Origin of the sequence: Pseudoflavonifractor sp. MSJ-37, from assembly GCF_018917965.1 — a bacterium.
Taxonomy (GTDB): Bacteria; Bacillota; Clostridia; order Oscillospirales; family Oscillospiraceae; genus Pseudoflavonifractor_A.
Map to the genome: position 1 here is coordinate 1,026,876 of NZ_JAHLPP010000001.1, position 56,497 is coordinate 1,083,372.

53 protein-coding genes and 1 riboswitch (2 of these 54 only partly in view) are annotated in these 56,497 nt (G+C 64.2%); of the genes, 16 read left to right on the plus strand and 37 right to left on the minus strand.

Features of this window, described 5'->3' with window-relative positions; genetic code table 11:
* On the minus strand, positions 1-468 hold the 5' portion of the coding sequence (locus tag KQI12_RS04880; RefSeq protein WP_216571001.1) for a serine hydrolase. 294 nt of this gene lie to the left of the window's left edge; only the first 468 of its 762 coding nucleotides appear in the window; its start codon is at positions 466-468; its stop codon lies off the left edge, out of view.
* A 145-nt stretch (positions 469-613) separates the two neighbouring features.
* Between KQI12_RS04880 and KQI12_RS04885 the strand changes: the two genes are divergently transcribed.
* Complete coding sequence (locus KQI12_RS04885) at positions 614-1,606, plus strand: YafY family protein (RefSeq protein WP_216571003.1); 993 nt, start codon at positions 614-616, stop codon at positions 1,604-1,606.
* A gap of 4 nt (positions 1,607-1,610) precedes the next feature.
* Here KQI12_RS04885 and KQI12_RS04890 read toward each other — a convergent pair whose 3' ends face one another.
* Positions 1,611-1,943, minus strand: a complete 333-nt coding sequence (locus KQI12_RS04890; RefSeq protein ID WP_216571004.1) for an arsenate reductase family protein — start codon at positions 1,941-1,943, stop codon at positions 1,611-1,613.
* Entirely contained in the window at positions 1,940-2,167 is a 228-nt protein-coding gene (locus KQI12_RS04895; protein WP_216571005.1) for a DUF1653 domain-containing protein, read from the minus strand. Before KQI12_RS04895 ends, KQI12_RS04890 begins: the two co-directional genes overlap by 4 nt.
* A gap of 437 nt (positions 2,168-2,604) precedes the next feature.
* Here KQI12_RS04895 and KQI12_RS04900 point away from each other — a divergent pair, with 437 nt between their 5' ends.
* Entirely contained in the window at positions 2,605-4,263 is a 1,659-nt protein-coding gene (locus KQI12_RS04900; RefSeq protein WP_216571006.1) for a ribonuclease J, read from the plus strand.
* Positions 4,264-4,327: 64 nt separating this feature from the next.
* Here KQI12_RS04900 and KQI12_RS04905 read toward each other — a convergent pair whose 3' ends face one another.
* From KQI12_RS04905 to KQI12_RS04970, 14 genes are all read right to left on the minus strand, one after another.
* Entirely contained in the window at positions 4,328-4,675 is a 348-nt protein-coding gene (locus tag KQI12_RS04905) for a GNAT family N-acetyltransferase (RefSeq protein WP_371817960.1), read from the minus strand.
* 80 nt (positions 4,676-4,755) lie between these two features.
* Positions 4,756-5,142 (minus strand): helix-turn-helix domain-containing protein, encoded by a 387-nt coding sequence (locus KQI12_RS04910; protein ID WP_216571007.1) that lies wholly within the window; start codon positions 5,140-5,142, stop codon positions 4,756-4,758.
* A gap of 5 nt (positions 5,143-5,147) precedes the next feature.
* Positions 5,148-5,714: a LysE family translocator gene (locus tag KQI12_RS04915; RefSeq protein WP_216571008.1), complete on the minus strand. Its 567-nt coding sequence runs from the start codon at positions 5,712-5,714 to the stop codon at positions 5,148-5,150.
* 131 nt (positions 5,715-5,845) lie between these two features.
* Positions 5,846-6,598: a polysaccharide deacetylase family protein gene (locus tag KQI12_RS04920; protein WP_216571009.1), complete on the minus strand. Its 753-nt coding sequence runs from the start codon at positions 6,596-6,598 to the stop codon at positions 5,846-5,848.
* 122 nt (positions 6,599-6,720) lie between these two features.
* The gene (gene argF / locus KQI12_RS04925) at positions 6,721-7,644 is read right to left on the minus strand and encodes an ornithine carbamoyltransferase (RefSeq protein WP_216571011.1); all 924 of its coding nucleotides are present in this window, start codon (positions 7,642-7,644) and stop codon (positions 6,721-6,723) included.
* Between the two features lie 63 nt (positions 7,645-7,707).
* Positions 7,708-8,886: an aspartate aminotransferase family protein gene (locus tag KQI12_RS04930; protein WP_216571013.1), complete on the minus strand. Its 1,179-nt coding sequence runs from the start codon at positions 8,884-8,886 to the stop codon at positions 7,708-7,710.
* Positions 8,887-8,899: 13 nt separating this feature from the next.
* Positions 8,900-9,754, minus strand: coding sequence for an acetylglutamate kinase (gene argB, locus KQI12_RS04935; RefSeq protein WP_216571014.1), 855 nt, complete (start codon positions 9,752-9,754; stop codon positions 8,900-8,902).
* Between the two features lie 21 nt (positions 9,755-9,775).
* Positions 9,776-10,999 carry a bifunctional ornithine acetyltransferase/N-acetylglutamate synthase gene (argJ, locus tag KQI12_RS04940; RefSeq protein WP_216571015.1) on the minus strand — a complete coding sequence of 408 codons (1,224 nt, stop codon included), beginning with the start codon at positions 10,997-10,999 and terminating at the stop codon, positions 9,776-9,778.
* Positions 11,000-11,083: 84 nt separating this feature from the next.
* Positions 11,084-12,034 carry an N-acetyl-gamma-glutamyl-phosphate reductase gene (argC, locus tag KQI12_RS04945; RefSeq protein ID WP_216571016.1) on the minus strand — a complete coding sequence of 317 codons (951 nt, stop codon included), beginning with the start codon at positions 12,032-12,034 and terminating at the stop codon, positions 11,084-11,086.
* A gap of 32 nt (positions 12,035-12,066) precedes the next feature.
* Complete coding sequence (locus KQI12_RS04950) at positions 12,067-12,714, minus strand: hypothetical protein (RefSeq protein ID WP_216571017.1); 648 nt, start codon at positions 12,712-12,714, stop codon at positions 12,067-12,069.
* Positions 12,715-12,820: 106 nt separating this feature from the next.
* Entirely contained in the window at positions 12,821-14,206 is a 1,386-nt protein-coding gene (argH, locus tag KQI12_RS04955; RefSeq protein WP_216571018.1) for an argininosuccinate lyase, read from the minus strand.
* A 169-nt stretch (positions 14,207-14,375) separates the two neighbouring features.
* Positions 14,376-15,593, minus strand: coding sequence for an argininosuccinate synthase (locus KQI12_RS04960; RefSeq protein ID WP_216571019.1), 1,218 nt, complete (start codon positions 15,591-15,593; stop codon positions 14,376-14,378).
* Between the two features lie 299 nt (positions 15,594-15,892).
* A complete protein-coding gene (locus KQI12_RS04965) occupies positions 15,893-16,597 on the minus strand; it encodes a DUF6320 domain-containing protein (RefSeq protein WP_216571021.1) in 705 nt (234 codons plus the stop codon).
* An 18-nt stretch (positions 16,598-16,615) separates the two neighbouring features.
* On the minus strand, positions 16,616-17,917 hold the full coding sequence (locus tag KQI12_RS04970; protein ID WP_216571023.1) for a hypothetical protein: 1,302 nt from the start codon (positions 17,915-17,917) through the stop codon (positions 16,616-16,618).
* A gap of 169 nt (positions 17,918-18,086) precedes the next feature.
* Here KQI12_RS04970 and KQI12_RS04975 point away from each other — a divergent pair, with 169 nt between their 5' ends.
* Positions 18,087-19,028 (plus strand): alpha/beta hydrolase, encoded by a 942-nt coding sequence (locus KQI12_RS04975; RefSeq protein WP_216571025.1) that lies wholly within the window; start codon positions 18,087-18,089, stop codon positions 19,026-19,028.
* Between the two features lie 114 nt (positions 19,029-19,142).
* Here KQI12_RS04975 and malQ read toward each other — a convergent pair whose 3' ends face one another.
* Positions 19,143-20,627 (minus strand): 4-alpha-glucanotransferase, encoded by a 1,485-nt coding sequence (malQ, locus tag KQI12_RS04980; protein WP_216571027.1) that lies wholly within the window; start codon positions 20,625-20,627, stop codon positions 19,143-19,145.
* A 76-nt stretch (positions 20,628-20,703) separates the two neighbouring features.
* Positions 20,704-23,169 (minus strand): ATP-dependent Clp protease ATP-binding subunit, encoded by a 2,466-nt coding sequence (locus tag KQI12_RS04985; RefSeq protein WP_216571029.1) that lies wholly within the window; start codon positions 23,167-23,169, stop codon positions 20,704-20,706.
* A 259-nt stretch (positions 23,170-23,428) separates the two neighbouring features.
* Between KQI12_RS04985 and KQI12_RS04990 the strand changes: the two genes are divergently transcribed.
* From KQI12_RS04990 to KQI12_RS05010, 4 genes are all read left to right on the plus strand, one after another.
* Complete coding sequence (locus KQI12_RS04990; RefSeq protein ID WP_216571031.1) at positions 23,429-23,599, plus strand: DUF362 domain-containing protein; 171 nt, start codon at positions 23,429-23,431, stop codon at positions 23,597-23,599.
* A 130-nt stretch (positions 23,600-23,729) separates the two neighbouring features.
* Entirely contained in the window at positions 23,730-25,028 is a 1,299-nt protein-coding gene (gene brnQ / locus KQI12_RS04995) for a branched-chain amino acid transport system II carrier protein (protein WP_216571033.1), read from the plus strand.
* 39 nt (positions 25,029-25,067) lie between these two features.
* Positions 25,068-25,568 (plus strand): hypothetical protein, encoded by a 501-nt coding sequence (locus KQI12_RS05005; RefSeq protein ID WP_253290809.1) that lies wholly within the window; start codon positions 25,068-25,070, stop codon positions 25,566-25,568.
* 23 nt (positions 25,569-25,591) lie between these two features.
* Positions 25,592-27,010, plus strand: coding sequence for an amidohydrolase family protein (locus tag KQI12_RS05010; RefSeq protein WP_216571035.1), 1,419 nt, complete (start codon positions 25,592-25,594; stop codon positions 27,008-27,010).
* A 162-nt stretch (positions 27,011-27,172) separates the two neighbouring features.
* Here the strand turns inward: KQI12_RS05010 and KQI12_RS05015 are convergent, their stop codons facing one another.
* The 4 genes from KQI12_RS05015 to KQI12_RS05030 form a co-directional block, all read right to left on the minus strand.
* Positions 27,173-31,165, minus strand: a complete 3,993-nt coding sequence (locus tag KQI12_RS05015; protein ID WP_216571037.1) for an S-layer homology domain-containing protein — start codon at positions 31,163-31,165, stop codon at positions 27,173-27,175.
* Positions 31,166-31,258: 93 nt separating this feature from the next.
* Positions 31,259-32,110, minus strand: coding sequence for a site-specific integrase (locus tag KQI12_RS05020; protein WP_216571039.1), 852 nt, complete (start codon positions 32,108-32,110; stop codon positions 31,259-31,261).
* A 439-nt stretch (positions 32,111-32,549) separates the two neighbouring features.
* Positions 32,550-33,395 (minus strand): tyrosine-type recombinase/integrase, encoded by an 846-nt coding sequence (locus tag KQI12_RS05025; protein ID WP_216571041.1) that lies wholly within the window; start codon positions 33,393-33,395, stop codon positions 32,550-32,552.
* A gap of 299 nt (positions 33,396-33,694) precedes the next feature.
* A complete protein-coding gene (locus KQI12_RS05030) occupies positions 33,695-34,042 on the minus strand; it encodes a hypothetical protein (RefSeq protein WP_216571044.1) in 348 nt (115 codons plus the stop codon).
* 140 nt (positions 34,043-34,182) lie between these two features.
* Here KQI12_RS05030 and KQI12_RS05035 point away from each other — a divergent pair, with 140 nt between their 5' ends.
* A complete protein-coding gene (locus tag KQI12_RS05035) occupies positions 34,183-35,571 on the plus strand; it encodes a DUF2130 domain-containing protein (RefSeq protein ID WP_253290810.1) in 1,389 nt (462 codons plus the stop codon).
* A gap of 86 nt (positions 35,572-35,657) precedes the next feature.
* Here the strand turns inward: KQI12_RS05035 and KQI12_RS05040 are convergent, their stop codons facing one another.
* The 3 genes from KQI12_RS05040 to KQI12_RS05050 all read right to left on the minus strand — a co-directional run bounded on the left by KQI12_RS05040 (position 35,658) and on the right by KQI12_RS05050 (position 37,791).
* Positions 35,658-35,804, minus strand: coding sequence for a hypothetical protein (locus KQI12_RS05040; protein ID WP_216571046.1), 147 nt, complete (start codon positions 35,802-35,804; stop codon positions 35,658-35,660).
* A gap of 167 nt (positions 35,805-35,971) precedes the next feature.
* A complete protein-coding gene (locus KQI12_RS05045; RefSeq protein WP_216571047.1) occupies positions 35,972-37,114 on the minus strand; it encodes a hypothetical protein in 1,143 nt (380 codons plus the stop codon).
* On the minus strand, positions 37,111-37,791 hold the full coding sequence (locus tag KQI12_RS05050; protein ID WP_371817961.1) for a redox-sensing transcriptional repressor Rex: 681 nt from the start codon (positions 37,789-37,791) through the stop codon (positions 37,111-37,113). The genes KQI12_RS05045 and KQI12_RS05050 overlap by 4 nt, the downstream gene beginning before the upstream one ends.
* Before the next feature lie 243 nt (positions 37,792-38,034).
* Between KQI12_RS05050 and KQI12_RS05055 the strand changes: the two genes are divergently transcribed.
* Entirely contained in the window at positions 38,035-39,192 is a 1,158-nt protein-coding gene (locus tag KQI12_RS05055; RefSeq protein ID WP_253290811.1) for an MFS transporter, read from the plus strand.
* A gap of 70 nt (positions 39,193-39,262) precedes the next feature.
* On the opposite strand, the gene KQI12_RS05060 is transcribed toward KQI12_RS05055, so the two are convergent.
* Together KQI12_RS05060 and KQI12_RS05065 are read right to left on the minus strand one after the other, a co-directional pair.
* A complete protein-coding gene (locus KQI12_RS05060) occupies positions 39,263-39,751 on the minus strand; it encodes an N-acetyltransferase (protein ID WP_216571049.1) in 489 nt (162 codons plus the stop codon).
* 3 nt (positions 39,752-39,754) lie between these two features.
* Positions 39,755-40,711 (minus strand): D-2-hydroxyacid dehydrogenase, encoded by a 957-nt coding sequence (locus KQI12_RS05065; protein ID WP_371817962.1) that lies wholly within the window; start codon positions 40,709-40,711, stop codon positions 39,755-39,757.
* 272 nt (positions 40,712-40,983) lie between these two features.
* Positions 40,984-41,172, plus strand: a riboswitch (cobalamin riboswitch).
* Between the two features lie 155 nt (positions 41,173-41,327).
* Here KQI12_RS05065 and KQI12_RS05070 point away from each other — a divergent pair.
* The 5 genes from KQI12_RS05070 to KQI12_RS05090 all read left to right on the plus strand — a co-directional run bounded on the left by KQI12_RS05070 (position 41,328) and on the right by KQI12_RS05090 (position 46,515).
* Positions 41,328-42,539, plus strand: coding sequence for a sirohydrochlorin cobaltochelatase (locus KQI12_RS05070; protein WP_216571050.1), 1,212 nt, complete (start codon positions 41,328-41,330; stop codon positions 42,537-42,539).
* 112 nt (positions 42,540-42,651) lie between these two features.
* Positions 42,652-43,521 carry an iron transporter gene (locus KQI12_RS05075; protein WP_371817963.1) on the plus strand — a complete coding sequence of 290 codons (870 nt, stop codon included), beginning with the start codon at positions 42,652-42,654 and terminating at the stop codon, positions 43,519-43,521.
* On the plus strand, positions 43,518-44,681 hold the full coding sequence (locus KQI12_RS05080) for an ABC transporter substrate-binding protein (protein WP_216571052.1): 1,164 nt from the start codon (positions 43,518-43,520) through the stop codon (positions 44,679-44,681). The genes KQI12_RS05075 and KQI12_RS05080 overlap by 4 nt, the downstream gene beginning before the upstream one ends.
* Before the next feature lie 38 nt (positions 44,682-44,719).
* Positions 44,720-45,742 carry an iron ABC transporter permease gene (locus tag KQI12_RS05085; RefSeq protein WP_216571054.1) on the plus strand — a complete coding sequence of 341 codons (1,023 nt, stop codon included), beginning with the start codon at positions 44,720-44,722 and terminating at the stop codon, positions 45,740-45,742.
* Entirely contained in the window at positions 45,739-46,515 is a 777-nt protein-coding gene (locus KQI12_RS05090; protein ID WP_216571056.1) for an ABC transporter ATP-binding protein, read from the plus strand. The genes KQI12_RS05085 and KQI12_RS05090 overlap by 4 nt, the downstream gene beginning before the upstream one ends.
* A 46-nt stretch (positions 46,516-46,561) precedes the next feature.
* On the opposite strand, the gene KQI12_RS05095 is transcribed toward KQI12_RS05090, so the two are convergent.
* Together KQI12_RS05095 and KQI12_RS12435 are read right to left on the minus strand one after the other, a co-directional pair.
* The gene (locus KQI12_RS05095) at positions 46,562-46,939 is read right to left on the minus strand and encodes a hypothetical protein (protein ID WP_216571057.1); all 378 of its coding nucleotides are present in this window, start codon (positions 46,937-46,939) and stop codon (positions 46,562-46,564) included.
* Positions 46,936-48,114: a CCA tRNA nucleotidyltransferase gene (locus KQI12_RS12435; RefSeq protein WP_253290812.1), complete on the minus strand. Its 1,179-nt coding sequence runs from the start codon at positions 48,112-48,114 to the stop codon at positions 46,936-46,938. The genes KQI12_RS05095 and KQI12_RS12435 overlap by 4 nt, the downstream gene beginning before the upstream one ends.
* Before the next feature lie 148 nt (positions 48,115-48,262).
* On the opposite strand from KQI12_RS12435, the gene murC reads away from it, so the two are divergent.
* Positions 48,263-49,639, plus strand: a complete 1,377-nt coding sequence (murC, locus tag KQI12_RS05105; protein ID WP_216571058.1) for a UDP-N-acetylmuramate--L-alanine ligase — start codon at positions 48,263-48,265, stop codon at positions 49,637-49,639.
* A 91-nt stretch (positions 49,640-49,730) separates the two neighbouring features.
* Here murC and KQI12_RS05110 read toward each other — a convergent pair whose 3' ends face one another.
* From KQI12_RS05110 to KQI12_RS05140, 7 genes are all read right to left on the minus strand, one after another.
* Complete coding sequence (locus KQI12_RS05110) at positions 49,731-50,069, minus strand: hypothetical protein (RefSeq protein ID WP_216571059.1); 339 nt, start codon at positions 50,067-50,069, stop codon at positions 49,731-49,733.
* A gap of 117 nt (positions 50,070-50,186) precedes the next feature.
* Positions 50,187-50,975, minus strand: coding sequence for an amino acid ABC transporter ATP-binding protein (locus tag KQI12_RS05115; protein WP_216571060.1), 789 nt, complete (start codon positions 50,973-50,975; stop codon positions 50,187-50,189).
* 12 nt (positions 50,976-50,987) lie between these two features.
* Entirely contained in the window at positions 50,988-51,635 is a 648-nt protein-coding gene (locus tag KQI12_RS05120; protein WP_216571061.1) for an amino acid ABC transporter permease, read from the minus strand.
* Positions 51,636-51,727: 92 nt separating this feature from the next.
* The gene (locus tag KQI12_RS05125) at positions 51,728-52,597 is read right to left on the minus strand and encodes a transporter substrate-binding domain-containing protein (protein WP_216571063.1); all 870 of its coding nucleotides are present in this window, start codon (positions 52,595-52,597) and stop codon (positions 51,728-51,730) included.
* 156 nt (positions 52,598-52,753) lie between these two features.
* Positions 52,754-53,113: an iron chelate uptake ABC transporter family permease subunit gene (locus KQI12_RS12770; protein WP_216571065.1), complete on the minus strand. Its 360-nt coding sequence runs from the start codon at positions 53,111-53,113 to the stop codon at positions 52,754-52,756.
* Positions 53,114-53,213: 100 nt separating this feature from the next.
* A complete protein-coding gene (locus KQI12_RS05135) occupies positions 53,214-54,449 on the minus strand; it encodes a radical SAM protein (RefSeq protein ID WP_253290813.1) in 1,236 nt (411 codons plus the stop codon).
* A gap of 147 nt (positions 54,450-54,596) precedes the next feature.
* Positions 54,597-55,208 (minus strand): molybdenum cofactor guanylyltransferase, encoded by a 612-nt coding sequence (locus tag KQI12_RS05140; RefSeq protein WP_216571067.1) that lies wholly within the window; start codon positions 55,206-55,208, stop codon positions 54,597-54,599.
* A gap of 159 nt (positions 55,209-55,367) precedes the next feature.
* Between KQI12_RS05140 and KQI12_RS05145 the strand changes: the two genes are divergently transcribed.
* Positions 55,368-56,497: the 5' portion of a D-alanyl-D-alanine carboxypeptidase family protein gene (locus KQI12_RS05145; protein WP_216571069.1), read on the plus strand. Its footprint extends 10 nt past the window's final position; only the first 1,130 of its 1,140 coding nucleotides appear in the window; it begins with the start codon at positions 55,368-55,370; the stop codon falls past the right edge of the window.

Here is a 56,497-nt window from a genome sequence, read left to right on the forward strand (position 1 = left end):
CCAGACCCGCTCCTGGTCCTGAGCGGTGGTCCGGCTGTCCCGGAGGGGCCGGCGGCAGTCTGTTGCTTTCAGGCCCATGGTGCTGGAGAGGTATTCCTCCATCTCGTCCGTGTCCACCAGCGCCAGCACCAGATCCGCGGCCAGGTCGTCGTCCTCCGCGATCATCCAGTAGAGCAGTTCCCGCAGGGTGTAGATGGAGTCCCCCATCTCCGCCACCCGGCTGTCCTCCCCGGCCCGCTCCGGCGGCAGGGGGATCTCCCGGTCCAGCTCCAGCCGGTCCTGGCGGACCAACTCCAGCACGAAGATCAGCAGGGGCACCTTGATGGCGGAGGACGCCGGAAAGGGCTCCTCCGGGTCGATGCTGTGATAGTGCTCTCCGTTGAGCAGGTCGGTCATCAGCAGAGACGCCTTCCCCGGGAACACATCGATCTGCTCCCGGAGCCATGTGTCCAGTCTCGTGTTTTCCATATCGGTCATCCTCTCTTCTTATCGTGTTCGATCCTATGCGGGCATGCGCGGGATCATTTCTCCGGTCCGGCGGCCCGGCTCCCTCTTCCCTTGTCCGCCAAAAAAGGGTATACTGGAGGAAAGAGAGAAAAAGGGGGCCTCTGTCATGTCCAGACATCCTCGCCAGAAGCTGAAGCTGCTCCTGTTGGAGCGGATCCTGCTGGAGCGCTCCGATGAGGAGCATCCCATCTCCACTGCCGCTCTGCTGGACGCGCTGGAACAGCAGGGCGTCGCCGCCGAGCGCAAGAGCCTCTACGACGACATGGACACCCTGAGCCAGATCGGTCTGGACGTACAGAGCCGCAAGGGCCGGGACGGCGGCTGGTTCATCGGCGAGCGGCCCTTCCAGCTCCCAGAGCTCAAGCTCCTGGTGGACGCGGTGCAATCCTGCAAGTTCATCACCCAGCACAAGAGCAATGCCCTGATCCACAAGCTGGAGAGCCTGGCCAGCATCTATCAGGCCCATCAGCTCCAGCGGCAGGTCTACGTCGCCGGCCGACCCAAGACCATGAACGAGAGCGTCTACTACACCATCGACCGGCTCCACGCCGCCATCTCCCAGCAGAGGTCGGTATCTTTCCGCTATTTCGAGTATGACGTGCGGAAGGAGAAGGTGTTCCGGCGGGGCGGGAAACGCTACCACGTCTCCCCCTACGGCCTCATCTGGGACGATGAGAACTACTATCTGGCCGGGTACGACCATGACCATGACCAGCTGCGCCATTACCGGGTAGACAAGATGGCGGAGCTCACCGTCACCAGCCAGCCCCGTCAGGGGGATGCCCAGTGCGGCTCCTTCGACACCGCCGCCTACGGCCAGAAGCATTTTGGGATGTTCAGCGGCCGGGAGGCCGACGTCCGGCTCCGGTGTGAGGACCGGATGGTGGGCGTGATCCTGGACCGCTTCGGCCGGGACTCCATCCTGATCCCCGAGGCGGAGAGCGGACATTTCACCGTCACCGTCACCGTGGTGGTGAGCCCTCAGTTCCTGGGCTGGCTCTTCGGCTTGGGCACCGGGGTGGAGCTCCTCTCCCCCGGCTGGGCCGTGGAGGCCTTCCGGGACCAGCTCCGGCAGGTCGAGGAACGCTATCCCGGCTGACGGGTCACTCCCAAGTCTTCCAGACGTCCGGACAGTAGCCCACGGTGGCCTTCTTCCCGTTGCGGACGATGGGGGTGCGGAGGAGCTTCGGCTCCTCCAACAGCTTCTCCAGCTTGTCCTCGTCATAGGCCAGATAGTTCAGCAGAGCCGCGTCCGGGTGCTTCTGATCGATCAGCGCCTCCAGCCCTACCGCGTTCTTCACGCTGGTGAGTTCGCCTTTGCTCATGCCGTACTTCACCAGATCCACCGACTGGAACTTCACCCGGCGTTCCTTGAAATAGCGCTCCGCCTTCTTGGTGTCGAAGCATTTGGACTTCCCGAAGATCTGGATGTTCATCCCTCATCCTCCTCTCCGATATAGACGAAGCGGGGGCCGGAATAGCCCTCCCGCTCCACGGTCTCGTTCCACATGGCCGCGGGCCGCACCCAGATGCCCCGCTCGCCATAAAGGGCCTGATAGACCACCATCGGCTCCATGGTCTCGGAATGACGGGCGGTATAGAGCACCCGGTATCCCTTCCCCTTGAAGTGCCGCCAGCGGCCCGGACGGATCTCTTCCATGGACATCGCTCCTTGCAGACAGTCATCGTGTTCAACGGTCCTATTGTAATCCAAAACAGGGCGTTTGAAAAGAGTTGGAACGGCCCGAGCGTCTGCAGAAAAATAAAAGTATACTTTTTCCACAGACTATGGTATACTATAAATCAATATCGTACTTTTTACTGGTACGTTTTTCGATGGCTTCTGGTGCGCACGCGCACTCGATCGATATATGGGACATGGCCGAACATCCACCTCTGGGCGGTATCCCCCATCTCTTCCCGGCGAGGCAGGGCCGGGAAGAACGGGCGTCCGTCCCTGGTTTTTTGCGCCCTTGGCCCTCCCCTATCCCGGTCCGGCAGGTCTACATGGACCCGGAACGCCGTCGCATCGACCAAGCATCTTTTATGAGAGATCATAACGAATCGTGATATGAAAAGGAGTGTTCGATCCATACTATGGCAGAAAAATTGAAGATCATTTCTCTGGGCGGTCTGAACGAGATCGGTAAGAACCTGACCGTCTATGAGTATGGCGGGGACATCATCATCGTCGATGTGGGCATGGGCTTCCCGGATGACGATATGTACGGCATCGACGTAGTCATCCCTGACTTCACCTATCTCATCAAGAACCAGGACAAGATCCGCGGCATCTTCCTCACCCACGGGCACGAGGACCATATCGGGTCCATCCCCTATCTCCTGCGGAGCATCAACGTGCCCATCTACGCCACCCGCATGACCGCTGGTCTGGTGCGCCTCAAGCTGGAGGAGCACCATCTGGCCGACAAGACCAAGCTCATCACCTGCGAGGCCGGCGAGGTCGTCAAGGCCGGCCGGTTCTCCGTGGAGTTCATCCACGTGAACCACTCCATCGCCGACGCGGTGGCCTTCGCCATCAAGACCCCCATCGGCACCGTGGTCCACACCGGCGACTTCAAGATCGATCCCACCCCCATCCAGGGCGGCATGACCGACCTGGCCCGGCTGGGCGAGCTGGGCAAAAAGGGCGTCCTGGCCCTGCTCAGCGACTCCACCAACGTGGAGCGGCCCGGCTATACCCGCAGTGAACGCTGCGTGGGTGCCTCCTTCGACGCGCTGTTCCGGGGCTGCGACCAGCGGATCATCGTCACCACCTTCGCCTCCAACGTGGACCGGATCCAGCAGGTCATCTCCGTGGCGGCCAAGTACGGCCGCAAGGTGGCCGTCACCGGTCGGAGCATGGAGAACGCCATGAAGGTGTCCGTGGAACTGGGCTATATGAACATCCCCGACGGCGTGCTGGTGGACATCAACCACATCAAGAGCCTGCCCAACAACAAGATCTGCATCATCACCACCGGCAGCCAGGGCGAGACCATGTCCGCCCTGACCCGCATGGCCTTCAACACCCACAAGCAGGTGGAGATCAAGGCCGGCGACCGGGTCATCCTCTCCGCCTCCGCCATCCCTGGCAATGAGCACGCCATCGGCAGTGTCATCAACGAGCTCTACCGCAAGGACGCCGAGGTGATCAACGAGCGGAACGGCCCCCTCCATGTGTCCGGCCACGCCTGTCAGGAGGAGCTGAAGATCATCCACGCTCTGGTGAAGCCCAAGTTCTTCATCCCGGTCCACGGCGAACAGCGCCACCTCAAGACCCACGCCAAGCTGGCCCGCGATATGGGCATGGATCCCCGCCGGATCATCATCAGCGACATCGGCAAGGTCATCGAACTGACCCAGAACTCCGCCAAGATCAACGGCACCGTGCCCGCCGGCAAGGTGTTCGTGGACGGCTATGGCGTGGGCGACGTGGGCAGCGTGGTCCTTCGGGACCGGAAACATCTGGCCGAGGACGGCATGATCGTAGTGGTCGTGTCCATGTCCAGCGAGGACGGCTCCGTGGTCTCCGGCCCCGACATCATCACCCGCGGCTTCGTCTATGTGAAGGAGTCCGAGGGGCTCATGGAGGAGCTCCGCCGTGTGGCTGTGTCCACTCTGGCGGACTGCGAGGCCGAGCACTGCACCGACTGGTCCTCCATCAAGGCCGAGCTCAAGAACGACCTGTCCAACTACCTCTATAAAAAGACCAAGCGCAATCCCATGATCCTGCCTGTCATCATGGAGATCTGATCTCGCAGCGCAAAACAGCCTTGCTGTCCCACAAGGGACGGCAAGGCTGTTTTTTCGTATCAGATCAGGCTTTGACGCCGGAAGTGCAGATCTGCATGGCCACACCATCCTCCATGATATGGAAGCCGTGCTTCTCATAGAAGGCGGCGTTTTTCCGTTCCTCCGGCATGATCTCGATGTAGAGGTAGTCCTTGTACTTCTCCTTCACCATCTCCACCATGGTCCCGGCGATGCCCTGGCCCTGATGGTCCGGACGCACCAGGACATAGTGCATATAGGCCATCATCTCTCCGTCATCCAGCACCCGGACCAGGCCCACCAGCTCCTCCCCGTCCCAGGCGGTGAACACAGTGGAGGACCCCATCAGGGCTTTGTGGAGCCGGCTGGGGTACTCGCCGGACACCCATCCCACAGACCGGAACAGATCCTGTACTTCCTTCTGGCCAAACTTTTTTCTTCGGTATAGCGTATCATATGTAAATTTCTTCTCCTTTACGGTTTGTTCTCCCGGTAGCCGCACTTCTGACACTGAGGCAGAGAGGGCTCTGCCCCCTCCTCCTGATAGAGCCCCGCCCAGTGGCAGATGCTCTGGAGGATCGGGATGACCGACTTCCCCTTCTCGGTCAGGAAGTACTCCACCCGGGGCGGGATCTCGTCGAACTGGCGGCGGGCCACCAGTCCGCTGTTCTGGAGCTCCTTCAGAGTGGTGGCCAGCACCGCATCCGTGATGTTGCTCATCTCCCGGCGGAGGACGCTGTACCGCAGTTCCTTCTGGGCCGCCAGCACACAGAGGATCCGGGACTTCCATTTCCCGCCGAAGAGGTCCAGACCGTACTCCAGTGGACAGCGGATGTCCTTCTCCAATTTTGGTCGATACATGATGTTCAGCTCCTTGCGATGCCCCAGGCGCAGTACAGGAGGAACAGGCCCAGGACGCGGTCGATCATCGTTTGATGGTTCCGGCAGGCCCGCTGGAGCTTGAGTCCCAGAAAGGCCCAGGTCAGGCAAGCACTGCTGCCGAAGGCCACCACGCCCACGCCCGCCAGCAGGAGGGCCGGCAGACTGTGGATATGGGGGATCAGGTAGGCGCTCAGCAGGGTCATGATGTAAAAATAGATCTTCACGTTCACCAGCTGGAGGAGGAACCCCTCCCGGAACGTGGGACGGCGGCGCTCCTCTCCTCCCCCATCGGAGCTCCCCCGCATCATATGGACGGCTAGCCACACCAGATAGGCCGCCCCCAGGTATCTCAGCACCGGCAGGACCGGCGAGAGCACGGTGTCCAGACCATACAAGGCCAGGGCACACAGGGTCTGCACGCACAGATAGCCGGTGCAGATCCCGGCGATCAGGACCCGGCCCTCCCGCCAGCCAAATCGGGTGGTGGTCTCCATGGCCAGGATGTTCCCTGGTCCGGGGGTATAGGAGCTGACGGCCATATAGCCCAGCATCGGCCCCAAAAACGATGGTATCATCTTCTCTCTCCCACTTTCTTTCGGGTCTATGGAGATAAGATACCGGAGCTTCCCGCATTTTGCAAGTAACTATCGAATTTATGAGCGGCTTATTTTTCATCCGCCGCTCAGGGATAGGCACACCGATAGACCTTCCCCGGCTCCATGGGGATCTGGCGGGCGGCGAAGAGCTCCTCCACCGTGACGAAGTAGAAGCCCTGCCGGTGGAGACGATCCACAGCCGCCAAGGCCGCATCTACCGAACTGGAAAAGATATCGTGGAGCAGGATGATATCTCCGTCTCTGGCGCGGGAGACGATGTGCTCCGTCACCCGGGCGGCGTCCTGATCGTCCCAGTCCTCCGGGTCGATGGACCACAGCACGATGGGACAGCCCGCCATGTTTCGCACGCCGTCATCCACCATGCCATAGGGCGGCCGCAGAGGGAATCCCTCCCGTCCCAGCACCGATCGGAACAAGTCCCGGGTCTTGTCCACCTGGGCGGCGAAGTCGGCGGTGCTCAGGGCAGTCAGCGCCACATGGTCATAGGTGTGGATGCCGATCTGGTGGCCCTCCCGCTCCATGCGCTGGAGCAGATCGGTGCTGTGTTCCGCCACCCGGCTCCCCACCAGGAAGAAGGTGGCCTTCACGCCCCGCTCCGCCAGCCCATCCAGCAGGGCCGTGGTGGTGGACCGCCGGGGCCCGTCGTCGAAGGTCAGCGCCAGCAGACCGCCCTCTCCTCCCGCAGATGTAGGGGCTGGCATCTCCTCCTGGAGGACCATATCCGCCGGGACCGTCCGATCCATCCAGCTCCGCCCCGCTGTTGCCGCCAGCGCTCCGACACCGATCAGGACCAGCAGGATCGCCCATCTGCGCCGCATACCGCCACCGCCTTTCCAAGCTCTCCGATAGTATGCGGCGAAAGGACGATCCTATGCGTCTCAAATCGAAAAAGTGCCTCTCCGGCTCAGACCGGAGAGGCACCTCTGGATCCATCAGGGACTTATTTCTGCTGCTCGTCGCCCATGAGCAGGTACATGACGGCCTTCTGAGCGTGGAGACGGTTCTCCGCCTCGTCGAAGATCTCAGTGGCGTGGGCCTCGAAGACATCGGCGGTGATCTCTTCGCCGCGGTGGGCGGGCAGGCAGTGCTGGACCATGCAGCCGGGGTTGGTCAGCTTCATCAGGTCGGCGTTGACCTGATAGCCCTTGAAGGCGGCCTTCCGCTTGGCCGTCTCGTCCTCCTGGCCCATGGAAGCCCACACATCGGTGAACACCACGTCGGCGCCCTTGGCGGCGTCCGCGGGATCGCGGACCAGAGTGAACTTGGCGTCGGTGACGGTCTTGGCGAACTCCATCACCTCGGGATGGGGATCGTAGCCCTCGGGGCAGGCCACGGACACGTCCATGCCCACCTTCAGGCCACCCACGATCAGGGAGTTGACCATGTTGTTGCCGTCGCCGATGAAGCACATCTTCAGACCTTCCAGCTTGCTCTGATGCTCACGGACTGTCATCAGGTCGGCCAGCACCTGGCAGGGATGGGAAAAATCAGTCAGGCCGTTGATCACGGGGATGTCGGCATACTCGGCCAGCTTCTCCACTTCCTTCTGGGAGTACGTCCGGATCATGATGCCGTCGCAGTAGCGGGACAGCACACGGGCGGTGTCCTCCACGGGCTCGCCGCGGCCGATCTGGCTCTCCTTGCCGGAGAGGAAGATGCCGTGGCCGCCCAGCTGGTAGATGCCGGTCTCGAAGGAGACGCGGGTCCGGGTGGAGTTCTTCTCGAAGATCATAGCCAGCGTCTTGCCCTGGAGATAGTTGTGGACCAGGCCGTGCTTCTGGTTGTACTTCATCTGGTCGCCCACGTCCAGGATGTGGATGATCTCTTCCTTGGAGAGATCCAACAGCTTCAGAAGATCTTTCATTTCAAGTCACCTCATTCAAAATATCGGGGATGTGAACGCGGGGGATGCCCGCATATATGTTCGTTACTCCAAGACCTCGTCCATGATCTTGACGCCCTTATCCATCTCCTCCTTGGTGATGGTCAGCGGCGGCAGGAGGCGCAGGCCCGGGCCGGCAGTGAGGACCAGCAGGCCGCTCTTCACCAGCTTGTTGGCCAGCTCCTTGTTGGTATAGCCCTCCTTGACCTCGATGCCGATCATGAGGCCCATGCCGCGGGTGGCGCCGATGCTCTTCTTGCCCAGAGCCTCGATCTGGGCACGCAGGTAAGCGCCCTTCTCCCTCACGCTGGCGATCAGATCGTCATCCAGGATGTCCAGCACGGTGAGGGCGGCGGCAGAGCAGATGGGGTTGCCGCCGAAGGTGGAGCCATGGGTCCCGGCGCCCATGACGTTCCGGCACTTCTCGTTCACCAGGAAGCCGCCCATGGGCAGGCCGCCGGCGATACCCTTGGCAAAGGACACGGCGTCAGGCTGGATGCCGTACTGCTGATAGGCGAAGAGGGAGCCGGTCCGGCCGATGCCGGTCTGGACCTCATCCACCAGCAGGAGCCAGTCCCGCTCGGCGCAGAGCTTGGCCAGGCCCTGGACGAACGCCTGCTCCATGGGGAGCACGCCGCCCTCGCCCTGGATCAGCTCCAGGAGCACGGCGCACACATCGTCGCCGCCCTCGGCCTCCACGCTGGCCAGGTCGTTGGCATCGGCGTAGCGGAAGCCCTCCATGAAGGGGTAGAAATACTGATGGAACACGTCCTGACCGGTGGCGGTCAGGGTGGTGATGGTCCGGCCATGGAAGGAGTTCTTCAGGGTCAGGATCGTGCTGCGGCCCTTGCCGTACTTGTCGGTGCTGTACTTGCGGGCCAGCTTGATGATGCCCTCGTTGCCCTCAGCGCCGGAGTTGCCGAAGAAGGCGGCGGCCATACCGGCCCGGCCGCACAGCTTGTCCGCCAGCTTGGCGTAGGGCTGGGCATAGAACAAGTTGGAGATATGGCCCAGTTTCAGGGCCTGTTCATAGATGGACCAGGCCCACTTCTCGTTGCCGTAGCCGATGGAGCAGACGCCGATGCCGGAGGTGAAGTCGATGTACTCCTTCCCCGCCAGATCCCAGAGGGTGGCGCCCTTGCCGTGGTCGATGTCCACATCATAGCGTCCATAGGTCTGGAGCGTATGGGCATGGTCCAGGGCTTTCAGTTCTTCAAAGGTCATCTCGACCGCCTCCTTACAGGATCATGGTACCGATGCCCTCGTCGGAGAGCATCTCGATGAGGATGGAATGGGGGATGCGGCCGTCCAGGATGTGGGTCCGCTCCACGCCGGAGCGCACAGCCTCTACACAGCACTCGATCTTGGGGATCATGCCGCCCTTGATGATGCCCTCCAGTTCCAGCTTGGGCACATCGGACAGGCCCACCACATGGATGAGGGTGCTCTCGTCCTTGGGGTCCCGCAGGACGCCCCGCACATCGGTGAGGAGGATCAGCTTCTCCGCCCCCAGGGCCACAGCCAGCTTAGCGGCGGCGGTGTCGGCGTTGATGTTGTAGGCGTTCTCCCCGTCGATGCCCTGGGCCACGGTGGAGACCACTGGGATGTAGCCATCCTTCAGACTGTCCTGGACCACACTGGGATCCACGGACACGATCTCGCCCACCAGGCCGTACTTCTTGTCCAGCTTTTTGGCCTGGAAGAGCCCGGCGTCCATGCCGCACAGGCCGATCGCCCGGCCGCCCCGGCGGTTCAGGGTGGCCACCAGGTTCTTGTTCACCTTGCCGCAGAGGACCTCCTGGACGATCTCCATGGTCTCCTCGTCGGTGTAGCGCAGACCGTCCACGAACTTGGACTCCTTGCCAATCTTCTGGAGCATCTCGTTGATCTCCGGTCCGCCGCCGTGGACCACCACCACCTGGATGCCCACCAGATGGAGCAGGATGATGTCGCTGATGACGGCCCGGCGGAGCTCCTCCGAAATCATGGCGTTCCCGCCGTACTTGACCACGATGGTCTTGCCGTAGAATTTCTGGATATAGGGCAGGGCCTCGGCCAGTACGGTGGCTCTGCTCACGATAGGATCAGACATGCTCGTTCTCCCCTCTCCGGATCAGGTACGGTAGTCGCCGTTGATCTTCACATAGTCATAGGTCAGATCGCAGCCCCAGCAGGTGGCCTGATGCTCGCCCTCGTGGAGATCGACATCGATGATGACCTCGTCCTGGGAGAGGATGCTCTTGGCGGCGGTCTCGTCAAAATCCACGGCCATGCCCTGATGGCAGACCAGCACCTCTCCCACGGCGGAGGCGAACTTCACGTCCACATACTCCGGACGGAAGGGTGCCTTGGAATAGCCCATGGCGCACAGGACCCGGCCCCAGTTGGCGTCGGTACCGAACATGGCGGCCTTCACCAGCGGGGAGCCCACCACGGACTTGGCCAGACGCTCAGCGCTCTCCTCGCTCCGGGCATCCCGGACGGTGCAGGTGATCAGGCGGCTGGCACCCTCGCCGTCCCCGGCGATGGCACGGGCCAGCTCCTCGCACACATGGCGCAGCGCCTTCTGGAACACAGTGTAGTCGTCATCCTTCCACTCGATCAGAGCGTTCTCCGCCATACCGTTGGCCAGGACCACACACATATCGTTGGTGGAGGTGTCACCGTCCACAGTGACCCGGTTGAAGGTCTTGGGCACGGTCTCATGGAGGGCGTCGGCCAGCAGCTCATGGGTGATGGCGCAGTCGGTGGTGATGAAGCAGAGCATGGTGCCCATGTTGGGATGGATCATGCCGGAACCCTTGGCGATGGCGCCCATGGTCACGGTCTTGCCGCCCACAGTGAAGGTGTAGGCCAGCTCCTTCTTGACCGTATCGGTGGTCATGATGGCATTGGCCGCCGCGTCGGAGCCCTCGGGACCGTCGGTGAGGCCGGCGGCCACCTGGGGGATCCCCTTCTCGATGGCGGCGATGTTGATGGTCTGGCCGATGACGCCGGTGGAGGCCACCACGAAGTCGGAGGCCTTCCGGCCAGTGGCGGCGGCGGCGTACTCGCTCATGAACTCGGCGTTCTCATGGCTCATGGGACAGCAGGCGTTGGCGTTGCCGCTGTTGGCCACCACGCCCCAGGCGGTGCCGTCCTCCAGATGGTCCATGGTCACATAGATGGGGGCGGCCTTCACCCGGTTCATGGTGTAGGTGCCCGCCGCGGTACACTCCCGCTCGGAGAGGATGATGGCCAGATCCTTCTTCTCCTGCCGCTTGCTCTTGACGCCGCAGTGGACGCCCCAGGCCTTGAATCCCTTCGCGGCTGTGACGCCGCCGGTGATCTGCTTCATATCGTTTCGCTCCTTCGTATCGTCCCGGTCCGTGCCGGGCCCGTATCCGGTCCGGAGCGGAGGGTCCCCCGCTCCGGGCATATGTCACTTTTGTTCGCCCAGGTCCAGACCGGTGGTCTCGTCCAGGCCCAGCATGATGTTCATGTTCTGCACGGCCGCGCCGGATGCGCCCTTGCCCAGATTGTCGAAGAGGGCGGTCACGATGGTCTGATCCTCATGGCCACAGACCACCAGCTCCAGCTTGTCGGTGCCGGCCATGGTGTTGGCCGCCAACATGGGGGCGTCCCCGCCCCAGCGGACGGACACCAGCTTCTGTCCCGCGTAGTAGGCGGACAGGATGTGATAGACCTCTTCAGCGGTGGGCTGGCCCACCAGATAGCGGTCGTAGAGCATGATCGTCGTGGCCATGCCCTTGTAGTAGTCGTCCACCACCGGGCAGAACACCGGAGGCTGGTCCAGTCCCGCGATCTTCTGCATCTCCGGGAGGTGCTTGTGGCGGAGGCTGGTGCCGTAGATGCGGGGACTGTAAAGGTCCTTCCCCTTCTCCTCTGCCTCATAGGCCGCGATCATCTTCTTGCCGCCGCCGGAGTAGCCGGTCAGGGAGAAGCAGGTCAGCGGGTAGTCCTTGGGCAGGATACGCATGGACACCAGCGGCGCCGCGGAGGACAGGAAGCCGGTGGCGTGGCAGCCGGGGTTGGCTACCCGCTTGGCGGTCCCGATGACCTCATAGGGCTTCTTATACAGCTCCGGGAAGCCGTAGACCCAGCCCTTCGCCGTCCGATGAGCGGTGGAGGCGTCGATCACTCGGGTGCGGTCGTTGTCGATGAGGGAGACCGCCTCTTTGGCCGCCGCGTCAGGCAGACACAGGAACACGATATCTGCCGCGTTGAGACATTCCTTCCGGGCGGCGGTGTCCTTGCGCTTGTCCTCGTCGATCAGCAGGAGCTGGATGTCGTCCCGCCTGCCCAGGCGCTCGTAGATCTGGAGACCGGTGGTCCCCTCTTTTCCATCTATGTAAACAATCGGTCTGCTCATTGTTTCCACCTCTGTATCTATGTCAAAAAGCCTCAGTCATCCATGGAGAGGAAGCCCTCGTCCGCGGCCACGTTGTAGAGCCCCCAGCCCGTCAGCGTATCGTCGTCGCCCCAGCCGTAGGAGGTCCAACTGGCGAACCCCTCCGGCATATCGGACTTTGGGGTCCCGGGCAGGTAGAGCAGGATCTCATCCGCATCGTCCAGACCATAGGGGCCGCTCCCCACATAGCGGACGCCGTCCTCGATGACCGCTTCCCCATCGGTCTCCTCCTGCTGGATGTCCTCCAGACGCATCGTATAGGTGTGGCCGTCCACCCGCTCCGGCTGGCTGAACCGCCCGGAGAAGGTGCAGATGTATACCGTCCCATCGGGATAGTCCTCCCCGGTATCCCCCATGTCCGTATCATGGTAGGATCCTGTGAAGGAGCCGTCCTCCGCCACATCCAGTTCCGTGCTCCAGGCGCCTACGCCGCTGGAGAACAGAAACGTCCGAGGAAAGAGCGCCTCCTCCGGGGCTTGACTGCTCTCGACTGCCATCGGCGTAGGGACCGGAGCCACGCTCTCTACCGGTGCAGGCATGTCAGCAGGCGTCTGGGCAGACGAAGCCGTCGGAGCTGCTGTCCCGCCGCACCCGGCCAGCAGGGACAGAGCCAAAGCCGCGGGTATGATGGCTTTTTTCATATACAACACTCCATCCGTTTCTTCGATACCCTTTATGGTACTGCGCCCGCGGATGGAATGCAACTATAAATTTCGCGCTCATCGGGCGCGGATGAACGTCTCCGGCTTACTTTCCTTCTCTCTCCGCCAAAAATGCCTTGACGTGGTCGATCTGCTTCTGCACGCTCTCCGCGGAGGGACCGCCGTAGACTTTTCTGCCGTTGACGCAGGTGTTCAGCTCCAGAGCCTTGTACACGTCCTCCTCGAAGATGGGAGAGACTGCCTTGAAGTCCTTCAGGGGAAGAGTGTCCAAAGTCTCCCCCGCCTTGATGCAGAAGTTGACCAGCTTGCCCACGATCATGTAGGCCTCCCGGAAGGGCATGCCTTTCTTCACCAGATAGTCGGCGCAGTCGGTGGCGTTGATGAAGCCGCCGGAGGCCGCGGCGCGCATGTTCTTCTCCTTGACGGTGAGGGTATCCAGCATCGCCGCGAACACGGGGATGCACAGCTCCACGGTGTCGATGGCGTCGAACACGGGCTCCTTGTCCTCCTGCATATCCTTGTTGTACGCCAGAGGCAGGCCCTTCATGACGGTCAGCAGCGTGATGAGAGAGCCGTACACCCGGCCGGTCTTGCCCCGGACCAGCTCGGCCACGTCGGGGTTCTTCTTCTGAGGCATGATGGAGGAGCCGGTGGAGTAGGCGTCATCCAGCTCCACATACTTGAACTCCCAGGAGCACCACAGCACGATCTCCTCGGAGAAGCGGGACAGGTGCATCATCAGGATGGAGCAGGCGGACAGGAACTCGATGGCGAAGTCACGGTCGGACACGGAATCCATGGAGTTGTCGGTGGGACACCGGAAACCGAGGGCCTCGGCGGTCTGGTACCGGTCCACCGGATAGGTGGAGGTAGCCAGCGCTCCGGCGCCCAGGGGGCACTCGTCCATCCGCTCCAGACAGTCCTCCAGACGGGTGATGTCCCGCTTGAGCATATTGGCATAGGCCATCATGTAGTGGGCGAAGGTGGTGGGCTGGGCCCGCTGGAGATGGGTATAGCCGGGCATGACGGTGTGGAGATTGGCCTCCGCCTTCTTCACCAGCACTTTCTCCAGGTCCTGGATCATGCCGATGATCACGGGGATCTCCTTCTTCACATAGAGCCGGAAGTCCACGGCCACCTGGTCGTTGCGGCTGCGGCCGGTGTGGAGGCGCTTTCCGGTCTGGCCGATGCGCTGGGTCAGCATGGACTCGATGTTCATGTGGATGTCCTCGTTCTCCATGGAGAACTCCACCTTGCCGTCCTCGATGTCGGCCAGGATCGCCTTGAGGCCGTCGATGATCTTCTCCGCCTCATGCTCCTCGATGATCCCGGTCTTGCCCAGCATGGCCGCATGGGCCATGGAGCCCTTGATGTCCTCCTGATACAGGCGGGCATCGAAAGAGATCGAAGAGTTGAAGTCGTTGACCAGCGTATCGGTCTCCTTCTGGAACCGTCCAGCCCAAAGTTTCATAACAAAAGCACCTCACCAAAGTTTCATAGGATGCGTAATGCAGAACGCAGAATGATGTGGCTCCATTCTGTATTCTGCATCACCGCACCCCGGATGATATCAGCCTCCCCGGCGGCCGGAGCCGCCGGGGGGACCTGCGATGTACGGGGATATTCGTTTTGCGGACCGCTTACTTCAGCTTGCCCTGCTCCCGGAGCGCCTGGACCGTGTCGGGCAGGCCCCACAGGTTGATGAAGCCGGTGGCGTCATCCTGGTTGTAGTCGCTCTCCTCGAAGGTCACCAGGTTCTCGGAGTACAGGGTCTCAGGAGAAGTGACGCCGGCGGTGACGATGTTGCCCTTATAGAGCTTCAGCTTCACGGTGCCGGTGACGTGCTCCTGGGTCTTGGTGACGAACGCGGACAGAGCCTCGCGCACGGGGGTGAACCACTTGCCGTTGTAGATCAGGTCGGCGAAGTCGATGGCCAGCTTCTGCTTCATGTGCTTGGTGTCCTTATCGACGGTGATCATCTCCAGCACCTCATGGGCCCGGTACAGGATGGTGCCGCCCGGAGTCTCATAGACGCCGCGGTCCTTCATGCCCACCAGCCGGTTCTCCACGATGTCCAGCAGGCCGATGCCGTTCTCGCCGCCCAGCTTGTTCAGCTTGCGGATGATGTCGCTGGCCTTCATCTTCTCGCCGTCGATGGCCACAGGCACGCCCTTGACGAAGTCCAGGGACACGTAGGTGGGTGCGTCGGGGGCGTTGGCGGGAGAGACGCTCATCTCCAGGAAGCCGGGCTTGTCGTACTGGGGCTCGTTGGCGGGGTCCTCCAGATCCAGACCCTCGTGGGACAGATGCCACAGGTTCTTGTCCTTGGAGTAGTTGGTCTCGCGGGAGATCTTCAGAGGCACGTTGTGGGCCTCGGCGTAGTCGATCTCCTCCTCGCGGCCCTTGATGGACCACTCTCTCCAGGGAGCGATGATCTTCATGTCAGGGGCAAAGCGCTTGATGCCCAGCTCGAACCGGACCTGGTCGTTGCCCTTGCCGGTGCAGCCGTGGCAGATGGCGTCAGCGCCCTCCTTCTTGGCGATCTCCACCAGCCGCTTGGCGATGATGGGACGGGCGAAGGCGGTGCCCAGCAGATAGTCCTCATACTTAGCGCCCATCTGCATGGAAGGGATGATGACATCGTCCACCATCTCATCGGTCAGATCCTCGATGTACAACTTGGAGGCGCCGGTCTTGAGGGCCTTCTCCTCCAGACCATCCAGCTCGTCGCCCTGGCCCACGTCAGCGGACACGGCGATGATCTCGGGATCGTCATAGTTCTCCTTCAGCCAGGGGATGATGATGGAAGTATCCAGGCCGCCGGAGTAAGCAAGGACCACTTTCTTGATGTCAGACATGATGATGACCTCCTAAAGTATATCGATCGGTTCGGCCAGCCGGCCGTTCTCTTGTCGTTGGGCTTAGTATACTCCCCTTCTCCGGTGATTGCAACTGTTATTTTGCATAATTATCCTTCTTTTTCCCGCTTCCGCCCGTCATTTTTTCATTATATTCATTATTCAGTGAATATTTACGGATATTTTCATGAATAATTCGTATACGTCCCGCAGATATGCATCCGCCGGCAGCCGCGTCCTGTCCCTCCGGCAAAGACGAGCCCGCGCGCCGGACGATCCGGCGCGCGGGCTCCGCGTCATCACATATGGAACCGCCGCCGGACCTCCTCCCGAAGGGAGGGCACCCGGCGGACCACGACGAGAGGGATCACCAGAGCTGTGCAGATCGTCAGGACCACCAGAGACCAGCCCGGTCCCCAGCTCCCGTACAGGAACCGGTCGATCAGCAGCTCCACGCCGAACAGGAACACGCCTATCGTGCCGATCAGTACGGTGACGGTGGTCAGGATCGAGCGTCTGCCGCTCCACAGGATCAGCCCCAGGAACAGCACACAGGCTCCGCCCCACAGGACGATCGGCAGGGCCAGACGCAGATACCAGCCCATCCCGTCCAGATCCAGCGCGATCAGGAAGAGGTAGACCGCCACCGCCCCAGTGTCCAGCACCAGCCGGGCCGCCAGCGGCATCCTCCGCAGGAGCAGAGGCGGCACCAGCCACAGCCACAGCATCAGCGCCGCCCCGATCACATAGAGGGACCAGGCCCGCGCCGGATGGAGGAACAGGTTCAGCACCCCACAGCACACCGCCGCCGAAGCCAGCATGGCGGTCAGGAGCAGGGCCAGCTCTCCCTTGGAGGCCGGCGGCACCTCCCGCCGCTCTGTTGGGAACGGCGGAGGCGAGGCCGTATCCACCGGCTGGCCCGGGTCCAGCACCGGGGTATGGCACAGGGGGCAGAAGGACGCCGTGGGATCCAGCTCCACGCCGCAGTGGACGCAGTATGACATAGGGAACACCTCTCGATATCAGAAGATCAGTTCGGACCGGACGGTCCGGTTGCTCTCCACCTTTATATGGATCCCCTCCCGGACCAGGAAGCGGAAGAACTCCCGCTCCGTGTCGGTCTCCTTCAGCGTCCCGGCGAAGGTGATGGCCATGGTGTCGCCGAAGCTGATGGAGGCGCAGTGGACCCGGGGCGCCGTGGCCTGCCCCAGCATGACCTCCATCCGCCGGATGTGGGGCGCCATCTCCTCCGGCACCTGGAAGGCCCCCGGATTGGTGTACGTCCCGGAGTAGGGCCGGGTCCCCGCCAGCCGGTAGCTCAGGGCCATGATCGGGTTCTTCATCCAGAGGGGGATCAGCTGGAGGAGCCGGTTGGTCTGGAAGCGCACATTGCCGGTCAGGATAGCCTGCATCTCCACCCGGTCGATGTGGAAGCGCATATAGTGGTGGACCCGGGACACGATCTCCGGAAACGTATAGTCCCCCAGGGCCGGATCGATGTAGGGGCGGACCGTGAGGATGAAGTTCCGCAGGGTCTCCGATGGGAACCAGTGCCGCAGGTCCACCGGGATCGCCAGAGCCACCTGTTTGGGCCGCCGGGGGCGCTCCCTGGCCTGGTTCTCCAGGATCACCTTCAGGAGCGCCGCGGTCAGATACTCCGTGATGGAAGCGCCGTAGGATCTGGCCTTGACCTTGAGCTGGTCCACCGACAGCAGGCCCATGGTCACGTTCAGCGTGTAGAAGGGCTCCGCCGTGCCTGTGTTCTGGAAGGCCTTCCGGCCCAGCTTCAGCCGCAGGGGCCGGCCCATCGCATAGCGGGCGTAGGCGTCCTCCAGCTCCTCCCGGCGGGGCGGCTCGTGGATGTCCAGCACCCCGTGTCCACTGGGGACCGGATGGCCCATCTCCCCCAGATACACCGCCAGCAGGGTCCGGAAGAACACCAGGGCCCCTCCCCCATCGGACAGGGCGTGGAACACCTCCAGCGAGATCCGGTGTCCATAATAGTAGAAGCGGATCAGCCAGCCCCCGTCCTCCCGGAAGCGCACCGGCTGGCAGGGGTTGGCGATGTCCGGCTTCACGAAAGGGCCCGGGGACGGATTGGGCTCCAGATAGTACCAGAAGGCCCCCCGCCGGATCCGTACGGCGAAGCCCGGGAACCGGGGCATGGTCTTGTCCACCGCCCGCTGGAGGGCCTCCGGGTCCACCTTCTCCTCCATCACCGCCGAGAAACGATAGATCGCGGAGTACTGCTCCTTCTGGAGGGCGGAATAGAGGACGCCCGCGTTGTCCAGCCGGTACCACTCCCGGCGCTTCTGCTCTGCCATGGCATACCCCCTCCTTTCCCTTCACTGGTCTGGTCGTCCTCTGCATTCTACCATCTTTTCCCGTCGGCTACAAGGGCATCTCCCCGAACGCTCCCACTTGCGCCCCGGATCACGGTATGGTAAGATGGGACGACCGATCCGCCCCGTCCCGCACACAGGAGGTGCCCCGATGAAGAGACCGCAGGATGACCCGTCCGCCAAAGCAGAGGCCAAGCGTCTCGCCCCCATGATGAAGGCTCTGAAGGCCATCCACTCCGCCGCGTCGCCGGAGTCCATGTCCCCGGACGATCTGGAGCGCCAGCGCAAGGGGCAGGAGCTTTTGGGCCGCCTGGTCACTCCCATGGTGGGCATGAGCTGGGAGCCCTTCGACCTCTCCGGCATGGCCGCCGCCTGGGTCCGGCCCGACCGGGGCCACGACCGGCGGCACGCCGTCCTGTACTGCCACGGCGGCGGCTATACCAGCGGCAATCTGGGCTATTCCCGGCCCATCGCGTCCAAGCTGGCCGGCGTCACCGGCTTCGAGGTCCTGTCCTTCGAGTACCGGCTGGCCCCGGAACACCCCTATCCCGCCGCGGTGGAGGACGCACTGAAGGCATGGGACTACCTGATGTATCTGGGCTACGGCGCCCGGGACATCGTGGTGGCCGGCGACTCCGCCGGGGGCAATCTGGCCCTGGTACTGGCCCACCGGCTGAAGGCCACCGGACGCCGCCTCCCCGGCGCCCTGATCCTCATGTCCCCCTGGACCGACATGACCGCCAGCGGACGCTCCTATCAGGAGCGGGCCGAGCTGGATCCCTCCCTGACCCAAGACTATATCCAGGCGGTCCGAGCCGCTTACGCAGGCGGCGAGGACTGGACCGCCCCCGGCCTCTCCCCCCTCTTCGGCGACCTGCGTGGCTTTCCGCCGGTGCTGATCCAGGCCGGTACCAACGAGATCCTCCTCTCCGACTCTGTGCGTCTCCGGGACCGTCTGGTGGCTGCGGGCGTCCCCTGCCGTCTGGAGGTGTGGCGCGGGATGTGGCACGTGTTCCAGATGTTCCCCATCAAGCGGGCCTCCGAGGCCATGGACAGCATCGGCCGCTTCCTGCTGGAACAGCTGTGCATTTGACGCCGCGGCACAGCGTGAAGGACAGGGTGGATAAGGATCGGCTGACAGCGCCGCTCTGGAACGAGATACCGCGTCCCCATCCCGAACGTCGGGCGGGGACGCGGTATCCTTTTCTCACAGACACCGGCGGTAGGTCCTCGTGATCTTTCTCAGGCGGTCGGACACGTCCCGGTTGAACGCGGCCTCCCGTACCCGCCAGCTCCAGTTCTGGGGACCCATGGTGCCGGGGGCGTTCATCCGGGCGTCGGCCCCCAGGCCCAGCAGGTCCTGCATGGGCACGATGGCCAGCCGGGCCGGAGAGGCCCAGGCCCCGCATACAGCGCCCCAGCCGAACCCCTCGTCCTCCCGAAGCCGGAGGTAGTCGAAGGCGTAGTCCCGCTCCGCTGGACTGGCCTCGTCGAAGAGCCACTGGACGAAGGTGGGCGTGTCATGGGTGCCGGTGTAGATCACCGACTCCGGTGGACAGTTATGGGGCAGATAAGCGCTCTCCCCCACCGGGTCGAAGGCGTAGATCAGGATCTTCATGCCGGGCAGGCCGCTTCCGGCGATGAAAGCCCTAGCATCCGCGTCCAGATCCCCCAAGTCCTCCGCGATCAGCTCCAGACCGGGGACCTGCTCCAGCAGACGGACCAGCTCCATGCCCGGTCCCGGCTCCCAGTGGCCCTCCTTCGCGGAGGCAGCCCCCAGCGGGATCGACCAGTATGTGTGGAACGCCCGGAAATGGTCGATCCGCACCATGTCGTACAACCGGGCCATGTGTTCCCCCCGGCGTTTCCACCAGGTATAGCCAGTGGCGCGGTGGCGGTCCCAGTCATAGAGGGGATTGCCCCAGTGCTGGCCCTCATCGGTGAAGGCGTCCGGCGGGACGCCCGCCACGGCGGTGGGATGGCCCTCCTCATCCAGCTGGAAGAGCTCCGGCTCCGCCCACACCTCCGCCGAGTCCGGAGAGACGTAGATAGGCAGGTCCCCCAGGATCCGGATGCCCTTCCCATTGGCATAGGCTTTCAGGGCGGTCCACTGCCGGAAGAACAGGAACTGGAGGAAGGCGTGACCGCCCATCTCCTCCGCCAGTCCCCGCCGCAGGGCCTCCAGCGTCTCAGGCCGGCGGCGGATCTCCTCCGGCCAGTCCTTCCGCTCCGCGCCCCCCAGCTTTTCCCGGACGGCCATGAAGAGGGCGTAGTCCGGGAGCCAGTCGGACTCCTGCTCCCAGAAGGCCTCCAGCTCGGTCCGGAAGCGGGCCTTCCCCCGGCCCCATGCCTTTCGGAGCAGAGCGGGACGGGTCCGGTGGAGCCAGGCATAGTCCACCCGGTCCGGATCCGGCCAGCGAGCCTCCTCCAGCTCCCGTTCTGTCAGGAGGCCCTCCCGGGCCAACTCCTCCAGATCCAGGAGGAAGGGGTCCCCCGCGAAGGAGGAAGGGGACATATAGGGCGAGTCCCCGCCGCCCGGGGGCACCAGAGGCAGGATCTGCCAGTAAGACTGCCCCGCGTCAGACAGGAAGTCCACGAAACGGCGGGCTTTCTCCCCCAGGCTCCCGATCCCATATCCTCCGGGAAGGGCGGTGACCGGGAGGAGGACGCCGCTGGAACGATGAGCGAGCATACGTTGGCCTCCTTGAATGGCAGAGATCTCTCTGCCGTCTTCTCGCTCTCATTATAGTGTCCGGGCCGTCCGGGTGTCAAGGCGATGCCGGGCCGCCGGCCTCCGTCCGCAGGACCAGCTCCTCCCCGGACACCGTGAGACGGGCGGCGCCCCCCGCGCTCAGCGCTCCGGTCAGGACCGCCTCGGCGGCCGGATCCTCCACCCGGCTTTGAACTGCCCGCCGGAGGGGCCGGGCCCCGTGCTCCGGGTCGAAGCCCAGATCCGCCAGCCGGTCCAGCGCGGCCTCCTCCACCGTCAGGCCGATGCCCAGCGCGGACAGGCGTTCCCCCACGTCCTCCAGCATCCGGCCGGCGATGGCCCGCAGCTCTGGGCGCTCCAGCTGACGGAACACCACGATCTCATCCAGCCGGTTCAGGAACTCCGGGCGGAACACCCTTTTCAGCTCTCCCATCACCGCCTGCCGGAGCTGGTCATGGGAGCGGACCGTCCCCCGTTCCCCGGCAGAGAAGCCCAGAGGTCCGCTCCGGCCCGCTAGCTTGGCTGCCCCTACATTGGAGGTCATGACCACCACCGCGTTCCGCAGATCGGCTCTCCGGCCCTGACTGTCCGTGACGGCGCCGTCCTCCGTGATCTGGAGCAGCAGATCCCATACCTCCTCGTGGGCCTTCTCCAGCTCGTCGAAGAGGATCACGGAATAGGGCCGGCGGCGCACCGCTTCGGTGAGCTGTCCGCCCTCCTCGTGGCCCACATACCCCGGCGGAGACCCGATCAGCCGGGAGACCGTGTGCCGCTCTTTGTACTCCGACATATCGAAGCGGATCAGAGCCTCCTCCGTGCCGAAAAGGGCGGCAGCCAGGGCCCGGCACAGCTCTGTCTTTCCCACGCCGGTGGGCCCCAAAAACAGGAAGGATCCTGCCGGACGCCCCGGTTCCTTGAGGCCCACTCTCCCCCGGCGCACCGCCCGGGCCACGGCACGGACGGCTTCATCCTGACCGATCACCCGCCGGTGGAGCTCCTCCTCCAGATGGAGGAGCCGGTCCCGCTCCCCTCGGGTGAGGGCCGTCAACGGGATCCCCGTCCACCGGGACAGGACCTGCGCCACGTCCTCCGCTCCTACGGTCTCCGGCCGCCGCGCGCTGGCCCAGCGGCTTCTGGCCCGGTCCAGCTCCTGCCGGAAGTCCCGTTCCGCGTCCCGGAGCATCGCGGCCCCCTCGAAATCCTGTCCCCGGATGGCCGCCTCTTTCTCCCGGCGGGCCTCCGCCGCCCGGGCCTCCAGCGCCCGGAGCCCCGCCGGGATCCGGGCCCGGTCCAGCCGGACGCAGGCGGCGGCCTCATCCATCAGGTCGATCGCCTTGTCTGGCAGACGGCGGTCCGGCAGATAGCGCTGGGAGAGCCGCACCGCCGCCTCCAGCGCGTCGTCCCCGATCCGGAGCCGGTGGTGGGCCTCATACCGATTCTTCACGCCCCGGAGGATCGCCAGCGCGGTATCCGGATCCGGCTCCTCCACCAGCACCGGCTGGAAGCGCCGCTCCAGCGCCGGGTCCTTCTCGATATAGCGGCGGTACTCCCCGGTGGTGGTGGCCCCGATCACCTGGAGCTCACCCCGGCCCAGCGCGGGCTTGAGGATGTTGGCCGCGTCGATGGCCCCCTCGGCGGAGCCCGCCCCCACGATGGTATGGAGCTCGTCGATGAAGAGGATCACGTTTCCCGCCCGGACCACCTCGGCCAGGATGTTCTTCACCCGCTCTTCGAACTCTCCCCGATATTTGGTCCCGGCCACCATGGAGGACAGGTCCAGCGCGAAGAGCCGCTTATCGGCCAGCTCCTCCGGCACGTCTCCGGAGGCCATCCGGCGGGCCAGCCCCTCCACTACGGCGGTCTTGCCCACGCCCGGCTCCCCGATCAGGGCCGGGTCGTTCTTCCGGCGGCGGGAGAGGATCTGGATCACCCGCTCGATCTCCCGGTCCCGGCCCACCACCGGGTCCAGACGGCCCTCCGCCGCCAGCCGCCCCATGTCCCGGCCGAACTGTTCCAGGAGCTTGAGCTCTCCGGAGGAGCGCTCCGTCTCCCCTCTGGCCCGACCGCTCCCCCGGAAGGGCGGCGGGAGCGGGTCCCCCATGGCGGCCGTCACGTCGGCCAGGAGCCGCTGGGGGTCCTGGCCGCAGGTCTCCAGCACCCGGACGGCCGCCCCCTCGCCCTCAGCGAGCAGTCCGAAGAGGAGATGCTCCGTTCCGGTGGCCTGCTTCTGTTCCGCCGCCCGGGCAGCGGAGCGCTCGATGATGTTCCGGCAGCGGGGCGTCAGGCCCTGGAAGGGGGCCGTCCCCGGCAGTCCGGCCCCCACCGCCCGCACCACCGTCTCCCGGAGGCGGTCCCCCTCCAATCCGGCGGCGGTCAGGATCCGGGCGGCAGATCCCTCCCCCTCCCGCAGGAGCCCCAGCAGGAGATGCTCACTGCCCACATAGCCATGGCCCATCTCGGCGGCACTCTCCTGGGCCAGCCGAAGGGCTGTCTGGGCCCGGCGGGTGAAGTCCGTCCCTTCCATGTGTCCACCTCGTTCCAAGCGGCCCCGAACGAAGCCGTCCTTTCGTCTGATCATCTTCATCGCAGATCGATCCCACTCCTTGCCGCAGTGACGCGTCGGCCTCTGTCCGTCAGTCATAACTAGCAATTCTTTCCAGTAGATCGTACAGATCTCGGCCGATCCAGCACCTAAAAATATACCCAAGTCTCCCGCAATTTAGCATTGCATTTTTGAAAAGTTGTGTTACAATGTGAGTAGTTTAAGTTTGGAGGTGTTACCTATGGCATATGTTATCAGCAGTGACTGCGTGAGCTGCGGCTCCTGCGCTGGTGCCTGCCCCGTGAGCGCGATCGCTCAGGGCGACGAGCACTATGAGATCGACGCCAGCTCCTGCATCGAGTGCGGCACCTGCGCTGACACCTGCCCCGTCGGCGCCATCTCTCAGGGCTGATCAGTACTCCCGCGAGAAAAGGTAGAGGACAGAGGACCGCTCCGGCGGTCCTCTGTTTTTTTGCGCCGCATGGTTTACAGCCGCCCTCCCGTCCTGTATACTGATAAGTATGAGTTAGGAGGGCGGTACCATGAAAGAGCTGAAGGGGCGCGATCTGTTTCTGATCGGATGCACACTGTTCACCATGTTCTTCGGCGCGGGCAACCTGATCTTCCCGCCGGCCATCGCCGCGCAGGCCGGCGCTATGACCTGGTGGGCCGTGATCGGTCTGACCGTCAGCGCGGTGGGACTGCCGGTGCTCGGCGTAGTGGCTGTCGCCCGTTCCGGCGGCATGGACGCGCTGTGCGGCCGGGTCCATCCTCTCTTCGCCAAGGTGTTCACCGTGACCGCCTATCTGGCCATCGGGCCCTGTCTGGCCATCCCCCGCACCGCCAGCACCTCCTTCGAGATGGCCGTGCCCCCCTTCGCCGGGGCGGACGCGCCGATGGCCCTGTTCCAGTTCCTCTATTCGGCGGCCTTTTTCGCCCTGGCCCTTCTGGTCGCCCTGCGGCCGGAGAAGCTCACCGACCGGCTGGGCAAGATCATGTGTCCCCTGCTGATCCTGCTGGTGGTCGTCACCTTCGCCGCCTGTCTGGCCGACCCGCTCCAGGGCTATGGTCCCGCCGGAGCTGGATATGAGTCGCCCGGGAAGGCGGTCATCACCGGCTTCCTACGGGGCTACCAGACCATGGATGTCATCGCCGCCCTGGCCTTCGGCATCGTCATCAGCCTGAACATCCAGGCCCGGGGCATCGCGCCGGAGCGGGCCGTGGTCCGGGGCACTATCCGGGCCGGCGCGATCGCCGGCGTCCTGCTTTTCCTGATCTATGCCATGCTGGCCCATATCGGCGCCCTGTCCGGCGGGGCCTTCCCGGACCCGGACAATGGAGCCGCGGCCCTGACCAACATCGTCCACGCCCTCTTCGGCCGGCGGGGCGATCTCCTGCTGGCGGCGATCTTCGTCATCGCCTGCTTCAACGTGTGCGTAGGCCTGATCTGCTCCTGCGGCGAGTATTTCGCGGAGCTCTGTCCCAAGATCCCCTATCGGGGCTGGGCCATCCTCTTCGCCATCGCGAGCATGGCTCTGGCCAACGCAGGCCTGGATCAGATCTTGGCTCTCTCCGTACCGGCGCTCAACATCATCTACCCGGTGGCGATCACGCTGAGCCTCCTCTCCCTCTTCCAGTCCCGGCTGGTGGGGAGGGACCAGGTCTGGCCGATCGTCATCCTCTTCACTGGTGCGGCCAGCATCCTGCTGGAGCTGCTGGGCCTGCTGGCCCCCGCTCTGCTGGACCGGATCCCGCTGGCCTCTCTGGGACTTGGCTGGGTCCTCCCCGCCCTGCTGGGCCTCATCGCCGGTCTGCTGGCCTCCCGGAAGGCCGGGCGCTGACCCTTTTCCCAAAAATGCTTTGAAAAAGGAGCTCTTTCCATGCATCACGAACACGACGGACACCGCTGCGGATGCGGCCATGACCACGACCATGGACACCATCATCACGAGGGATGCGGTTGCGCGCACGAGCACCCGCACCACCACGGCCGCCATGACGGCGCACTGACCCCCGCCATGGAGGACTTCCTCCATCTCCTCTCCCACCACAAATATCTGCCTATGGCCCGTTTTTTGGTGGAGAGCAGCAAGGAGGAGGACTTCTGCTCCGTGGCCCTGGCCCCGGTCTTCCTCCGCTCCCCGGACGAGGACCTGGCTTCCGTGAAAATGACCGCTTCCCTCCTGCTCGATCTGGAGGAAATGTCATATTTGACCTTGGACTATGACTATCCTCTTGACAATTACTCATATGAAGAGTATAAAAAATCTGAGCTCTTTGCCTATTTCTGTCGAACGGTCGAGGAGGCCGGCCATCGGGAAGGTTTCCTCGGGGACACTCCAGTCCTGGAGCTGGGCAGCATAGCGCTCGTAGAGAAGTGAGATCGAAAGGACGGATACACTCCATGGAACAGCTCATCCTGAACGCCGTCGTCGTGACGGTAGACCCTCAGCGCCGCGTCCTCTGGGACGGGGCTGTCCTGGTGCGGGACGACCGCATCGCCGACATCGGCTCCACCGCGGACCTGAAGGCCAAATATCCCTCTCCTGACCGGACTATCGACGCCGGAGGAAAAGTCCTCTTCCCCGGCTTCATCAACAACCATACCCACCTGTTCCAGACCCTGCTGAAGGGCATCGGCGATGACATGGAGCTGAGCGACTGGCTCTCCCACATGATGTTCCCCGCCGCCGTCTATCTGGAGCCGGAGGATACCTATCACGCGGCCATGCTGGGCCTGTCCGAGGCCCTCCACAGCGGCGTCACCACTACCGTGGACTATATGCACTGCCACAGCAAGCCCGGCCTGACCGACGGCATCTGCAAGGCTGTGAAGGACCTGGGCGTCCGCGGCATCGTGGGCCGCGGCACCATGGACACCGGCGTAGAGTACGGCACCTGTGCCGACCTGTGCGAGAAGGTCGCCGACGTGGAGGCCGACCTGCACCGCCTGTTCAAAACTTATCACGACACGGAGAACGGCCGCCTGAAGATCTGGGCCGCCCCCTCCTCCATGTGGTCCAACTCTGACGAGATGCTGAAGATGCAGTGGAGAGTGGTCAACGAGTACGGCTCCGGCTTCACCGTCCACATCTCCGAGACCGAGTACGCCCGTATGGCCACCGAGTGGGTCCACGGCTGCAACGATGTGGATCTGCTCAAGAAGCTGGGCATCCTCGGCCCCAACGTGCTGATGGTCCACTGCTGCTGGATCAACGATCAGGACATCGCCCTCATCAAGGAGCACGATATGAAGGTCTCCCACGACGCCTGTGCCAATATGTATCTGGCCGACGGCGTGGCCCCCCTGCCCGAGATGCTGAAGGCCGGCGTCACCGTGGGCCTGGGCCTGGACGGCGCCGCCAGCAACAACTCTCAGGACATGATCGAGCTGATGAAGTGTACCGCTCTCCTGCACAAGAACAACAAGCTGGACCCCATGGCGATCACCGCCGAGAAGGTCCTGGAGATGGCCACCATCGACGGCGCCCGCTCCATCGGCCTGGACAACGAGATCGGTTCCATCGAGGTGGGCAAGAAGGCCGACCTGGTGTTCTTCGATCCCGCCGCCAGCCAGAAGTCCACTCCCATGCACAACCCCGTCTCCACCCTGGTGTACTCCTCCGGGATGCAGAACATCGTGGGCGTCATGGTGGACGGCAAGATGCTGATGGAGGACGGCAGGCTCCTCACCGCCAGCGATGCCGACATCATCGCCAATGGCCAGCGCACGGCCGACGCCATCTGCTGCCGCGGCAAGATCACCAACCGCCGCGAGGGCCACAAGTGGGAGAGCTTCAAGGAGAAGAAGGCCGAGAACTAAAGCCTCCCCTTCCTCTGTTTTGATAAGACATAAAAGATGCCGCTCCGGCCGGAGCGGCATTCTTTTATGCCTGATATAGGACTGGCCCCCGCCCCGGATACGATCCGGGGCGGGGGCCGAACTGTTCATCGGTCATCCGTCAGACTGATGTCTGAGGATCCCTCAGTCCTTCCAGTCAGGCGCGGCGGTCAGCTTCGTCCAGGTCTCGTGGATCTCGCCCTTCCGCTGGAAATCGTGGCTGTTGGTGGCCTCTTGGACCGCCAGATGATACCAGGCGCCGGCGGGATTGTCGGGCCAGACGGTCATGCCGTCCAGCAGGTCCTCCGCCGTCTCCGGCATCCGGCACAGCACATGGTTTATCAGCGTCATGGCCTCGGCCCGGGTGATGAGGTCATCCGGGCGGAAGGTCCCATCGGAGCCGCTGTTGATCCAGCCCAGAGAGGCGGCCCGGACGATCTCGCTCTCCGCCCAGTGGCCGGAGATGTCCGTGAAAGCCGTCTGGCTCCCCTCCACCGTGCTGGTGTCGAAGCGGGCGCAGATCGCGGCGAACTCCGCCCGGGTGATCGCGGCGTCGGGGTCGAAGCTCGCCGCACTGCGGCCCTTGATCACGCCCAGCCGTGCCATAGTGGAGACCGCCGTATTGCACCAGTCCCCGGTGACCACGTCCTGGAAGCTGTTCCAGGCGGTCTCGTTCGCATCCCGGACCTCGCTCGTGAGGAGCCGGTAGAAGATGGCCGCCGTCTCGGCCCGGCTGATGTTGGCCAGAGGCCGTACTGTTCCATCGGAGTAGCCCACCACATAGGCGAAGTGGTCGTCTCCGTTCAGGCCGCTGGGCACCTGAGTGGCCTTCCAGCCGGCGTAGACGGTCCAGTTCCGGGTCATCTTGAGCTCGGTGACCTTCTTGGTCAGGTCCTTGTCGGTGTACCAGCCAGTGAAGGTATAGCCGTCCCGGATGGGCAGCTTATCCAGCTTCACAGTGGTGGACTCCCGATAGCGCTCCTTCTCATACTCGGTGCCGCCGTTGGACACATAGGTCAGATCGTAGCGGTCCGGCCGGTCATCGTCCCGGTCAGAGCCGGAGGGACGGGTGGTGGGTCGAGGGGTAGGCGTCGGTGTGGGGGTCGGTGTGGGAGTAGGAGTAGGCGTGGGCGTCGGAGTCGGAGTCGGGGTCGGGGTCGGAGTGGGCTCCGGGTCCTTATCCCCCACGACGGCCACGAAATACAGGGTCGCCTGATCGTCCACCCAGTCCTCAGGGGTGGTCATCCGATCCAGCTCGGCGTACCCATAGGCGGTGTCCACCTTCAGGCAGACGCCCGTCTCCACCACATAGATCTGTTCCCAGCCCTTCAGCTCCTGACCAGTCGGCAGAGGCTTCAGGAGCGCCTCGTCCGGGGTGGTGATGGTCTTGGCATCATCGTCCGAGGTCAGGGAGGCGGTGTAGACCTCCTCCATCTTCCCCATCTCCCCGGTCTCATAGAAGACAGTGGTGATGGTCTTTCGCGCTTCCTCCACCTTTTCGAAGGTATAGGTATAGGTGGCGTAGTCGTTCTGGGGGCGGGTCATAGCCTCTTCATCGTCCCAGGAGCCGCCCTGCCAGCCCTCAGCGGCCACAGGGTCAGGGATCTCCTTGGTGCCCATGGTAGCGCCCTTCCGGACGACGACCCGGCGGGTGGTCGAGCCATCCTCGAAGGTACCGCCGATCACCTGGAAGGTGATCAGCACGGTCTCCACATCCTCACCGGAGCCGCACTTCACCTTAAAGGTGTCGATGCTTGTGGCGGCGGGGGCCTCCCAACGCTCCTTCGCTTCGTTCCAGGTCAGGTCATACTTCACATCGGCGATGGTGATGGGATGGTCGGTACCGGTCTCCTTGTTGTAGGCCATGGCGTACACATAGCCGTACATGGTCACTTCGCAGGTATAGGTACCATTCTTCTCTTCGACTTCGCCGATCTCATAGCTGTCCGGCAGGATACCGAAGGACTTCCTCTCATGGCCGGAGCCCTCGGTGACGCACTCCACCACATAGCTGGTGGCCAGTTCCGTGTCCACAGGGGGTCTGGGGGCCTCTTTCTTGGGGAAGGTATAGATATAGGTCACATTCTCCGTCAGCGGGGTCTTCGTGTCCGGTTCCTTATTCCAGCTGCCAGGGGCAGTCGCTCCATCCGCAGGTGTCATACCATACGGTACCTTCGTAGCGGGCAGAGTCTCGCCTTCCGTCAGGGTCACGGTCTTATCGTCGCTGGTATCATCGGACCAGGTGCCGTTCACGATCTTGAAGGTGACGGTGATGGTCTTGGCAGGGGGCTCCGCATCGAAGGTGTAGGTATAGGTGGTGTCCTTGGTCAGCGCCGTATCGGCCTTTGGCTCCACCTTCCACTTACCGGTGGTCTGGGCGTAGCCTTTCTCCGCCGTCATGCCAGAGGGGATCTGGCCGTCGGTCAGCTTGCCGTCCAGCACTGTCACGGCTTTGTCGGTGCTCGTTCCATCCGCCCACTTACCGTACTTGATCTGGAAGGTGGCGGTCCAGGCGGTCAGGCCCACGCTGGGAGACTCGTCCAGCAGGGTGCTGGTATCCCGACCGTCCTTCTTGTAGCCGGTCAGACCAGCCTTGCTGTCGGCAGTATCATTGGTGGGATAGATGTTGGTGCCGGACTGCCAGCCGGTATAGCTGGTATCAGGCTTGATGGGGATGGTGACGATCAGCTTCTTGCCGGAGTAGGTCGTCTCTCCATCTTCCGTTTTCGTGGTGACGGCGTTGGCGCTGTGATCGAAGCCGGTGACGGTCACCGTTTTGCCGTTCTTAAAGGCCGTCAGGCCTGCATCTTTCGGCTCGTCCCAAGAATAGTTTCCATCCGTATCCTTGCCCGTGACATCTGCGGTCTGCACGGTCACGTCCCCATCCCCAAACTGGAAGTACTCGGACAGGGTATCGGTGAGGACCGTCTTAGCACCGGCCTCCACGGTGTTCCCGGTGATCTCATTCGAGATCGTCTCGAACACGTTCCGGAGCTCCGCCGCGTCGGCGGCGGTCATGTAGTAGGCGCCATTTCCAGCAGGGTCCCCATACTTATCCATGCTCTCCGCCCCAGGGTAGTTGGAGGACACATAGTTCATGTAGCTGGTCGTGTCTTTGCCCGGATTGCCGCCGAACACGCCTACCGTGAACACCTTGGTCCCGGCAGCCTTCATGCCCTTGGCGGCCTTGATCGCCGCATTTGCGACTTCATTTTCAAATTGGTCCCCGCTGGTGGGTACGCCGTCCGTGAACATCACGACGACCTTGCCGACGTTCTCATCCTCACGGCCTTTTCCCGTGAGCTGACTTTGGGCCAGCTCCATGCCCTTATCAGACTGGGTAGCGCCTGCCGGTCCGAGGGCATCGACCGCATCCTTCAGTGCTTTCTGGCCGGTCTTGGCGTTGGTCAGCTCCTTCACGACCTGGGAGTAGTTGTAGGTGTATATCATATCCCGGTAGGTATCGCTGCCGACTTTATCCGTCTTTTTTCCGGCGAACTTCACGATGCTGATATCATGTTCCACCGTGTCCGTGGCCTTGCCCGCCACGCTGTCGATGAAGCCCTTGACCGCCGTTTTCAGGGCCGCCAGCTTCTTCTCCGTGGTCTTGACGTACAGAGTCCCAGTATAGGCCGTGTCAGAGGAACTCTTGACCTTATCGCCCAGCTGCTTCCACTGCCTCCCCTGGCCAGTCCAGTACCACAGGTAGTAGTCCGGATCGGACCATCCATCCTTTCCCGTCCGGACCTGACGATAAACGTTATCGCTGATCTGATAGTAATATTCCTTACCTCTGACGTCATCATAGCTCCACGTCGTCTTGTTGGAGACGGCCGTATAGCTGGTGATGTTCTCGTCCATGGACCCGGACACGTCCAGTACCAACACGATGTCCAGCGGCTTCGTGCCGGAGGTGACGGTCACGTCCTTCGTCACATAGGCCTCCATGGTGAGGGCATAGTCCCCATTCTCATCCTGGGAGACCGATTTCGTGATATGGACCGGTCCGTCATCCTTGATGACGTCACGCACGGCCTGAGACGCAGGCGTCTCGTCCGTGGCCGCCGCCAGGGGCGCCGGTGTCATGGTCAGCAGCATACTCAGAGAAAGCGCCGCTGACAGCAAGCGTTTTTTCATGTTCCTTCCTCCTTGTTTCGGTATTCCACGTGAGATCTGCGGCCCGGGGACATCTCCGCCGGACGGCCGGCCGCGCCGCCGTCTGCGGGTGGTTCATAGGGCGCTCACCCCCTTTCCGCCGTGGCTCTCCCAGCCCACGAGTTGCTGTTCCCGCTCCAGCATCCGGTCGTAGCTCCGCTCCACCAGGATGGAGATGTCCTCCCAGATGCCGTCCCGGGTGCTCTGGCAGAGCTTCCGCAGACAGCGGGGCGTGGCCTTCTCCGGGTCCACCCGGGCGTCCCGGCACAGGGTCTGGATCGCGGCGGTCACATGGGAGCGGTTCATGGGCCGTCCGCTCCGGGTGATGAACACGGGGCCGCTCAGCACCCCTTCCCGCTGGATATAATCCACCAGCTCTGCCTGGAGGCAGGCCGGGATCCTCCGTTCCACGCCGGCGGCGGACACCCGGCCCGCCGCCACGGCCTCCGCGGTCAGCAGAGGCAGGTCCAGCAGGTTCAGCCCCAGCACGCCGAACACCTTGATCAGCAGATAGGGCTTCTCCCGTTCCAGCGCCTTGGCCGTGGAGAGGAGCCGCAGGTATTCCCGCCGCTCCAGCTCCGGCTGGACAGCGCTCTCCCCTTTCAGCCGACTGTCGATCTGGAGCTCCCGGTGGCCGTGATGCTCCAGATAGGTGTTGGCCGCGGCCAGATAGCTGTTCACCGTGCCCGGCGTATAGCCGTCCTCCAGCAGGGCCCGCTGGATCCGCTCCAGGGTCCCCCGCCGGATCCGCTCCCCCTCCGGGAGCAGGCGGCAGATCTTGTTCAGGCTCCGCCGGTAGGTCCGGATGGTCTCTTCCGTGCGGCCCTTCTCCTCCAGGTCCCGCAGGAACGCCTCGATCCGCTCCGGAGAGAGGGCGACGCCGCCGGTCTCCGCTGGACGCTCCGCTATAGCCTGTCCTACTGACATCTCGATCCCTCCAGTCACCAAATCAACATTTCGACGTAAAAGGCCGCCGGAAGGACGGCTGTGGCCCCGTTACATATCCTTATTTTAACAGGATCTATATGGAAATGCAAGGAGGATCTGATCCTCAGGGCATACGGAGACAGACCGCAAAAAAAGACGATTTTTTGCGGCCCGGCTTTTTGCGGCCTTTCGGCCCCGGGGACGGGGACGGAGGGCCGCTTTTTTTATCCCGGCGATCTCTGCCTGAACGTGCCGATATCGGTCATATACCGAAAAAATCGGACGTCATCGACGGAAAAAGTGCCTATGAAACTTCGAATATCCATATCCTGGAAATCATAGACTATACAGACGGTACAGGCCGGGCCGGGTCCGGTCCCATGCCGCCCGGGCCCATAGTACGAGCGAGACCGGGACGAAATGTTGATTTGGTCCGCCTCTAGGACACCAGCTCCAGACGGTCCAGCTGTCTGGCATGCTCCCGTCCAGAGCCGATCAGGTAGATCCGGGTGGTCTCGATGCTGGAGTGGCCCAGCACATCGGCCAACTTCACGATGTCCCGGCTGGCCCGGTAGAACGTGGCGGCGAACAGGTGCCGCAGGTTATGGGGGAACACCCGGCTGGGCTCCACCCCCGCGTGACGGCACAGGCCCTTCATCTCCGCCCAGATCTGGCGGCGTCCCAAGCGTTTCCCGCTTCCGGTGAGGAATATCTCGCCGGAAGCGGTCTTTTGTTTTTTGGCGTATTTCAGGAGCTTGCGGCAGAGCTTCCCCGGCAGGAGGATCGTGCGGACCTTGCCCTTCAGCACGATCTCCGCACGGCCCTCCCGGGCGGCCTCTACCGGGATATAGCGGGCCTCGCTCACCCGGATCCCGGCGGAGCAGAGGGTCTCCATCACCAGAGCCAGCCGCTCCCGGCCCAGGGCCCGGGCGGTCTCCACCAGACGCCGGTATCCGGCCCGGTCCAGCTCCCGGCCGGGCTCCCGGAACATCCGCCGCTGGATGCGCAGGTAGTGGACCCGGCAGTCCGTCCATCCCAGCCAGGCGAACAGGCTGTGGACCGCCGCCAGCATGGAATTGACCGTCACGGCGGCATGGCCCTCCTCCCGGAGCTGGTCCTTCCAGCGGGACACCGCCTCCCGGTCCACCGGCCGGCCGCCCAGCCATCCGTAGAACCGTTCCGTATCCCGCAGATATTTCTCGATGGTACCGGGGCTGCGTTCCTCCCGGTGCAGATAAGCGCGGAACCCTGTCATCTGAACACGCGTCAGCTGATGCATCTCCATGATCGAACTCCTTGTCTTATTGTGCGGACCATATCGTCCGCCGGTGGCGGGTGCTGTCATCGTAGTATGGCACCGTGGGCGGGGATCGTATCCATCCGTCCCTGTCCGCGGGAGGGACGGGACGGCTCCAGCCTCAAAAAACGCAAAAAGCGCCCGGATATGCCAAACAACAGCATATCCGGGCACTTGCCGGAGATCGTATGACGTCGCACAAATGAAAACGGACGCGGCCGCTCGATGCGCGGCGCGTCCGTTTTTGCTCCCCGCTGATAACGGGACCGGGGCCGTCCCTATGAAGGTCAGGCGCACGGCTCCGCGCCGCAGATCCCCAGCACGAAATTGGCCAGGGTCTGGCGGCGCTCCTCCGGGTCCTCCGGCCAGGGCAGGTCCCCCCTGTGGTCCGCCAGGAGCACCGGGACCGGGGCGTTATAGACCTCATCGGCCACATCCATCTCCACGCCGTCCACCATCCGGTCCGGGCCGCCGTTGACGATCACGCCCTTCACGTCCGGGATGGCGGCCAGCTCCTCTGCCGTGATGGTGTGGGGGCGGAGCAAACAGGCCACCCCCAGCGCCCCGATCTCGTCCAGCAGGCGCTGGTTCTCCCGGCTGCCCAGGTCCAGTACTACGATCGTATCCCGCTTCATCTCGTCTCCTCCATTCCGATATGTTCCGGCATCATCTTACCATACTTCTCCCCTCCCCCGCAAGGCGGGGCTTGCGCCAGTCGGAAAGAACTGGTATGCTCTACCTATATGCGATCGATCGATAAAACAGATGAGGAAGGATGAGCGTCATGCAGGAGATCCGCTGTCCCAACTGCGGTCAGGTGTTCCAGGTGGATGAGTCCGGCTATGCCAAGATCGCCCAGCAGGTGCGGGACGAGGAGTTCCGGAAGGAGCTCTCCCACCGGGAGGAAGCTCTGGCCGAGGCTCTGAAGAGCCGTCTGGAGCTGGCCAAGACCGTCCAGGAGAAGGAATATCAGGAGGCCCTTTCCCAAAAGGACGCGGCCCTCTCCGCTTTGAAGGCGCAGATCGTACAGCTCCAGGCCCAGATCGACGGCGGCCGGACCGAGAAAGACCTGGCCGTCTCCGAGGCCGTCCGGACCCAGGAGCAGATCCGGGAGAAGGCCGTCCGCCAGAAGGACGACGAGCTGGCCCAGCGGGACCGCACCATCCAACAGCTCCGCTCCCAGATCGACAACAGCCAGACCGCCCAGGCTCTGGCGGTCTCTCAGGCCGTTCAGGCCAAGGAGCGGGAGCTGGCCGACGGCCGCACCGAGATCACCGCCCTCCAGGGCCGTCTGTCCGCCGCCGAGGCCGAGCGCCAGCTCCAGGAGACGGCCCTCCGGGAGCAGTACGAGGAGAAGCTCAGGAGCAAGGACGAGCAGATCGGATACTACAAGGACTTCAAGGCCCGCCAGTCCACCAAGATGATCGGCGAGAGCCTGGAACAGCACTGCCTGACCGAGTTCAACACGATCCGTATGGCGGCCTTCCCCGCCGCCTACTTCGAAAAGGACAACGACGCCCGCACCGGCAGCAAGGGCGACTTCATCTTCCGGGAGTCCGCCCCCGACGGCACGGAATTCATCTCCATCATGTTCGAGATGAAGAACGAGGCCGACCAGACCGCCACCAAACACAAGAACGAGGACTTCTTCAAAGAGCTGGACAAGGACCGCCGGGAGAAGAAGTGCGAGTATGCCGTGCTGGTCTCCCTGCTGGAGATCGACAATGACTTGTACAACAACGGCATCGTGGACGTGTCCTACCGGTATGAGAAGATGTACGTCATCCGGCCCCAGTTCTTCATCCCGATCATCACCCTCCTGCGCAACGCGGCTCTGAACTCCCTCCAGTACCGGCAGGAGCTCCAGGCCGTCCGGGAACAGCAGCTGGACGTGCTCCACTTCGAGGAGAACATGAACGCCTTCAAGGATGGCTTCGCCCGGAACTTCCGGATCGCCAGCGACCGCTTCCATACGGCGATCGACGAGATCGACAAGACCATCCAGCACCTGCAAAAGACCAAGGACGCCCTGCTCTCCTCGGAGAACAACCTCCGTCTGGCCAACAACAAGGCCGACGACCTGACCATCAAGAAGCTGACCAAGAACGCGCCCTCTGTCCGGACCCTGCTGGAAGAACAGCGGGCGAAGCGGGACGGCGAATGAACACACGAAGGCCCCCGGCGGGAGTCTGCGCTCCCGCCGGGGGCCGTTTGCCTTACGGCTATCGTAGGGTCCTGGGCGCCGGAGGATCAGCAGCAGCTATTGCCGCACCCGTTCCCGCAGCCATTGCCGCAGCCACAGCCGCCCCAGCTCCCGCCGCACCCGCAGCAGCAGCACAGGACGATGATGATGAGGATGATCCACAGACAGCCGTTGTTCCCGTTGTTGCACCCCATAATGATACCTCCCGATCGAACTGATGCCGGCCCGGGACCGCTGTCCCCCGCCGGTCACAGTCCATCCTATGCGGGCGGGGCAGATGGGTGCGGACGGTCCGCGCCGCCTAAACAGGAAAGGGCCGCCTCCGGTCGGAGACGGCTCTTTCCTCTTTGATATCGTTTTCTCACACGATCCGGGAGACTTTGACACTGTTCCGCACGACGCCCACTTGGTCCCCATCCAGCGCGCCAGAGGCGCTGAGGGCGGCCAGGAGGGTGTTCCCGCCCCGGCATGGGGCGTCCAGGCCGAAATAGGACAGATACGCCACATGGGCCCGCCGGAACGTGCTGTCCGTCAGGGTCGCATACTCTCCGGAGGTGATGACACCCCATCCGGCGGCCTTGGGCAGAGCGGTCTGCCAGGTGAAGTCCGGTGCATCGCCGCTGTCCGTATAGCCCAGCGCCCGCAGGAGGAAGGTCATGTACTCCGCCGCCCCGACCGTCCGGGCGGGCGCGAAGGCCTGCCCGCCGGCGGCGGCAGGGCCCACTCCGGCGGTGTAGCCCTTCTGCGCCGCATAGGCGGCGTACTTCTGGGCCCACTCCGGCACATCGGCGAAGGGACAGGCCCCGGTATAGGCCGCCGCGGCCTGCTCCTCCCCCATCAGGCGGAGGAACATGATGAGGCCCTCGATCCGGGTGGGGGCCTTTTCCAAATCGTAGCCGGAGCCGTAGGCCGTCCCGGTGCCGGAGAACAGCCCCATCTTCTGGAGGGCCGCCGCCAGCGCGTTGTAGTCCGTGGAGGAGCTGAGGGTCGCGGAGGTGTCCCCCTCCACCTCCAACACAGCGGTCTCGGAGGTCACGGTGACGACGGCCCCGTTCCCTTCCGCCGCCAGATAGCGGTGGACCGCCGTCATAGCCTGCCCGGAGGCGGCGGTGGTCCCCGCCGTCACGTCCACCACCGCGCCGCCGGAGAAGCTGAGCTTGGCAGAGCCCGCCAGGAGCATGGCTCCGGAGCCGGAGGACAGCCGGATGGCGTCCCCCTGCTTGTACCGGCCGTCGGCGAGGCCCCCGCCGCCGGACTGGCCGGCGGCCAGGTCGGCCTGATAGGCGCTGGTCAGGGCGCTGAGGGCCGCGTCGTAAGTCTGCTTCGTTTTGGCGTCCATCCGGTCCCCCGCCTGCGCCACGGCGCCGGGCAGGAAGGTGTCCGTCAGATAGCTCAGGGAGATCAGCGGATCGTCCGCGCTCCCCCCGGCCGCGCTGGCCAGCCCCGCGCCCGCCAGAGCCGCGCCTGCCAGCAGGACGGCGCATACACGTCCCGCCCGTCTCATGCTTCCTCCGAGATCAGATAGCTCAGGGTCTGGAGGCTGTCGGAGAAATGGACGTCCTCCACCACGATCCCCGGCTCATGGATGTTCAGGTCCATGTTGGTAAAGTTCCAGATGCCCTTGACCTGACTGCGGATCATCCGCTCCGCCGTCTCGACCGCGATCGAGCGGGGCACGGTCAGGACGCCTACGCTGGCCGGATGCTCCTTCAAGTAGTTCTCCAGCTGGTCCACATGGAAGATCGGCGTGCCGGCGATGATCTGGCCCACGATCTCCGGCCGCACGTCGAAGGCGGCCTTGAGCTGGAAGCCGCTCCAGGTGAAATCGAAGTTCTCGATCAGGGCCCGGCCCAGGTTGCCCACGCCCGCCAGCACGGCGGTGTGTCCCCGGTCCATGCCCAAGATCTCCATCACCTCCCGCAGGAGGGTCCCTACATTATAGCCATAGCCCTGTTGGCCGAACTCGCCGAAGCAGGAGAGGTCCTGCCGGATCTGGGACGCAGTCAGCCCCATGGACCGCCCCAGAGCGCTGGAGGAGATCCTCACCATACCGGCCCTGTCCAGCTCGTTCAAATGCCGGTAATACCGGGGGAGACGGCGGATCACGGCCGTTGATACGTTCTGCTTTCGCATCTCTTCGATCACACTCTCTATATCGATGTCGCGTTTGATGATATCCATGCAGTCCAGCCGCCGCGGGCGGACCGCCATTTCTGTTTAGTATATCATGTTCCGCCCTATTCTGCAATTCTATTTGTCTTTCGAAATTTCAGGAGCGGACATCTCCGCCAGATCGTACAAGATCGTTCCCGGCGGATCCACCGCGTTTCATGCGCAACTGCTCTTGATTTTTGCCCCCGGCTTCTTTATCCTTTCTATATCTTCCGTGAACGAGAAAGGCAGGCCGTCTCTATGTCCCGTCCCATGTCCCCGCGGCAGTGGCTCCCGCTGATTGGGATGACTCTCTCCGCCTTCATCTTCAATACCTCCGAGTTCATGCCTGTGGGCCTGCTCACCAACATCGCCGCGGAATTCCGGATCGGCGAGGCCGCCGCCGGGATGCTCATCTCGGTGTATGCCTGGGCCGTCATGCTCCTCTCCCTCCCCCTGATGGTCTTGGTATGCCGGATGGACTTCCGGCGGCTCCTGCTGGCCGTCACGGGCCTCTTCGCCGTATGCCAGTTCCTGTCCGCCGCGTCGCCCAGCTATCCGATGCTGATGCTCTCCCGGATCGGCGTGGCCTGCGCCCACGCGGTGTTCTGGTCCATCGCCTCCCCGGCGGCAGTCCAGGTCGCCGATGAGGAACACCGCTCCATGGCCATGAGCATGATCGTCACCGGGACCTCGGTCGCCATGATCTTCGGCCTCCCGCTGGGGCGGATGGTGGGTCTCTATGTGGGCTGGCGCATGACCTTCGCCCTCATGGGGGGCGCGGCGCTGGTGGTGCTGGCCTATCTGGCGGGGGTGTTCCCCCGCCTCCCCGGCGCTGAGTCCTTCTCCTGGAAGGACATGGGCCGGATCGTGAAGGACCCGCCCCTCATGGGGCTCTATCTCCTGGCCCTCCTGTTCGCTACGGCCTATTACACCGGCTACGGCTACATCGAGCCCTTCCTGAAGCAGGTGGCGGGCATGGCAGACGGCGCCGTCACCGCCGCCCTGACGGTCTTTGGGGCCTGCGGCCTGATCGGCAGCTTCCTCTTCTCCAAATTCTATGAGCGGGACCGGTGGCGTTTCCTCCGGATCGCCGCCGGCGGCGTGGGGATCGCGCTCCTGCTCCTGCGCCCCGCCGCCGTGAGCCCTGTCGCAGTGTTCCTGCTGTGCGCCTTCTGGGGCATCGCCGCGACCCTGTTCAACGTGACCTTCCAGTTCGAGGTCATCCGGTGCGCCCCGGAGGGCGTCACCACCGTGGCCATGTCCATCTACTCCGGGATCTACAACCTGGGGATCGGATGCGGCACCTGGCTGGGCGGCCTCGTCTGCACCTACGCCTCCATCGGGGACATCGGCTTCGTGGGCGGCGCGCTGGGCCTCCTGACGGGCCTCTACTGCGCCCTGCGCCTGATCCGGCTCATGAAGGTGTGATCCGCCGTTCAACAGGGGACGGACCGTTCGATCGAACGGTCCGTCCCTTGTTCCATATTCTGTCAAGCTATCAGCCGATCCGCTTATCGAACGCGGTCCGGGGCGTGCCGTCGGGGGCGTAGATGATGCCGCACTCCAAGAATCCGTACCGTCGAATGGCGTCCTGCATGGGCCGGTTGTCCGCGTGGGTATCGACCCGCAGGTGGTCCATCCGTCCGGCGCAGAAGTTGAAGCAGGCCCGGGCCACGCCGGGGACCTTCCCGGAGGAGGCCAGCCGGTGGATGGTGCCGTAGGGCACGCCGTCCCAGTGCCACGCCCCCTCGATGGTCTGATAAGTGGGATCGTCCCCCAGCAGGAAGGCGAAGGTCCCCACGATCTCCCCGCCCTCCAGACAGACGAAGTGGCCCCCCGCCGCCATGTCCCGCCGGATCGTCTCCTCCGTGGGATGACCGGGAGCCCACTGGGTGGGGTTCCCCCTGGCGATCATGAACGCTCTGGCCCGGTCATAGAGCTCCCGGAGGTTGGGCAGATCCTCCGGCCGTGTGGCTCGGATCTCCACGGCTCAGCCCTCCACCACGTGGATGGGCTTCCCGGCCAGGAAGGCCCGCAGGCTGTCCGCCACGATGCCCATGAGCCGGGCCCGGGTCTCCCGGGGGAGCCAGGACTGGTGCGGCGTGATGATGCAGTTGGGCGCGCCGATCAGCACACTGCCGGACCGGGGCGGCTCCTCGGTGAGCACGTCCAGAGCCGCGCCGCCCACCTTTCCGGAACAGAGGGCCTCATAGAGGGCCGGCTCGTCGATCAGCGGGCCCCGGGCGGTGTTGATGAGGAGCACGCCGTCCCGCATCTTCCCGATGGTCTTCCGATCGATGAAGCCCCGGCGCTCCTCCGTGAGGGGGCAGTGGAGGGACAGCACATGGCTCTCCGCCAGCACCCGCTCCAGCGGGGCGGCGTGGATGTGCTCCGTCTCCCGGATCTGGTGGGAGGAGCTGACCAGCACCTCCATGCCGAAGGCCTCGGCCCGCCGGGCTGCGGCCTGCCCGATACGGCCATAGCCTACGATGCCGAAGGTCTTGCCGAAGAGCTCCATCATCGGGGCCTCCCAGTAGCAGAAATCCGGGGCGGACTGCCACTTCCCCGCCCGGACGCTGTCGCTGTGGAGGCCCACATGGTCGGTGAGCTCCAGCAGGAGGGCGAACACATGCTGGGCCACGGCCTCGGTGCTGTACGCGGGGACGTTCGTGACCACTACGCCGTGTTCCTTCGCGGCGGCCAGGTCCACCACATTGTAGCCCGTGGCGGTGACGCCCACATAGCGGATGCCGGGGCAGGCCTCGAACACGGCCCGGTCGAGGACGGTCTTGTTGGTCAGCACCAGCTCCGCGGTACCGATCCGCTCCGCCGTCTGCTCCGGTGGGGTCCGGTCATAGACCGTCAGCTCCGCCAGCTCCTCCAGCGGCCCCCAGGACAGATCGCCAGGGTCCATGGTATAGCCGTCCAACATCACGCAGTGCATCATCGAGATCCTCTCCCTTTTTGTGGATGAGGGGATCATACCATATTTGCGGGTAGCGCGCAACGCATTTTTCGTCCAGTCTTTCATCTCGATCCTACATCTATCATGAAGTCATGCTGATCGACGACGGCATCACCAGCGACAGCGGAGAGTTCGTCACCGAGATCCGCATCCCCGCGGCGGAGCGCTGAGGTCGAAAAAACGCTCCGATCGGCGGGGATCCCATTGACAAGCACGTCTATCCGGTGATACCATAGGGGACATCTGGATCGAATATAGAATTGTAGCGCGAAGGTGCCCGCCCCTTTCTGTCGAGGCGCGGGTGAAAAGGGAATCCGGTGGGAATCCGGAGCGATGCAGTCACTGTGTACGGGAGCCTCTCCATCCATGCTCACTGGGAGACCGGGAAGAGCGGAGCGGCGATGAACGAAGCCAGGAGACCTGCCTCCGCGTGGGATCTCGGCTCTGCTGTCCACGGACCGACCTCCCGGCAATATGCACCACTCGATGGATCTTCTGAGAGACGATGCAAGGATGCCTGTGGAGGAGGCCGCAATGTCTTGCGGTCCTTTTTTATGTTCTTTCAGAAATACATCCAACTAAAGAGAGGATCCATACGATGAACAAGAAGACTACCGCTCTGCTCCTGACCTCCTGCATGGTCTTGGGCACCCTGTCCGCCTGCGGCGGCCAGAGCTCCAATGCCGCGCAGCAGCCCTCCGCCTCCCCCGCTGTCACGGCGGATCAGGGCGACGCCGACCAGGCCGCCGCCGATCATGTGGCTTCCCTGATCGACGCCATCTACGTCCAGGAGCGCACCGCCGATACCGACGCCCAGTGCAAGGCCGCCAAGGAGGCTTGGGACGCCCTGACCGACGCCCAGAAGGCTCTGGTGGAGGGCGAGAACGCCGACCCCGACTACTTCGGCCGCGACACCGGCGACGCCTCTCTGGACGATCCCCGGAACCAGGATGAGATCGGCGAGAAGGAGCTCCTGGTCGTGAGCTTCGGCACCTCCTTCAACGACAGCCGCGCCGCCGACATCAAGGGCATCGAGGACGCCCTCCAGGCCGCCTATCCCGACTGGTCCGTCCGCCGCGCCTTCACCGCGCAGATCATCATCAACCACGTCCAGGCCCGGGACGGCGAGGCCATCGACAATATGCAGCAGGCTCTGGACCGGGCCGTGGCCAACGGCGTCAAGCAGCTGGTCGTCCAGCCCACCCATCTGATGCACGGCGCGGAGTACGATGAGATGGTGGAGACCATCAACGAGTACGCCGACAAGTTCGAGTCCGTCCAGGTCGCCGAGCCCCTGCTGGGCGAGGTGGGCTCCGACGCCTCCGTCGTCAACGAGGACAAGGCCGCCGTGGCGCAGGACATCACCGCCGAGGCCGTGAAGGAGGCCGGCTATGACAGCCTGGACGCCGCCAAGGCTGACGGCACCGCCTTCGTGTTCATGGGCCACGGTACCGCCCATGTGGCCAAGGTCACCTACAGCCAGATGCAGACCCAGATGCAGGATCTGGGCTACGACAACGTGTTCATCGGCACTGTGGAGGGCGAGCCCGAGGAGACCGCCTGTGAGAACGTGATCGCCGCCGTGAAGGCCGCCGGTTACGACAAGGTGGTCCTCCGTCCTCTGATGGTGGTGGCCGGCGACCACGCCAACAACGACATGGCCGGGGATGACGACGACTCCTGGAAGAGCCAGTTCGAGGCCGCCGGCGGTCTCACTGTCACCTGCCAGATCTCCGGTCTGGGCCGCATCCAGGGCATCGAGGACCTGTACATCGCCCACACCAAGGCCGCTATCGACGCCATCGGCTGATCGGCGTCCCCCCATATCGTTCGATACGCTCCTGGCCGGAGGAACGCCTCTGGCCAGGAGCGTCTTGATAGTCCCCGCTCATCACTTCTGACACGCAAAGGATGAAATGACTATGAAACGCATCTTCGTACCCATGGGGAGCCTGCTCCTCGCCTCCGCTCTGCTGGCCGGCTGCGGCCAGACCGCCTCCCCTGCCGTCTCTACGGCTCCCACCGCCTCGGAGGCTCCAGCGCCCACCCCCTCTTCCTCCACCGAGGCCGCCCTCCCAGACGGCGTCTATGAGGCCAAATTCGACACCGACAGCTCCATGTTCCATGTGAACGAGGCCTGTGAGGGCAAGGGCACGCTCACTGTGGCGGACGGCAAGATGACCATCCATGTGAGCCTGACCTCCAAGAACATCGTGAACCTTTTCCCCGGTCTGGCCGAGGACGCTCAGAAGGACGGTGCGGAGCTCCTCCAGCCCACCGTGGACACCGTCACTTACAGTGACGGCCTCTCCGAGGAGGTCAACGGCTTCGATGTGCCCGTCCCCGCTCTGGATCAGGAGTTCGACCTGGCCCTCCTCGGCAAGAAGGGCACCTGGTACGACCACAAGGTCAGCGTCTCCGATCCCCAGCCCATCCAGTCCGAGGGCAAGACCGCCGCGGACCTCGGGCTGACCGATGGCAGCTACACGGCGGACATCGCTCTGGAGGGCGGCTCCGGCCGGGCCTCCATCCAGTCCCCCTGCGCCGTCACCGTGGCCGGAGATCAGGTCACCGCCACTCTGATTTGGAGCAGTGACAAATATGACTATATGCTGGTGGACGGCGTCCGCTATGAACCCACCACCCTGGAGGGCGGCTCTACCTTCGAGATCCCCGTGGCGGCCTTCGACACCAAGCTGGACGTGACCGCCGATACCACCGCCATGAGCACCCCCCACGAGGTGGAGTACACCATCCAGCTGGACTCCGCCTCCCTCTCCCCCGCCGCATGAGGCGGACGGTCGGTCTCCCGGCGGCCGCGCTGATCCTGACGGTCCTCCTCGGCGCCTGCGGCGGAGAGACCGCCACCTCCTCCGCTCCGCCGGCGGCGACCGCTCCGAACTGGTCGGATCTGTCCTTCGACCGGACCATGGAGCTGGACTATGCCCAGGAGTTCTCGGTCCGCTACTGCGGAGAGGACTATAAGCTGATCGGCATCGACGGGGAGGACCAGCGGTTGCTGGTGGTCGCTGAGGGCGCGCCGGTGCCGGCGGGGCTGGAGGAGGACATCACCGTCCTGCAGCAGCCGCTGGACCAGATCTATCTGGCAGCCACCGCCGGCATGGACTACTTCCGTCAGCTGGGCGCCATCGGGGACATCACCCTCAGCAGCCAGAAAGAGTCCGGCTGGTACATCCCGGAGGCCCGGGACGCCATGGAGGCCGGGACCATGCAGTACGCAGGCAAGTACTCCGCCCCGGACTATGAGCGGATCCTCTCTCAGGGCTGCGATCTGGTCATCGAGAACACCATGATCTACCACACTCCCGAGGTGAAGGAACAGCTGGAGGAGCTGGGCATCCCCGTCCTGGTGGAGCGCTCCAGCTATGAGAGCGACCCGCTGGGACGCATGGAGTGGCTCAAATTCTTCGCCGCTCTGGTGGACGAGGAGGACCAGGCCGACGCCTATTTCGATCAGCTCACGGACGAGTTGTCCGGCGTGATCGGTCAGGCCCCGGCGGACCGGACCGTGGCCTTCTTCTATGTCACCTCCAACGGGGCGGTGAACGTCCGCCGGTCCGGGGACTATGTGGCCAAGTCCATCGCCCTGGCGGGCGGGACCTATCTCTCCTTCGACGATCTGGAGGACGGGGATGCCCGCTCCACCATGACCATCCAGATGGAGACCTTCTATGCCGGGGCCCAGGACGCGGACCTCCTGATCTACAACAGCACCATCGACGGGGAACTCCAGAGCCTGGACCAGCTTCTGGCCAAAAGCCCCCTCCTGGCGGACCTGAAGGCCGTCCAGGCCGGGAACGTATGGTGCGTGTCCAAGAATTTCTATCAGGAGTCGCTAGAGCTGGGCGATATGATCCTGGACGTCCACGCCATCCTGACCGATCCGGCGGTGGACGACAGCCAGCTCCACTTCCTCTACCGGCTCACATGAGCTTCCGCCATACGGCAAAATATGAAAGGGGTGGGTCTATGAGACTGGACCGTCGGACGGGACGGGCGGTGGGCGGCTTCTGCCTCCTGCTGATCCTCTCCCTCCTGCTGTTGGTCTGGAACATCAACGCTGGGAGCGTCTCCGTCCCTGTGGACCGGGTCCTCCAGATCCTGCTGGGCGGCGGGGATCCCACAGAACGGAAGATCGTCTGGTCCATCCGCCTCCCCCGGATCGCGGCGGCGGCCCTGCTGGGCGGCGCCCTGTCCGTATCCGGCTTCCTGCTCCAGACCTTCTTCCACAACCCGATCGCCGGGCCTTTCGTGCTGGGCATCTCCAGCGGGGCCAAGCTGACCGTCTCCCTGTGCATGATCTTCCTGTTGAGCCGGGGGGTGGTCTCCACCTCCGGCGTGCTGATCGGGGCGGCCTTTCTGGGGGCCATGCTGTCCATGGGCTTCGTCCTGCTCCTCTCCCAGCGGGTGAAGCGCATGAGCCTGCTGGTGGTGTGCGGCGTGATGATCGGCTACATCTGTTCCGCCCTCACCGACTTCTTCGTGACGTTCGCGGAGGACTCCAACATCGTGAACCTCCACAACTGGTCCATGGGCTCCTTCTCCGGCATCGGCTGGGAGCAGGTGCGGACCGCCGCCGTCTGCTGCGGCGGAGCTCTGGTCCTGTCCTTCCTCCTGTCCAAGCCCATGGGGGCTTACCAGCTGGGGGAGGGCTATGCCCAGAACATGGGCGTGGACATCAAGGCGTTCCGGGCGGCGCTGATCCTGCTGTCCAGTGTGCTGTCCGCCTGTGTCACTGCCTTCGCCGGCCCGATCTCCTTCGTGGGGATCGCAGTGCCCCACCTGATGAAGTCCCTCTTCGGGACGGCCAAGCCGATCCTGATGATCCCGGCCTGCTTTCTGGGCGGCACGGTGTCGTGCCTGCTCTGCGACCTGATCGCCCGAACGGCCTTTGCCCCCACGGAGGTCAGCATCAGCTCCGTCACCGCCGTGTTCGGCGCGCCGATCGTCCTCTATATGATGGTCCACCGGAAGGCAGGTGAGGCCGCATGACACAGGACGACCGCATCCGGACCGAGGGCCTCTCCGTAGGCTATGGGGACACGCCTCTCATCCGGGCGATCTCGCTCCGAGTCCAGCCCGGGCAGGTGGTGACGCTGATCGGGCCCAACGGCTCCGGCAAGTCCACGATCCTGAAGAGCATCGTGGGCCAGCTCAGGCATCTGGCCGGGACCGTCCTGCTGGACGGCACCGACATGGCCCGCCGAAGCCCCAACGAGGTGGCCCGCCGCATGTCCATCCTCATGACGGAGCGGATCCGTCCGGAGCTCATGACCTGCCGGGATCTGGTGAGCACCGGACGATATCCCTACACCGGGCGTCTGGGTCTGCTGGGTCCGGAGGACCGCCGGATCGTGGAAGAGTCCCTCCGGCAGGTGGACGGTCTCGCTCTGGCAGAACGCCCTTTCTCCGCCATCAGCGATGGACAGCGCCAGCGGATCCTGCTGGCCCGGGCCTTATGCCAGCAGCCGGAGGTCATCGTTTTGGACGAGCCCACCTCCTTCCTGGATATCCGCTACAAGCTGGAGCTCCTGTCGATCATCAAGCGTCTGGTCCGGGAGGAGGGCTTGGCGGTGCTCATGTCCCTCCACGAGCTGGATCTGGCGGAACGGGTCTCCGATCTGGTGGTCTGTGTGGCCGGGGACCGGATCGACCGGATCGCTCCCCCGGCGGAGGTGTTCACCAAGGAGTATATCGCCCAGCTCTACCACATGGAGCATGGCCGGTACGACCCCTGCTTCGACTCACTGGAGTTCGTTCCGTGACCAAACAACGATGGGCCCCGCACAGGACGCTGTGCGGGGCCCATCGTTATTTTTGTGCCGCCATCCGTTCGCCCAGCTCTTCCACGGCGGCCTCCGCCAGAGCCAGCACGGCGGCGATGCCATCCGGGCTCAGGCCGTCGATGTGGATGCCGCCGCTGACCAGCACCGCGCAGTCCAGCCGTTTGGCCAGGCGCTCGGCCGCCCGCTTCACCAGTCCGTCCTCCTTGTGGCTGGGCAGGACCAGCACCGACGCGCTGGCTCCGATGCGGCCGTCCGGGTGACGGTAGGGCGTGCCCAGGGCCGCCGCTCCCAGATGGGGCACCTCTCCGCCGGTGATCGTCACGTTCCAGTCCGCCCCCATGGGCTGGGCGGTGAGGCTCAGGGCCACGCCGCGCTCCTCCTTCTCCAGGGTCAGCATCCTCATTTCGTTCGTTCCTCCTTTTTCCATCTCTCCAACAGGGCCAGCAGATGATCCCGCCGGGCATCCTCCGGGCGTTCCAGCACATGGTCCAGCAGACGGCGCTGGACCGCTCCGATGGCCGGACCGTTCCACCCCAGGGCCGCCAGCTCTCCACCGGTCACAGGCAGATCTTTCACCGACCGGCATCCGCCCTGCGCGATCGTCCGCTCCAGCTCGTCCCGCCGGTCCTCTCCGGCTGTGAAGGCCATCCAGACGGCCGCGCGGACCGCCTCGGTCCCCTGATCCGCCAAAGCCCGCCGCCAGTCGGCCGGATGCTCCGGCAGCCCGGCCCTCCAGATCCGAAAGCCCCCGCCGCAGGCCCGGACGATCCGCCCCTCCAGCCGCAGAGCGGTCAGGAAGGGCTCCGGATCCCGGTCCAGCGCTCCGCAGAGGCCCGCCCAGCGGGCCAGCGGCTCTGCCGGAAGCCGTCCCAGTCCCTCCAGCGGCCGGACCGGTCCTGGGCCGTACCGCTCCAGCAGGCCCAGATAGAACAGGGCCTCCGCTCCGCCGGGGCGGGGCGAGCAGATCGTCTTTTCCAGCTCGGTCCGCACCCGCTCGGCGGAGAGGGCCGCCGCCCGGGGCGCCAGCCTCCCGACTGCCCGGACCAGCCCCGGCTCCATCCGGAAGCCCAGCTGGGCGGCGAAGCGCACTGCCCGGAGCATCCGCAGGGCGTCCTCGGAAAAGCGCTCCTCCGGGTCCCCCACACAGCGGATCCGCCCCACCGCCAGGTCTGCCTGCCCGCCGAACGGATCCACGACCGTCCCGTCCCGGTCCAGAGCCATGGCGTTGACCGTGAAGTCCCGCCGGGCCAGGTCCTCCTCCAGTGTGGCGTCGAAGGCCACCGCGTCCGGGTGGCGGCTGTCGGAGTAGCCCCCCTCCCGGCGGAACGTGGTGACCTCCACCGGGCCGATGCCTGTGAGCACCGTCACGGTCCCGTGCTTCAGCCCCGTGGGCACCGTGCGGCGGAAGAGGGCCATGACCTCTTCCGGCCGGGCGGCGGTGGTCATATCATAGTCCCCCGGCGTCCGGCCAAGGAGCTGGTCCCGGACGCAGCCGCCCACCGGGTAGGCAGGCCGTCCCGCTGCCCAGAGCGTGTCCCGTACCTGTCCGATCTCCGGCGGGATCTCCAAATGTCCCATGCCCGTCCTCCCCTTCTCTTCTGTGTGCGGACGGTCCGATCTGCCTCTTGTGGAACCACTGTCCGTTGGTATATAATGAGGTGTTGACGGCGGGTCGTCCCGCCGGTCTCCGTTCCATTATAGACTTTCGGAAAGGGTGTGTAAACCCATGGTTTCTTCAAATATCCATGACTATCTCCGACCCGGACGCCGGGCCCATCTGATCGGCATCGGCGGCGTGTCCATGTCCCCGCTGGCGGAGGTCCTCCATCGGGCCGGCATGGTCATCACCGGTTCCGATATGAAAGAAAGCGCCGCGGTGGACCACCTCCGCTCGCTCGGCATCCATGTGGACATCGGCCACCGGGCGGAAAACGTCCACGGGGCCGAGCTGATCGTCCGCACCGCCGCCGTCCACGACTCCAACCCGGAGATCGCAGAGGCCCACGCGCTTGGGATCCCCGTCTTTGAGCGGGCCCAGGCCTGGGGCTCCATCATGCGGAGCTACAAGAACGCGCTGTGCGTGGCGGGCACCCACGGCAAGACCACCACAACCTCTATGTGTACCCACATCGCCATGGCCGCCGCCGCGGACCCCACCGTCATGATCGGCGGGACCCTTCCCCTGCTTGGCTCCGGCTTCCGGGTGGGACACGGAGACACTATCATTTTGGAGAGCTGTGAGTACTGCAACTCCTTCCTCTCCTTCTTCCCCACCGTGGCCGTGATCCTCAATATCGAGGCTGACCATCTGGACTTTTTCAAGGACCTGGCCGATGTGGAGCGCTCCTTCCGGTCCTTTGCCGACCGGGTGCCGGAGGACGGCCTCATCATCGCCGACGGGGACGACGCCAACACCATGCATACGCTGGCGGGCGAGACCCGTCCCATGTGGACCTTTGGCCTGGAGCAGGGCGACGTTCACGCGGCAGACCTGACTTGGGAGAACGGGCTCCCCTCCTTCGATGTGATCCACCATGGTACGAAGTTCGCCCATGTGGAGCTCCAGGTCCCCGGCCTCCACAATGTCCGAAACGCTCTGGCCGCCTCTGCCGCCGCGATCGCGCTGGGCTTCCCCGCCTCCGCCGTGGAGGAAGGGCTGAGCGCCTTCCACGGGGCGGGCCGCCGCTTCGAGCACAAGGGCACCTACCACGGGGCGGAGGTCTATGATGACTATGCCCACCACCCCGGCGAGCTCCAGGCCCTCTTCGACGCAGTGAAGAAGCTGGGCTACGAGCGGATCGTCTGCGCCTTCCAGCCCCATACCTACAGCCGGACCAAGGCCCTCTTCGATGATTTCGTGAAGGTGCTCCGGGAGGCCGACGTGGCTGTGCTGGCCGAGATCTATGCCGCCCGGGAGACCAACGACATCGGCATCTCCTCCAGGGATCTGGCCGATCAGATCCCCGGCAGCCGCTACTGCGCCACACTCTCCGAAGTGACTCAGACGCTGAAGGAGCTGGCCCAGCCCGGCGACCTGCTCCTCACGGTGGGCGCCGGCGACATCTATACCGCCGGTGAGGCCCTGCTCAAAGCACAGGACTGAACGCGCCTCTTCCCCCCTCAAAACGGCACAGGCATCGCTCCGCTGCACGGGGCGATGCCTGTGTTTCGTCTCCACCTCCGGAGAGGGCGGGTCAGCTCTCCTCCGACTGCTGTTCCGCTTCCGCCTGTTTCTTCGCCACGGCCGCGTCCCGCATGGCGATGGTCTCCTCCAGTGTGCGGGCGGGTCGGGCTCCGATCTGGGCTGCCCAGTCCGTGACCCAGGCCCGGATGGCCTCCAGGCCTTCCTCGCTCATGGGGAACGTCCTGGTCTCCTCCACGGTACTGAACGCATAGCTCCAGGGGCCCTCCCAGACCTCCGCCGTCAGGGAATCGTCCTTCGGGACCACCCGATAGCGCATCCGGCCGGCGCTGGCCGTCCAGAAATTCTCGTTTTGGAAATGGGACAGGACAGGCAGGAAACACTCCTCCATATGCCGTTCCTCCTTCTCTCTCGACTGCTTTTTCACTTCTTATGATAGCATAATCGCGCCAAATGGAAAAGCCCCCGGAGGCCGGACCGATATCCGTCTCCGTGGGCTTTCTGTATGTCAGGGCTGTTCCGCGTAGCGGGACAGGAACTGCCGGGTGCGCTCCTGCGTGGGGTGCTCGATGACCTCTCGGGCGGGCCCCTGCTCCACGATCACGCCGCCGTCCATGAAGATGACCTGATCTGCCACGTCCCGGGCAAAGGCCATCTCATGGGTGACGATGACCATCGTGGTCTTTTTCTCCGCCAATCCCCGGATCACCCGCAGGACCTCGCCGGTGAGCTCCGGATCCAGAGCGGAGGTCGGCTCGTCGAAGCAGAGCACGTCGGGCCGGAGGGCCAGCGCCCGGGCGATGGCCACCCGCTGCTGCTGTCCGCCGGAGAGCTGGTGGGGATAGTGCTCCGCCCGCTCCTTCAGGCCCATCATCTCCAGCAGGGCCATGCCCTGCCCGTCGATCTCGGTCAGGAGCTCCCGCCTGCGCGTTTTATAGTCGGGACGCTCCCGGGCGCTGAGCTTCAGGGCCAGCGTCACGTTCTCCAGCGCCGTGTACTGGGGGAACAGGTTGAAGGATTGGAACACCATGCCAAAGTGGAGCCGCTTCCGGCGGATCTCTCTCTCCTTCTGGGTGGTCGGGTCCGCCGCGTCGAACAGGAGCTCGTCCTTCACCCTGATGGTGCCGGAGTCGGGAGTCTCCAGGAAATTCAAGCACCGCAGGAGGGTGGTCTTTCCGGAGCCGGAGGAGCCGATGATGGCCAGCGCCTGCCCCTCCTCCAGCGAGAAGCTGATGCCCTTCAGGACCGTGGTGGGACCGAAGTCCTTCTTGATGCCGTCTACCTCTAAGATCGCCATATCACGTCCTCCTTACACCCGGAAATAGCTCAGCTTCTTCTCCGCCAGGTTCAGCAGCAGAGTGACGATGCCGTTGAACACCAGGAAAAAGACGCCCGCATAGAACAGGGGCCAGATCATCGCCTTGTTGCCGAAGTCCTTGGCGATCTTGATGATCTCCGCCACCATGATGAAGTTGGCCAGAGAGGTGTCCTTCACCAGCGTGATGATCTCATTGCCCATGGGGGGCACGATGCGCTTGATGACCTGGAGCAGGGTGATCCGGAAGAAGATCTGGGTCTTGGTCAGGCCCAGGACCTGTCCGGCCTCCCGCTGGCCGGCGGGCACGCCCTGGATTCCGCCCCGGAAGATCTCCGAGAAATAGGCGGCATAGTTGAGCACGAACGCCACCGCGGCCGCCCCCATCCGGGAGAGGGAGTGGCCCGGCCCCAGCAGGATGCCCGGCATATAGAACACGATGGCCAGCTGGAGCATCAGGGGGGTCGAACGCATGATGTAGACGTAGAACCGGACCAGCCAGCTCAGGGGTTTGAAGGGGCTCATGGTGCCGAAGGACACCACCAGTCCAAGGGGCAGGGCCAGGATCAGCGTGACCGCGAAGAGCTCGCAGTTATAGCGGAACCCCTCCAGCAACATCATCGTCACGGTCTGGAATGACATAGTCTTTCTCCTCCGTCCATGTCGATAAGCAAGCGAAGGGCAGGAGGTATCGGCCTCCTGCCTTTCGCGCTCTCGTCTTGTGGTCTTGTCTCTTACTTCTGGTTGGCCAGGAGCAGGTCGCCCAGCTCATACTTCACAGCCAAATCGTTCAGGGTGCCGTCATCGATCAGCTCCTGCATGGCCTCGTTCACCTTCTCCGTGACGTCGGAGCCCTTGCGGAAGCCGATGCCATACTCCTCCACGGACAGCTCCAGGTCGGGGATGACGGTCAGGTCGGAGTAGTCGCCGGTGCCGGCCAGAGCGTTGGCCAAGACGAAGTCCATGACGGCGGCGTCCGCGGCGCCGCTCTTGACCTCCAGCAGAGCGTCGGTCTGCTTCAGCACGGAGGTGTAGCTGGCCTGGCTCAGGTCCGCATCGTCCTGGATGGCGGCCTCACCGGCGGAACCGGCCTCGGCCTCCAGGTTCGCGCCGGACAGAGAGGCGGTGTCGGTGTACTTGTCCGCGTCGGCGGAGCGGATCACCACCACCTGATAGTTCTTGATGTAGGGATCGGAGATGGACAGGGCCTCCTCCAGCTCGGGGGTGATGGTCATGCCATTCCAGATGCAGTCGATGTTCTTGGACTCCAGCTCCAGGACCTTGGAGTCCCAATTGATCTCCACGAACTCTGGCTCCACGCCCAGCTTGGCGCAGACGGCCTGGGCAAACTCGGTCTCGAAGCCGGTGAGCTGGCCGTCCTCCCCGATGTAGTTCATGGGCTCGAACAGCGTGTAGCCGATCTTCAGGGTGCCGTTGCCGCTGACATAGCTCCAGTCGCTGTCCGCAGAGGCGGTCTCAGCGGGAGCAGAGGCGGCGGGCGCCGTGCTGGCCGCGGGGGTGGAGCTGGCGGAGCCGCCGGAGCAGGCGGTGAGAGACAGGCCCAGCGCGGTCGCCAAGGCCAGAGAGAAGAGCTGCTTTTTCATTTCCAGGTTCCTCCAAAGTCATGATGTGATCGTACCGGGCAGGCTCCGTAGGAGCGCCGGCCCCTCATTGCTTTAGTATAGTAACACAATAAAGTAGTTTTGGGAAGGGGGTAAATGAAAAAATTTTGTGGACCCGCTCCGCGCTCCTCCCCCCGGTCAGGGCAGCGCTACACAGCAGCGCACCGTCTGTCCGCCGCAGGATCCGGTCAGGATCCCGAGCGGGACCTCTACCGCGAACACACACCTGGCGATGTCGTCCATGAGCACCAGGAACACCGCGCCCACCAGGGCGGAGGTGGGGATCAGCCGCTGATAGTTGGAGCCGCAGAGGGCCCGAGCCACATGGGGGATCACCAGCCCCACCCAGCCCACCAGAGCGGCCGCCGCGATCCGCGGCAGGCGGATATCGAACAGAGCCACCTCCGTATTGGCTGCCCAGGCGGCCATCGTCCCGATCAGGACCAGGATCAGCACCGGATAGAGCGCTCCGCTCCGGATCTGTCTGTTCGGTCTCATCTCACTACCGCGCTCCTCTTCTCATGTTCGACACAAAGCACGGCTCTCCGCCCCGCTACGTGCGGAGACGGAGGGCCGTGCCAGATCCACAGGGCCGTCGTCAATAATAGATCTCCATGCCCTGCTCCTTGTAGTACTGCTCCACCTGAGCGATCGTGTTGCGGAACTCCATGCCGTCCCGATACTCGAAGCCCTCCTCCCGGGCGGCCTTCTCTGTGTCGATATAGCCGGGGGTCCGGTCGATATGGATGCCCAGGGCGCTGTTCCCGCCGCCAGCCTCCAGCGAGGTGGGGCCGCCCTTGGTGGCCCACCAGCCCTGGGCCCCTCCGATGTCGATCTCGGGCAGGACCAGCCGGGCGACGGCCACCACCCGGCCGGCCTCCCGCGCGGAGCAGGCCGGCCGATCCTTCAGGAGGATGCCGTTGAAGGGATAGAACTTGCTCACATACAGACTCTTGAGCCGAGGATATCCCTTGATCTGGAACAGGAAGTCCACATAGTCCTCATACTTGGTCTCCTGAGGGCTGAGGCCCGCCAGGATCCCGGTGCCGAAGCCGATCCCCGCGTCACAGATGTCCTGGGCGAAGCGCTTTTTGGCCTCCAGGCTGTCGCCGGGCTTCATCCGGGCGAACACCTTGGGGTTTAGCGTCTCAAAGACCGAGCGGACCATCTTCACCCGGAGCTCCTTCAGCTCCAGCAGGGTGTCCAGGGACATGGCGGCGCCGCAGTTCACGTCGATCTCCACGTCGTGGAAGCCGGCCTTGTCGATGGCCCGGACGATCGCCAGGATGTCCGCGCCGTCGCTCCCCAGGGTGGTCCCGCCGCTGAGGTGGAAGTCCCGGATGCCGTGGGACGTGATATACTCCACCGCCTTCAGGATCTCATCGATGGAGAGCGGGTCCTTCCCCAGCTCCCTCCAATAGGGACAGTAGATGCAGTTGGGCTTCAGATCGCAGCGCAGGACCGAGGCGATGCCGCCAGTCATCCGGATCCGGCGGCCCTTCACCTTGTCCCGGACGGCCCGGGCCGCGGCGAAGAGGGCGGCGGCTTCCTCGTCCCCCTCCGTATGCCGGAAGAGGAACAGGGCCTCCTCCCGACCGATGGGGCGCTCCTTGGCCCGCTCCAGCACCTGGATCAGTTCATCATCCATCTTTCTTTCCTCCTCCTCGGCATAGCCATCCAAGGCGTCCTTGGACACGGAGACCACGGGGATGCCCAGCTGGTCCGTATACTCACTGAGATGGGGGGGCTTGCTCATGCTGATGATGTAGTCGAGGGCCAGATCCGGGATGGCCTCCGAGTCCACGCCCTTGAAGAACACGTTGGTCTCCGGCAAGGCCGCCACCTTCTCCCCTTACGTTCATTTCGCGGAAACGAATCATTTTTTAAAACATCACGCATGGAAGTATAGCACAAACGTCTTATGATGTCTATACCTGTATCCATATTTTCAGGGGTCCGGTCGATAAAAAAGGAGCGGCTCTCACCGCTCCTCCGTGCGCCGAAGCTCCGGCAGGTCTTCCATCATGCTCCGGGCCTGGTCCCACTCCGCCGGGTCGTTGGCGTTGAAAAGGCTCCGCTCCACATCGAACCCGGCCAGCTCCTCCTCCCCCACTTCCCGGACAGCCACATAGGGGAACAGACCCCGGGTGAAGGCCATCCGGCCTCCGGCGATGCTCCTCGCCACCACCGGGAGACAGCTTTTTCGGTACAGGGCGAACAGAGGTTCCAGGCGGCCGCCGCTCCGCCGGATGAGGCACACGTCGGCCTCCCCCGCCTGCCCGGCCAGCCGCCGGGCCATGGCCGGGTCGCTGAAGGGCATATCCACCGCGGTCAGGAACACCGCGTCGGTGTCCAGCGCCGCCAGAGCCGCCTCCAGCCCCGCCATGGGGCCGGAGCCCGGATGGAGGTCCCGGATGCCGGCCACGCCCACCGGGAGGGCCCGCCCGGTCTCCCCCAGCGAGACGGCCACGCCGTCGAACACGCCGGTCCACCGGCGGATCGTCCGCTCCAGCAGGGTCTCTCCATCCAGAGACAGGCTCCCCTTGTCCTGCCCCATCCGGCTGGAACGGCCCCCGGTCAAGATCACGGTCATGATGCGCATAGACTCCACCCTTTTCGCTCGATGTATCGCCTATGATTGTACCAGTTTTCCCGGATGCTGACAAGCGATCCCGCTGTCATAAGGGCCGCCGGCCAGCCGTATCCTGTCCTTGTAGACGATCCGCTCCCAAGTGCGAATGGAGGTAGTGCCATGAAAAAATTGGCCGCGGCCCTGCTGGCCGCTTCTCTGCTGCTCCTTCCGGCCGCGGCGGCGCCCGGCGTGCCTCAGGTGGAGGCCAAGGCCTCCGTCCTCATGGAGAAGGAGACCGGGACCCTGCTCTGCGCGTCCCATGCCCACGATAAGCTGGAGCCGGCCAGCGTCACGAAGGTCATGACCATGCTTTTGGTGATGGAGGCCCTCGACGACGGACGTCTCTCCCCGGAGGAGCCGGTGACGGTCTCGGCCCACGCCGCATCCATGGGCGGCTCCCAGATCTATCTGAAGGAACACGAGCAGATGACGGTCCATGACCTGCTCAAGGCGGTAGCAGTAGTCTCCGGCAACGACGCGGCGGTGGCCCTGGCAGAGCATCTGGCCGGCACCGAGGAGGCCTTCGTGGAACAGATGGATCGGCGAGCCGCTGAACTGGGCATGGAGGACACCCATTTCGTCAATTGCACCGGCCTCCCGGCCGCGGGGCACGTGACCTCTGCCTATGACATCGCCCTCATGTCCCGGGCCCTGATCCAGCACCCGTCCATTCGGGACTACACCACCATCTGGATGGACTCCATCCGGGACGGGGCCTTCCAGCTCTCCAACACCAACCGGCTGATCCGCTTCTACCAGGGAGCCACCGGCCTCAAGACCGGCTCTACCGACCAGGCGGGCTACTGCCTTTCCGCCACCGCCGAGCGGGATGGTATGGAGCTGATCGCCGTCGTGCTCGGCGCCCCTACCTCCGCCAAGCGCTTCGACGGAGCCAAGGCCCTGCTGGACTATGGCTTCGCCAGCTATGGACTCGTACCGGTCCAGCCGGAGCAGGCGCTGCCCCCGGTGCCCGTCCAGTTGGGAGATCAGGACTGCGTCCAGCCGGAGCTCTCCCTCCCCCGCCAGATCCTGGTACGGAAGGACCAGGCCGGTCAGATCTCCACCGAGCTGGAGCTGGCCGATCAGGTGGAGGCCCCAGTGGAGCAGGGTCAGATCCTTGGCTGGCTGACCGTGCGGGTAGCCGGAGAAGAGCGGGAGCGCCTCCCGATCACCGCTGCCCGGCCGGTGGCGCGGCTCACCCTCCCCCAGATCTTCCTCGGCCTCCTGAGCGGCCTCTTCCTGGCCGGTCA

Bases quoted from the DNA above. Each gene is read 5' to 3' on its own strand.
- KQI12_RS05115 (WP_216571060.1), bottom strand. From the start codon at position 50,975: ATGGCGATCTTAGAGGTAGACGGCATCAAGAAGGACTTCGGTCCCACC.
- KQI12_RS05025 (WP_216571041.1), bottom strand. From the start codon at position 33,395: ATGGAGATGCATCAGCTGACGCGTGTTCAGATGACAGGGTTCCGCGCT.
- KQI12_RS04960 (WP_216571019.1), bottom strand. From the start codon at position 15,593: ATGTCTGACATCAAGAAAGTGGTCCTTGCTTACTCCGGCGGCCTGGAT.
- KQI12_RS05075 (WP_371817963.1), top strand. From the start codon at position 42,652: ATGAAACGCATCTTCGTACCCATGGGGAGCCTGCTCCTCGCCTCCGCT.
- KQI12_RS04890 (WP_216571004.1), bottom strand. From the start codon at position 1,943: ATGAACATCCAGATCTTCGGGAAGTCCAAATGCTTCGACACCAAGAAG.
- KQI12_RS05095 (WP_216571057.1), bottom strand. From the start codon at position 46,939: ATGAGGATGCTGACCCTGGAGAAGGAGGAGCGCGGCGTGGCCCTGAGC.
- KQI12_RS04930 (WP_216571013.1), bottom strand. From the start codon at position 8,886: ATGACCTTTGAAGAACTGAAAGCCCTGGACCATGCCCATACGCTCCAG.
- KQI12_RS05110 (WP_216571059.1), bottom strand. From the start codon at position 50,069: ATGGAGGAGTGTTTCCTGCCTGTCCTGTCCCATTTCCAAAACGAGAAT.
- KQI12_RS05125 (WP_216571063.1), bottom strand. From the start codon at position 52,597: ATGAAAAAGCAGCTCTTCTCTCTGGCCTTGGCGACCGCGCTGGGCCTG.
- brnQ (WP_216571033.1), top strand. From the start codon at position 23,730: ATGAAAGAGCTGAAGGGGCGCGATCTGTTTCTGATCGGATGCACACTG.
- KQI12_RS05085 (WP_216571054.1), top strand. From the start codon at position 44,720: ATGAGACTGGACCGTCGGACGGGACGGGCGGTGGGCGGCTTCTGCCTC.
- KQI12_RS05010 (WP_216571035.1), top strand. From the start codon at position 25,592: ATGGAACAGCTCATCCTGAACGCCGTCGTCGTGACGGTAGACCCTCAG.
- KQI12_RS05090 (WP_216571056.1), top strand. From the start codon at position 45,739: ATGACACAGGACGACCGCATCCGGACCGAGGGCCTCTCCGTAGGCTAT.
- KQI12_RS04900 (WP_216571006.1), top strand. From the start codon at position 2,605: ATGGCAGAAAAATTGAAGATCATTTCTCTGGGCGGTCTGAACGAGATC.
- KQI12_RS05040 (WP_216571046.1), bottom strand. From the start codon at position 35,804: ATGGGGTGCAACAACGGGAACAACGGCTGTCTGTGGATCATCCTCATC.
- argH (WP_216571018.1), bottom strand. From the start codon at position 14,206: ATGAAACTTTGGGCTGGACGGTTCCAGAAGGAGACCGATACGCTGGTC.
- KQI12_RS05020 (WP_216571039.1), bottom strand. From the start codon at position 32,110: ATGTCAGTAGGACAGGCTATAGCGGAGCGTCCAGCGGAGACCGGCGGC.
- KQI12_RS04915 (WP_216571008.1), bottom strand. From the start codon at position 5,714: ATGCTGGGCTATATGGCCGTCAGCTCCTATACCCCCGGACCAGGGAAC.
- KQI12_RS05005 (WP_253290809.1), top strand. From the start codon at position 25,068: ATGCATCACGAACACGACGGACACCGCTGCGGATGCGGCCATGACCAC.
- KQI12_RS05120 (WP_216571061.1), bottom strand. From the start codon at position 51,635: ATGTCATTCCAGACCGTGACGATGATGTTGCTGGAGGGGTTCCGCTAT.
- KQI12_RS04920 (WP_216571009.1), bottom strand. From the start codon at position 6,598: ATGCGGCGCAGATGGGCGATCCTGCTGGTCCTGATCGGTGTCGGAGCG.
- KQI12_RS05035 (WP_253290810.1), top strand. From the start codon at position 34,183: ATGAGCGTCATGCAGGAGATCCGCTGTCCCAACTGCGGTCAGGTGTTC.
- KQI12_RS05055 (WP_253290811.1), top strand. From the start codon at position 38,035: ATGTCCCCGCGGCAGTGGCTCCCGCTGATTGGGATGACTCTCTCCGCC.
- KQI12_RS04885 (WP_216571003.1), top strand. From the start codon at position 614: ATGTCCAGACATCCTCGCCAGAAGCTGAAGCTGCTCCTGTTGGAGCGG.
- KQI12_RS04965 (WP_216571021.1), bottom strand. From the start codon at position 16,597: ATGTCATACTGCGTCCACTGCGGCGTGGAGCTGGATCCCACGGCGTCC.
- KQI12_RS04985 (WP_216571029.1), bottom strand. From the start codon at position 23,169: ATGGAAGGGACGGACTTCACCCGCCGGGCCCAGACAGCCCTTCGGCTG.
- argJ (WP_216571015.1), bottom strand. From the start codon at position 10,999: ATGAAGCAGATCACCGGCGGCGTCACAGCCGCGAAGGGATTCAAGGCC.
- KQI12_RS12435 (WP_253290812.1), bottom strand. From the start codon at position 48,114: ATGGGACATTTGGAGATCCCGCCGGAGATCGGACAGGTACGGGACACG.
- KQI12_RS05050 (WP_371817961.1), bottom strand. From the start codon at position 37,791: ATGGATATCATCAAACGCGACATCGATATAGAGAGTGTGATCGAAGAG.
- KQI12_RS05030 (WP_216571044.1), bottom strand. From the start codon at position 34,042: ATGAAGCGGGATACGATCGTAGTACTGGACCTGGGCAGCCGGGAGAAC.
- argC (WP_216571016.1), bottom strand. From the start codon at position 12,034: ATGAGCAGACCGATTGTTTACATAGATGGAAAAGAGGGGACCACCGGT.
- KQI12_RS05140 (WP_216571067.1), bottom strand. From the start codon at position 55,208: ATGACCGTGATCTTGACCGGGGGCCGTTCCAGCCGGATGGGGCAGGAC.
- KQI12_RS05070 (WP_216571050.1), top strand. From the start codon at position 41,328: ATGAACAAGAAGACTACCGCTCTGCTCCTGACCTCCTGCATGGTCTTG.
- KQI12_RS05065 (WP_371817962.1), bottom strand. From the start codon at position 40,711: ATGATGCACTGCGTGATGTTGGACGGCTATACCATGGACCCTGGCGAT.
- KQI12_RS04950 (WP_216571017.1), bottom strand. From the start codon at position 12,714: ATGAAAAAAGCCATCATACCCGCGGCTTTGGCTCTGTCCCTGCTGGCC.
- KQI12_RS05045 (WP_216571047.1), bottom strand. From the start codon at position 37,114: ATGAGACGGGCGGGACGTGTATGCGCCGTCCTGCTGGCAGGCGCGGCT.
- KQI12_RS04975 (WP_216571025.1), top strand. From the start codon at position 18,087: ATGAAGAGACCGCAGGATGACCCGTCCGCCAAAGCAGAGGCCAAGCGT.
- KQI12_RS04910 (WP_216571007.1), bottom strand. From the start codon at position 5,142: ATGTATCGACCAAAATTGGAGAAGGACATCCGCTGTCCACTGGAGTAC.
- murC (WP_216571058.1), top strand. From the start codon at position 48,263: ATGGTTTCTTCAAATATCCATGACTATCTCCGACCCGGACGCCGGGCC.
- KQI12_RS04990 (WP_216571031.1), top strand. From the start codon at position 23,429: ATGGCATATGTTATCAGCAGTGACTGCGTGAGCTGCGGCTCCTGCGCT.
- argB (WP_216571014.1), bottom strand. From the start codon at position 9,754: ATGTCTGATCCTATCGTGAGCAGAGCCACCGTACTGGCCGAGGCCCTG.
- KQI12_RS04895 (WP_216571005.1), bottom strand. From the start codon at position 2,167: ATGGAAGAGATCCGTCCGGGCCGCTGGCGGCACTTCAAGGGGAAGGGA.
- argF (WP_216571011.1), bottom strand. From the start codon at position 7,644: ATGAAAGATCTTCTGAAGCTGTTGGATCTCTCCAAGGAAGAGATCATC.
- malQ (WP_216571027.1), bottom strand. From the start codon at position 20,627: ATGCTCGCTCATCGTTCCAGCGGCGTCCTCCTCCCGGTCACCGCCCTT.
- KQI12_RS04970 (WP_216571023.1), bottom strand. From the start codon at position 17,917: ATGGCAGAGCAGAAGCGCCGGGAGTGGTACCGGCTGGACAACGCGGGC.
- KQI12_RS05080 (WP_216571052.1), top strand. From the start codon at position 43,518: ATGAGGCGGACGGTCGGTCTCCCGGCGGCCGCGCTGATCCTGACGGTC.
- KQI12_RS12770 (WP_216571065.1), bottom strand. From the start codon at position 53,113: ATGAGACCGAACAGACAGATCCGGAGCGGAGCGCTCTATCCGGTGCTG.
- KQI12_RS05015 (WP_216571037.1), bottom strand. From the start codon at position 31,165: ATGAAAAAACGCTTGCTGTCAGCGGCGCTTTCTCTGAGTATGCTGCTG.